The sequence below is a fragment of the Mycobacterium sp. GA-1199 genome, assembly GCF_001500045.1.
In the GTDB taxonomy this organism is placed as follows: Bacteria; Actinomycetota; Actinomycetes; order Mycobacteriales; family Mycobacteriaceae; genus Mycobacterium.
In genome coordinates, this window is sequence record NZ_LQIX01000045.1 from 113,988 (window position 1) to 171,658 (window position 57,671).

Here is a 57,671-nt window from a genome sequence, read left to right on the forward strand (position 1 = left end):
TTCCGGGCACACGGCGGCAATCCGCCCGTCGGTGTCACCGTGTTCGTCGAAGGGGAGGAGGAGTCGGGTTCCCCGTCACTGTCACGGCTGCTGGCCGCACACCACGACACCCTGGCCTCCGATGTGATCGTCATCGCCGACTCCGACAACTGGAGCACCGAGGTGCCATCGCTGACGGTCTCGTTGCGCGGGCTCGTCGACTGCGTCGTCGAGGTCGCCACGCTCGACCACGGCCTGCACTCCGGGCTGTGGGGCGGCGTCGTGCCCGACGCGGTGAGCGTGCTGGTGCGGCTGCTGGCCAGCCTGCACGACGACGACGGCAACGTGGCGGTGGCCGGCCTGCACGAAGGTGTGGCCGCCGACGTGGACTTTCCGGCCGAACGTGTCCGCGAAGAAACCGGCCTGCTGCCGGGCGTATCCGAAATCGGTTCGGGCTCAGTGCCGCAACGGTTGTGGGCCAAACCCGCGATCACCATCATCGGCATCGACACGACGCCCATCGACAAGTCGTCCAACACCTTGATCCCTCGCGCCCGGGCCAAGGTCAGCATGCGCATCGCACCCGGGGCCGACGTCGAACAGCACATGACGGCGTTGACGCGCCACCTCGAACAGCACACGCCGTGGGGCGCGCAGGTGACGGTCACGCCGGGTGACCACGGACAGCCCTACGCGATCGACGCCAGCGGGCCGGTTTACGACGCCGCCCGCGCGGCCTTCACCGAGGCGTGGGGCGCCGAGCCCGTCCACACCGGTGTCGGCGGTTCGATCCCGTTCATCGCCGAGTTCGCCGCGGCGTTCCCGTCGGCCAAGATCTTGGTGACCGGTGTGGAAGACCCTGAGACACAAGCACACAGCATCAACGAGAGCCTGCACCTCGGCGTGTTGGAACGCGCGGCCGTGTCCGAGGCCCTGCTGTTGGCCCGGTTGGGCGAGAACCGCTCAGACGGACAGGTCGCGTCGTAACTTGGCGACGTGTCCGGTGGCGCGGACGTTGTACTGCGCCTCGGCGATCTTGCCCTTCTCGTCGACGACGAACGTCGACCGGATGACACCTTGAACGGTCTTGCCGTACAGCGTCTTTTCCCCGAATGCGCCCCATGCGGTGAGCACTTCGCGGTCCCGGTCCGACAGCAGCGGGAAGGTCAGCTTCTCCTTGTCGCGGAACTTGGCCAACTTCTCCGGCTTGTCCGGTGAGATGCCGATGACGTCGAGTCCGGCCTCGCTGAGTTCATGGAGGTTGTCGCGGAAGTCGCAGGCCTGTTTGGTGCAGCCCGGGGTCGAGGCCGCCGGATAGAAGTACACGATGACCTTGCGGCCCTTGAAGTCGGAGAGCTTCACAGTGTTGCCGTCGGCGTCGGGCAGGCTGAACGCAGGGGCTTTGTCGCCGACCTCGAGTCGCGGAGTCTGTGGCACGCGCGGGCATCCCTTCTGTCGACCGGTGCGCTACAGCGAGCGCGGGCTGCTCTAGGGTAGATCGGCAGGCTCTATCGCAGGGCACCGACTTGGACGGCTTGGAGGCGCACGTGGCAGATCGCGATCCCGAGACCATCAAGCGGGACATCGATCAAGCTCGGGACCAACTCGCGGCGACGGTGGACACCCTCGCCGAACGTGCCAACCCCAGCCGGTTGCTCGACGACGCGAAGTCGGCGGCCATCCGATTTGTGACGAAACCCGCAGTGGCGGTGTCGCTTGCCGGTGTCGGAATCGTGGCGCTCGTGCTCGTCGTGCGCCGCATTCGGCAGGGCTGAGCGAGCGCTGTCAGCGCCGTCGCGTCGAGCGGAACAAGTCGGAGAACGAAAAGCCAGGGGGATTGGCAACCCGGCCGAGCCGGTTGCAGCTGTAGACCGCGACCGGAATTTGGGCAGTGACTTCGGCGGGTGCGCCTGCGCCCGCTCCGTCTGCCGCAAATGAACCGCTTGGCTGGGCCATCAGCTAAGTCCCTGTTTCCTCTCGGGTTTTTGCTGGCATTGCGCTTCTCGTAGATCAGCTAACGGGACTGTAGCAGACCATCGACTCTTATCGCAGCTTGAACCGTGGAAATCTCAGCTAAAGAGCGTCTCCGCAACGGCGCAGAAGGTGAGATCCTCGTCTCCATAAGGTGCCTTATGTAGGCCGCAGCACACTTTCCAGGCGGGGCAGCAAATTCGTCGCCAAATTTACGCAACTGTAATCTGGCGGCGTCGGCCGCGGGGGCGCCGGCCCGCGAGACGGCGGAAAAGAACGCGACCGTGACGGACTGTCACGGTCGCAATCGAATCAGAGCTGGTGCGCCGTCAGGGTTTCGAACCCCGGACCCGCTGATTAAGAGTCAGCTGCTCTACCAACTGAGCTAACGGCGCGCGGCTGCGACAATAACAGGACTTGCTGCGCAGGACGAAATCTCCGCCTCCAGCGTCGCTTCGACAGCGTCCGCGTCGCAACCCGGACTCGATTTTGCCCTTAGACTCGTTGCCAAGAATCATCGATCCGTAGTCCTGGTTGTGAGGTGGAGTAAGCAATGTGGCGAGTCCGTTCAGTGGCCCGTCCGCGTCGACGTGCATGGTTGGTGACCGTTGCGCTGATCCCGGTGCTGGCGCTCGGATTGTCCGCGTGCGGCGGTAACTCCGCGCCACCGCAACCGCAGGTGATCGACGACAAGGGCACCCCGTTCGGCGACCTGCTCGTCCCCAAGCTGACGGCCTCGGTGACCGACGGCGCGGTGGGCGTGAGTGTGGACTCGCCGGTGACCGTCAGCGCGGAGGACGGTGTGCTCGAGGCGGTCACCATGGTGAACGAGTCCGGCAAGTCGGTCGCGGGTGCGCTGAGCCCGGACGGGCTGAAGTGGTCGACCACCGAACCGCTCGGCTACAACAAGCGCTACACGCTCACGGCCGAATCGCTCGGGCTCGGCGGCGCCACGACCAGGCGGATGTCCTTCGAGACCCACTCGCCCGAGAACCTGACCATGCCGTACGTGCTGCCCAACAACGGCGAGGTGGTCGGCGTCGGACAACCGGTCGCCGTCCGCTTCGACGAGATCATCACCAACCGGGTGGCCGCGCAGAAGGCCATCAAGATCAAGACCGATCCGCCGGTCGAGGGCGCTTTCTACTGGCTGAGCAACCAGGAGGTGCGGTGGCGGCCCGCGAACTACTGGAAGCCCGGTACGAAGGTCGATGTCGCGGTGAACACCTACGGCGTCGATCTCGGAGACGGCCTCTTCGGCCAGGAGAACGTCAGCACGAGCTTCACCATCGGCGATGAGGTCATCACCACCGTCGACGACAGCACAAAGACGCTGACGGTCAAGCGCAACGGCGAGGTGGTCAAGACAATGCCGGTGTCGATGGGCAAGAACAGCACGCCCACCAACAACGGTGTCTACATCGTCGGTGACCGGCGCTCGCACATGGTGATGGATTCGTCGACCTACGGTGTTCCGGTCAACTCCGCCAACGGGTATCGCACCGAGGTGGATTGGGCCACCCAGATCTCCTACAGCGGCATCTACGTCCACGCCGCGCCGTGGTCGGTGGGCAGCCAGGGCTACAGCAACGTCAGCCACGGCTGCATCAACGTGAGCACGAGCAACGGGCGGTGGTTCCACGACAACTCCAAGCGCGGGGACGTCGTCGAGATCATCAATACGGTGGGCTCGACGCTGCCGGGCACCGACGGCCTCGGTGACTGGAACATTCCGTGGGATCAGTGGAAGGCCGGCAACGCGAACCTCTGATGGGACTTTCGACAGCGTCGACGATTTCCGTTACGGAAGAATCGCTTCGCTGTCATCCACAGCGCTTCGAGTACTGCAGCCGCTCCACTGCAGATGAACCTTCGGGAAGATCGGGCACCTCAAGCCGGCCGGAGGAATAACATGCCGGAATGATGCGCGTTGCGATCGTGGGAGGCGGCGCTTCTGGTGTGCTCGCGGCGATACATCTCCGCCGGCGTAAACCAGAAGCGCAGATCACGCTGATCGACGCGTCCGGTCGCCCCGGCACCGGTGCGGCGTATGGCACAGACGACCCGGCACACTTGTTGAATGTTCCTGCCCAGCGCATGTCTGCATGGCTGGATGATCCCGATCACTTCTGCCGTTGGCTCGACGAAAGAGCCGTCATGTCGGTGGAGAGCTTTGCGCCACGTCTCGCGTACCGGCGTTACCTCCAAGAGCAACTCGCCTGTGCAGAGGTGCGGATCGAAACCGCCGAGGTTGTCGGGCTGGTCCCGGGACCACCCGCTCGCTTGACGCTGCACGGTGGCCGTTCGCTATCTGCCGACGCTGTTGTGCTCGCGACCGGGCGGCCTGAAGGTGCCATGCCGGAGTCCTTGGAACGAGCTTTCGCGCCGGTCTTGACCGGAAACGTCGATGGCAGAATCCTGGTGAAGCCGTGGGCCCCTGGCGGACTCACAGCTCTTGGTGCGCGCCGACCCGCGGGCGTGTTGGTGATCGGTTCGGGACTAACGGGCGTAGATGTCGCGTTGCATCTCATTGCACGAGGGTCCACAGTCACGTTGCTGTCGCGTCACGGTGCGCTCCCGCATCGGTTCCGCGCTACCGGGGCACCGGCACCGTTGCCCAATATCAGTGCGCTCGCTGCCGATAACTCGCTCGAGCAGCTGCGTGCATCGCTCGCGGCGGACCTCGCGCACGCGAAAGCTGCCGGTTTGGACTGGCGACAGGTGATCGACGCGCTCCGCCCGCATACGGCTCGGCTATGGCGGTCGTTGACATGGGAGGACCAGCGCCGGTTCTTGCGGGAGGATCTGCGGCAGTGGGAAGTCCTGCGCCACCGGATGCCGCCGACGATTGCCGATGCAGTTCAAACTGCGGTCGATAACGGTCGACTGATCATCGAGGCCGGTGAGGTTGCCGATGTGTCGCTGCGCGCTGACGGTGTCGAACTGGTAGTGACGATGTGCGACCGATCAGTGCGTCGCTTCGCGGACGCCGTCGTGGTCGCAACCGGCGCGGCATGGGATCGCCGCTCATTACGACGCTCTCCGCTTTGGGAGAACTTGTTGGCCACAGACGTTGCGTCGCTGCACCCCTCGGGCGTAGGTGTGCGGCTCGCGACAAGCGGCTATCTGATCGATAGGGCTGGCGGCATCGTTCCGGATGTCGTGTGTATCGGTTCGATCCGCCAGGGCGAGGAGTGGGAGACCACCGCGATTCCCGAAATCCGTGCTCAAGCCGCCGCTATCGCGGACCTGCTCGCCGATGATACCCGGGAACGGCCGGTGCGCGTCCCCAGTCGAGTCGCGTTGTGGCCGAAGGTGACTGGTGCTCAAGCTTCCTATCTTGAAGGCGTACGCCGCCTTCTTGCCGTGCAAGACGGCGCGTCGATCGCCTTCGCTGCAGCGGTCGCCGAAGATCCGCACCACGCGCGTGCCCACGTTGCGCTCGCGATGATCGCCACAGAACGTCCCGACCGCGCGGGCGGTCCGGATGCAGTCAAGGGTCACCTTGCGCGAGCACGTGCGGCGCTCGCGCATGGAAGTGACGAAGACCGCAGCCACGTCGAAGCCATCGCGACGTGGTGCGAGAAGGGTAACGCGACGGGCACCGATGCGCTCATCGACCATCTTGACCGGGTTCCGGACGACGCTGTCGCATTGCTTGTGCTCGCGCCGTCGATCGCGTTCGCTGGTGCTGGTGACGCGCTACCAGATGCTTGGCAGTACGTCGAACGGTTCACCGGGGTACACGGCGAGGCGCCTTGGTATCTGGGCTTGCGCGCCTACGGCCGAACGGAGCAGGGCCTCTGGTACGACGCAGCCGATCTGGCCGATGCCGCGCTGGGACTCGATCCGGGGAACGGCAACGCCGCTCACGCGCTGTCTCACGTACATTACGAAACCGACGCCCACGGTGCCGGGCTGAGATGGTTGACAAACTGGATCTCGGGCGATGGCGGTACGCAGCGTTACTTGGCGCACTTCCAATGGCACGCCGCACTACACGAACTAGCGATGGGCGACGTGGCCGCCGCTGCCCGCCGGTACACGGCGTTTCTGGCGCCGCCCCAGTCGAAGGACGTACGCTGCCTTGTCGACGCCGGCTCGCTTGCTTGGCGAGCTCGCCTGCATCCGGACTGGGTCACTCCCCCCGATCCGATTCCAGTCCTCGCCGAAGTCGGCCAACTCGCGTATACACCGCAAACACCCTTCATAGCCTTCCACGCGCTGCTCGTGCTGGCTGCTGCGAATGATCCGGCTGCGATACGCGCGATCAATGTTCCTGGCGCTACCGACGAGCAGACGACGACGTTGCGTCTCATCGGCGAAGGTCTTATCGCATTGACCGCGGGTGAGCCACGCACCGCTCTCGACTATCTCCTGGAATCACTCGCCGGTCTTCCGTCGATAGGGGGTAGTCGTGTGCAACAAGAAGTGGTCCTCGAAACTGCTCTGGCGGCGATGCTTCAACTCGGTGCGCCTGGTCAAGCGGCGCGACTTCTTTCTCGACACCGCGCAGCGCCCGGACCTCAAGTAACACGAGGGGCGGTCAATTGACCGCTGTAGGTCTGCATCGACAGCACGGACGCCGAACACGCTCAAGCGTGCGCCGCACCCACCCGCACGGTCGCGGGTGGATGCGGTCTTACCTGCGGGTGGCTGACGGGACTCGAACCCGCGACAGCCAGGATCACAACCTGGTGCTCTACCAACTGAACTACAGCCACCATCGCCGCGAACCCAGGTGGGCGAAGCGGCGACGTCGATACTAACCGCTCGAACGCTCGGCGGCCGAATCGATATCTCTCGGGCTCTCGTCCGGCCGCCCCAATTCCTCGGCGACCGCCGCGATATCGCTGGTCGACGGCCCGGGTGGGGCCACGAACGCGGTGCGGCGGTAGTACTGAAGCTCACGGATCGATTCGTGGATGTCGGCGAGCGCCCGGTGCGCGAGGCCCTTCTCGGGTTGGCCGAAGTAGATGCGGGGATACCAGCGCCTGCACAACTCCTTGATCGAGCTCACATCGATCATCCGGTAGTGCAGGTAGTCGTCGAGCTTGGGCATGTCGCGGGCGATGAAGCCACGGTCGGTGGCGATGGAGTTGCCGGCCAACGGCGCCGTCTTGGCCTGTTTGACGTGGGTGCGGATGTAGTCGAGGACCAGCTCCTCGGCCTCGGCCACGGTGACGCTGGACGCGCGCACCTCGTCGATCAGCCCCGACTTGGTGTGCATCTCGGTGACCACCGGGATCATCGATGCCAACGCTTCGTCATCGGTGTGGATGACGACGTCGATGCCGTCACCGAGGACGCTGAGGTCCGCGTCGGTCACCAGCACGGCGATCTCGATGAGCCGATCCGTCTTGAGATCCAGCCCCGTCATCTCGCAGTCGATCCACACCAGTTCGTCACGCACGACGATCACAGTAAGCCTTGCCGCTGCATGCGGCCCGTTGCACCCGTCCGTCGGGTAGGTCGCGGGCGTTAAGGTGCCAGCCATGGCCAGTGAGTCCACGTCCACGCCGGCACAGCAGATCGCAGCGGGTTACGCGGCCGAGGGGGCCGCTCTTGAGCTCGGCGCGGTCGTCGTCGACGGGGTGTGCGACCCGACCGCCTTGGTGCGAATTCCGCTGGCCACCGTCAACCGCCACGGGCTGGTGGCCGGCGCCACCGGCACCGGCAAGACTAAATCTCTTCAGGTGCTGGCCGAACAGCTCTCAGCGGCGGGCGTGCCATGCGTGATGGCCGACGTCAAGGGGGACCTCTCGGGGCTGTCGCGCCCCGCCGAGCCCAACGACAACATCGCCGCACGCGCCGCCGACACCGGCGACGACTGGGCGCCGACCGCGTTTCCGGTCGAGTTCCTGTCGCTGGGCACCGTGGGAATCGGAGTGCCGGTGCGCGCGACGATCTCCAGCTTCGGGCCGATCCTGCTGTCGAAGGTACTCGGGCTGAACGCCACGCAGGAGTCGACGCTGGGCCTGATCTTCCACTGGGCCGACCAGCAGGGGCTCTCGCTACTGGACCTCAAGGACCTCCGCGCGGTGATCCAGTACCTCACCAGCGACGAGGGCAAGCCCGAGCTCAAAACGCTGGGCGCGGTGTCCACCACGACCGCGGGGGTGATCCTGCGGGCGCTGATCAATCTCGAGGCCGACGGCGGCGACACGTTCTTCGGCGAGCCCGAACTCGAGCCCGAGGACCTGCTGAGGGTCGACGAGCAGGGCCGCGGCGTCATCACGCTGTTCGAGCTCGGCAGCCAGGCCGCACGTCCGGTGATGTTCTCCACCTTCCTGATGTGGGTCCTCGCCGACCTGTTCGCGACGCTTCCCGAGGTCGGCGACCTGGAGAAACCGAAGCTGGTGTTCTTCTTCGACGAGGCCCACCTGCTGTTCGCCGACGCGTCCAAGGCCTTCCTCGAACAGGTCGAGCAGACCGTGAAGCTGATCCGTTCCAAAGGAGTCGGCGTGTTCTTCTGCACGCAACTGCCGACCGATGTGCCCAACGACGTGCTTTCCCAACTGGGTGCCCGTATTCAGCACGCGCTGCGCGCGTTCACCCCCGACGACGACAAGGCGTTGGCCAAGACGGTGCGAACGTACCCGAAAACCGATGTGTACGACCTGAAGTCAGCCTTGACGTCGCTGGCTACCGGCGAGGCGATCGTCACGGTGTTGTCGGAGAAGGGCGCCCCGACCCCGGTGGCGTGGACCCGGATGCGAGCCCCGCGCTCGCTGATGGACACCATCGGTCCCGAAGCGATTTCCGCCGCCGCGAAATCCAGTGCGCTGCAGGCAGAATACGGCCAGACCATCGACCGCGAGTCGGCCTACGAGCGGCTCAACGCGAAACTGGCCCCGCCACCCGAGCCCGATCCCGTGCCTCAGTACGACGAGGCACTGCCGCCTCCGCTGCCTCCGGCCGGTGAAGTGAGCGCACGCGACTCCGCCGAACCCTCGATGGTGGAGAAGGTGGTCAACAGCCCGGCGTTCAAGAGCGCGATGCGTTCGGCGGGTACGGTGATCGGCCGAGAGATCACCCGCAGCATCTTCGGCACCGGTCGCAGGCGCAGCCGGCGTCGCCGCTGATTTCGGTTCGCGAAACTGTATTCCAGCACGCCTCTACTCGAACTTTCGCTGACGGAATACAGTTTCGCGGCGTAAAGCGGGAACGAGCCTTAGCCGCCGCCGAGCTTCTTGTACACGGCTCCGACGATGGGCGTCACGATCGCCCGCGGCGTGTACCCCGCCGCAACCGACATCGCCTTCGACGTCACACCGGGGACGACGCGCATCTTGTTGCGCTCCAACGCATCCAACGATTGCCTGGCGGTGTATTGCGTCGAAATCCACAGAAAGTCCGGAATCAGCTTCTCCACCAAGGACTGCTCGTCGGGGTTCGGCAGCGCCTCGCGCACGGGCCCCGGCGCCAGCAACGTCACGTGCACCCCGTCCTTCTTGAGCTCACCGCGCAGCGACTCGCTGAACGTGTTGACGAACGCCTTGCTGGCGGCATAGGTCGCGTTGTTGGGGATCGGTGAATTGCCCGCTGCCGAGCCGGAAATGAGGATCCCGCCGGCCTTGCGTTGCACCATCCCCGGCAGGACGGCGAGCACGAGATCGTGTACGCCCAACACGTTGAGCTGAACCTGTGCCTTCTCGTCGGCCGGATCCAGCGAGGACACCGGACCGAACGTCGCGGTGCCCGCGTTCGCGCAGAGGATCGAGATGTTTCGTGTCGCCAGTTCGTCGCAAAGCTTCGTGCGCTCGCTGGGGTCGGCCAGATCGACGGGACGCACCTCCACCGTCACGCCGTACTGCTGGACGAGGCGGTCGGCCAAGGTCCGCAGCACCTCCTCGCGGCGCGCGGTGATGATCAGGTGATGTCCGCGGGCGGCAAGTTCGGTGGCCAGCGACTCGCCGATGTTCTGAGATGCGCCGGTGACCACCGCGCGGGCGTCGGCGCTGGGTGCGGGTACTGGCATGCGCCGGACTATATCGTGGGCGGACCATGAGCGACCCACCCGATTCCGGCCCGCCCGCTGCGGCGCGTCGCCAGGTCATCTCGTGGGCGCTGTGGGATTTCGGTGCGACCGGGCTGAACGCGGTGGTCGTGACCTTCGTGTTCTCGATCTACCTGACCAATACGGTCGGCGACGATCTGCCCGGCGGTGTCAGCGCCACCAGCTGGCTGGGCTGGGCGCTGGGCGCGGCCGGGGTCGTCGTCGCGCTGCTGGCGCCGGTGACGGGCGTGTGGGTCGACGCCCCGTGGCGGCGGCGCCGCGTGCTGGCCGTGCTCAGCGCGCTGGCGGTCGTGCTGATCGCCTCGATGAGTTCGGTCCGCGACGACTACCGCTACCTGGCGCTGGGGCTGGTGCTCTTGGGCTGCGCGTCGGCGTGCAACGAACTCGCCACCGTGCCCTACAACGCGATGCTGCGCCAACTGTCGACACCGCAGACGTCGGGCCAGATCTCCGGATACGGCCTGGGTTTGGGCTATCTCGGCAGTGTCACGTTGCTGTTGGTGGTGTACTTCGGGTTCATCTCCGGTGACGGCGGATTGCTCGGCCTGCCGGTCGAGGACGGCGGAAACGTCAGGGCCGCCATGGTTTTCACGGCCATCTGGTTCGGACTGTTCGCGCTGCCGGTGCTGATCGCCGTGCCCAGCGCCAGCCCCGACCCCTCAGAGCAACGGCAGACCGTCGGATTCATCGGCGGGTACCGCAAGCTGTGGGCGGACATCCGCAGCGAATGGCGGCGTGATCACAACGTGGTGTACTACCTGCTGGCCAGTGCGGTGTTCCGCGACGGCCTGACGGGGATATTCGCGTTCGGGGCGGTGCTGGGCGTTCGGGTCTACGGCGTCTCCGAGGCCGATGTGCTGCTGTTCGGGGTGTGCGCCAGCACGGTCGCCGCCGCCGGTGCGATAGGCGGTGGATTTCTCGACGACCGGTTCGGCGCCAAACCCGTCATCGTCGTCTCGCTGAGCGGGATGATCGCGGTCGGCCTCACCTTGATGTCGCTCAACGGGGTACTGGCGTTCTGGATCTGCGGACTGTTGCTCTGCCTGTTCATCGGGCCCACACTGTCCGCCGCGCGCACGCTGATGCTGCGCATGTCCGCCCAGGGCAAGGAGGGCGTCGCCTTCGGCCTCTACACCACCACGGGCCGCGCTGTGTCCTACCTTGCGCCCATGCTGTTCTCGATTTTCATCGCCGTGTTCGGCACCGACCGTGCCGGGATGGGCGGGCTGGTCGTGGTCCTCGCCGCCGGCCTGCTCGCGATGCTCGCCGTGCGTGTTCCGCGGCGTGCGCCCGCCTAACCGCTGGCCGTGCAGATGGTCAGGCCCGCCCCGGTGCGCTTCTGCACCACCGAGCCGTCGACGGAGATCGAACAATTCACCTCGCGACCGACGTTGATGATGCTGATGCTCGCCGTGGCGGCCGCGGACTCGGACAACTCCACTTCCTTGCTCCAGGGCAGCAGCACGTTGAACTCGGTCTGCAGCAGACCGCCGGTGTCCACGTAGGTGATGTTGATGGCGCGCCCGGAACCGCTGACGACGTAGACGACGCTCTGGGTGAGACCGGGGGTGGTCGTGCCGGGCGTGCCGGGCGTGCTGGGGTCCGTGGGGACTGCGGGCACGGTGGGCCGCGTCGTCCGTGGAACGGTCGGGCGCGGCCCTGTCGTCGGGATCGGGGTGGTGAAGTCGGGTTCCGGCATCGGGGGCGGCGCGACGACAGTCTGCTGTTGCGAACTGTTGACGACGACGAGCGCGATCACCAGGCCGAGCACGGTCAGTACCGCAACACCCGCGGCAACCCACAACCAGCGGGGTGACTTCGGTTCCTCGGGCTCCGGTGGCGGATCACCCGACGGGTAGGGCGCCCCGTACTGGCCCGAGCCGTAGGTCTCGTACCCGTATGTGCCGTACGCCGGCAGATGCTGCGTCGGAGCAGGTTGGGGCGGCGCCTGATAGGTGGGGCCGTACGCCTGGCTCGCGTATGCCGGGTCGCTGTATCCGGAATAGCCGTGACCCTGCGGCTGCTCCCCGCGGCCGGAACCCGACTGCTCGTCGCGGCCGGGCTGTGGTGTACCGGTCATACCCACCTCATGGGTGCGAGGGTACCTGTGCGACCGCCCAACAGGCGCAGGTCGTCAGTGGACTTGCCTGGGTAGGCACAATTGGTCCGGTGGGAGAGCAGGTTCGCAGAGTTTACGGCGCGTCCATGTCGCCGGACGCCACCGCGTTCGCACATCTGGTCGACGATGGTGGCTTTCCGCGCGCAGTGCAGCGTTTCCTGCGCGGCTGGCGGGCAAGCTCGTCGCGAGACGTCGATCTGCCGGTCGAAGGCCCGGTGACGCGGGTCCTGCATTCGGCCGACGGCCACTGGCTGGCATGCGAAGTCGCTCCAGAGGGCAGCACCCGCACCCAGATCTGGGTCGTGACAACCGATCCCGACGACCGTGACGCGCGCCGCATCGACTCGTGGGCGCCCGGGGCGCCCGAGGGCACCGCCGAGCTGATCAACTGGGACGGCATCCTGGTGGCGGCGATCCTCACCGGCGAGGACGGTGTCGGTAGCTCGTGCCTGATCGACCCGGCCACCGGCCACACCACCGTGCTCGACCGCCGCTCGGGCGGCCGTCTGGTCGACGCCTGGGCCGGTGCCGCGCTCGTGCGGGTCGGACCGCGCGGTTACCGGGACCTGATCATGCTGCGCGGACGCACCGAAACCGCACTGCTGCCATACGATCCAGGGTCGACCACCGACACCGGCGTCATCCTCGACGACCACTACGCGCGCCGGCTGCGCGCCGGGCTGGAAGGCGAGCTCACCAGGCTGTACCAGCCGGCGAGCACCTACGACGCAGACAGCACCGAAGGTTATGTGCGGGCCCTGGTCCGCAGCGAGAACGGTACCGAGCATGCGCGACTTCTCGAGGTGACGGTCACCGCCGACGGGGTGGCCTACCAGGTCATCGCCGAACGCCCGGGCTATGAACTCGACGAGTTCACCGTGAGCGATGATCTGTCGACCGTGGCGATCCTCTGGAACATCCACGGCGCCAGTGAATTACAGATCATCGAACGCACCGACTACACGCTCCAACCGCCGATCCCACTGCCGGGGATGGTGGCCAGCCAGCTGAGCATCAGCGCCGGCGGCTCGATGCTGGCCATGACCGTCGAAGGCCCGTCCACCCCGCCGACCGTCGAACTGGTCGACCCGCGTACCCGGGAGTGGGAGATCGTCGACCGCGAGCCCAGTTCCGGGCCGGTGTCGCCGGACCCGACGCTGGAGACGGTCACGGCGCGGGACGGTATGGAATTCACCGGGTGGCTCTTCCGGCCGCGCGACGGCGTCCCGACGATCGGCGCGATGCTGTTCCTGCACGGCGGCCCCGAGGGGCAGGGGAGACCCGGCTACAACGAGTTCTTCCCGGCCCTGCTCGAGGAGGGCATCAGCGTGTTCCTGCCCAACGTCCGCGGCTCGGGCGGTTTCGGCAGGACGTTCATGCACGCCGACGACAAGGAGCGACGTTTCGCCGCGATCAACGATGTGGCCGACGCGGTCGCCTACCTGGTCGAGCGTGACGTCGCGCGGGCCGACCGGATCGCCTGTTGCGGATGGTCCTACGGTGGCTACCTGACGCAGGCGGCGCTCACCTTCCACCCCGACCGGTTCGCGGCGGGAATCAGCATCTGCGGTATGAGCGATCTGAACACCTGGTACCGCAACACCGAACCGTGGATCGCCGCGGCGGCATATCCGAAGTACGGTCACCCGATCGGCGACCGCGAACTGCTGGAGCAGCTATCGCCGTTGCAACGTGTCGACGCGATGACCGCGCCGTTGCTGTTGGTGCACGGCGCCAACGACACGAACGTGCCCCCGAGCGAATCCCAGCAAATGTTCGAAGCGCTGCAGGCACTTAACCGAAAAGTGGAACTGCTCATGTTCGACGACGACGGACATGACATCGAGAGGCGCGAGAACCGCGCCGTGCTGGTCAAAGCCATGCGCGAGTGGCTGATTGCCGCTTTCCGCGAGCGTTCCGATTCGTGACCGATTCGTTCTCCGTAGCCACGTTTACCGAAATTGTCTGCCGGGTAAACGCTTCGCACGCGCCGATCGGGCGCGACAAAGGAGGCGCAGCATGCGAGGTGGCGGAATTCTCGGCGTTCTGGTGCTCGTTTGGTTGCTGATCGGCGCATTCGCCGCGTACCAACGCGGCTATTTCCAGACCAGTGAAACCAATTGTGCGACAGCGGGAAGCATCGCCCTGACGGTGGTGGTCGGTCCGCTGAACTACGCAGGTGTCAACCCCAAGGTTGAGAACTGCAACGTGCCCCAACCCAGCCAGTGACAACTGGCGCTTGATAATTCGAAAGGAACGCTAATGATCATCCTCGGAGCGATTCTTCTCATCCTCGGACTGATCTTCGGAATCAACATCCTGTGGACCATCGGCATCGTGCTCATGGTCATCGGAGCGGTGTTCTGGATTCTGGGGTCCATGGGCCGTCCCGTCGGAGGCAGGCGCGCCTGGTATTAACGGGGGCTAGAGGCGCCTAAGCGTCCCGCGCGGCCGAGGTCAGCGCCGCGACCGTCATCGCTTTCAAGACGGATCGCGGCCTGGCCTCGGCCGTTTTCGTGGCGCTGGACGGCAGCGCGTGAGGCGTGGAGTTCAGCAACCCGAACGTCGCATGGGCCATCAACCGGGCATCGGCCTCCGCCAACGAGTCGTCCAACCGCCGGAGCACATCGACCCAGATTTCGACATACTGCCGTTGCGCCCGGCGCACCTGCCGTTTGGCCGCGGGTGGCAGATTCGCGAGATCACGATCCTGAATGCGGATGAGATCGGACTCTCCGAGGGCGAAGTCCAGGTGGAAGTCGATCAGGCCGTCCAGCGCGGAGGCGGGATCGTCGGCGCGCGCAACGACCTCGGTGGCGCCGGCCAGCAGTCGGGTGCTGATGCCGACCAGTAACTCGACCAGCAACGCCTCCTTGTTCGGGAAGTGCCGATAGATCGCCGGCCCGCTGACGCCGGCCGCCGCACCGATATCCTCCAACCGCACCGCGAGGTAGCCCCGTTCGGCAACCAGGCGTTCCGCCGCAGCGATCAATTGGGATCGCCGGTCCGACTTCGCCTTGCTGCGTTTGGTGCTCGCAGGCATCTCAGGGACTGGAGTTGAAGACACCGCGCCTCCCGCCCGCCTGTGGACATCTGAGTTAATCGTGACTAACATACCACCAGTTATTCGTCATTAACTCAACGAAATGGGTTTCCGATGGCATCGCGGCCTTCACATCGCGAGGAACATCTCGCGCTGGTCGACGAATTGCGTTCCAAGCTCACCGCGGCCGCCCTCGGCGGGCCCGAGCGGGCCCGCGAGCGTCACGTCAGCCGCGGCAAGCTCTTGCCGCGCGACCGCGTCGACGGCCTGCTGGACCCGGGCAGCCCCTTCCTCGAGCTGTCGCCCCTGGCCGCCGACGGCATGTACGACGACGCGTGTCCGGGAGCGGGCATGATCACCGGGATCGGTCGCGTATCGGGACGCGAATGTGTGATCGTCGCCAACGACGCAACCGTCAAGGGCGGCACCTACTATCCGATCACGGTCAAGAAGCATCTACGGGCTCAGGAAGTCGCGGGCCAGAACCGGTTGCCGTGTATCTACCTGGTCGACTCGGGAGGGGCGTTCCTCCCGCGCCAGGACGAGGTTTTCCCCGATCGCGATCATTTCGGCCGAATCTTCTACAACCAGGCCAATCTGTCAGCCCAGGGAATTGCGCAGATCGCCGCGGTGCTCGGATCCTGCACTGCCGGTGGCGCATACGTGCCCGCGATGAGCGACGAGGCCGTGATCGTGCGCAACCAGGGCACCATCTTCCTCGGGGGCCCACCCCTGGTGAAGGCGGCGACGGGTGAGGTGGTCACCGCCGAGGAACTGGGCGGTGGTGACCTGCATTCGAAGACCTCCGGTGTGACAGACCATTTGGCGCACGACGACCGCGACGCACTACGCATCGTGCGCCGCATCGTCGCTACCCTGGGTCCGCGCGAGCCGCTGCCCTGGGACGTCCGGCCGACCGCGGACCCGGTGGCCGATCAACACGAGCTCTACGACGTGGTGCCAGTGGACTCACGCGTTCCCTACGACGTGCACGAGGTCGTCACCCGCATCGTCGACGGTGGCGAGTTCGCCGAATTCAAGGCCGAGTACGGCAGTACCCTGGTCACCGGATTCGCCCGCATCCACGGGCATCCGGTCGGCATCATCGCCAACAACGGCGTGTTGTTCGGTGAATCTGCCCTCAAGGGAGCCCATTTCATCGAGCTCTGCGACAAACGCAACACTCCGCTGGTCTTCCTGCAGAACATCTCCGGGTTCATGGTCGGCCGCGATTACGAAGCGGGCGGCATCGCCAAGCACGGCGCGAAGATGGTCACTGCGGTGGCGTGCGCGCGGGTGCCGAAGTTGACGGTGGTGATCGGCGGCTCGTACGGGGCGGGCAACTACTCCATGTGCGGGCGCGCGTATACGCCTCGTTTCCTCTGGATGTGGCCCAACGCCCGCATTTCGGTGATGGGCGGGGAGCAGGCCGCATCGGTGCTGGCGACCGTGCGCGGCGAGATGACCGCCGAGGAGGCGGAGAACTTCAAGGCGCCGATTCGCGCGCAGTACGAGCACCAGGGCAATCCGTACTATTCGACGGCCCGGCTGTGGGACGACGGGGTGATCGACCCCGCCGACACCAGAACGGTTCTCGGACTGGCACTCTCGGCGGTCGGTCAGGCGCCGCTCGAGTCCATCTCCTACGGCGTGTTCCGGATGTGAGGACATGAACTTCGATACCGTCCTTGTCGCCAACCGAGGCGAGATCGCCGTGCGCGTCATCCGCACACTCCGGGCCATGGGCATCCGATCGGTCGCGGTGTTCAGCGACGCCGACGCGGGTGCACGTCATGTCGCGGAGGCCGACGTCGCGGTGCACATCGGACCGTCGGCGGCCAGGCAGAGCTACCTCGACATCGAGGCCGTGGTCTCAGCGGCCCGGCGCACCGGCGCCCAGGCCGTGCATCCGGGTTACGGATTCCTCTCGGAGAACGCGCAGTTCGCCACGGCACTACAGGACGCGGGAATCGCGTTCATCGGTCCGCCGGTCGGCGCCATCCAGACCATGGGCGACAAGATCGCGGCCAAGGCGGCGGTGTCGGCGTTCGGGGTTCCGGTGGTGCCCGGCGTTTCGCGTCCCGGCCTGTCTGACGACGACCTCGTCGCCGGCGCCGACGAGGTCGGTTACCCCGTGCTGGTGAAGCCCTCGGCCGGTGGCGGCGGCAAGGGCATGCGGGTCGTGCACGAGTCGGGCGAATTGCCCGCTGCGCTGGCCGGCGCGCGCCGGGAGGCGGCCGCTGCGTTCGGTGACGACACGCTGTTCCTGGAACGGTTCGTGTTGAATCCGCGCCACATCGAGGTGCAGGTGCTCGCCGACGGCTACGGGAACGTGGTGCATCTCGGCGAACGCGAATGCTCCCTGCAACGCCGCCATCAGAAGGTCATCGAGGAGGCGCCGTCACCGCTGCTGGACGAGGCGACGCGGGCGAGAATCGGTGCGGCGGCGTGCGACACCGCGCGCAGCGTCGACTACACCGGGGCGGGCACCGTCGAGTTCATCGTGTCGGCCGACCGGCCCGACGAGTTCTTCTTCATGGAGATGAACACCCGCCTTCAGGTCGAGCACCCGGTCACCGAGATGGTCACCGGGATCGACCTCGTCGAACAGCAGCTGAGGATCGCCGCGGGGGAGAAGCTGTCGATCGCGCAGGACGACATCTCGATGAGCGGGCACGCGATCGAGGCCCGGGTCTACGCCGAAGACCCCGGACGCGGGTTCCTGCCCACCGGTGGCCGCGTTCTGGGTCTCGCCGAGCCCGAGGGCGTTGGCATTCGGGTTGATTCGGGGTTGGCGCCGGGTTCGGTGATCGGCAGCGACTACGACCCCATGCTGTCGAAGATCATCGCGCATGCCGCCGACCGAGCGGCGGCCCTTCGGGCGCTCGATCGGGCGCTGGCGCACACCGCGGTATTGGGTGTCACCACCAATGTCGAGTTCCTGCGGTTCCTGCTCGCCGATCCCGACGTCGCGGCGGGCCGCCTCGACACCGGTCTCCTGGATCGTCGCAGCCCGGACTTTCGCCCCGCGACCGCCGAGGACGTCGACCTGGTCGCCGCCGCGGCGTACATATGGCTGCGCTCGTGGCCGCAACCGGTCAGAGACCTGTGGGCGGTCCCCTCGGGTTGGCGAATCGGTCGCCATGCGCCGACGACGTACCGGCTGCAGTCCGGTGAGCGCGTCGACCACGTTCACCTCACCGGCACACCGTCGGCGGGCAGTGCGGCGATCGAGGACGGCCGGCCGCGTCCGCTGTCGGTATCGCCGGCCGGCGAGCGACTTGCGGTCACCTTCGACGGGGTCGTCACCGACTACGTCGTGGTCGCCGACGACCACCGGATCTGGCTTGCGGGCGGAGGCCGCACCGTCGCGGTCGACGAGGTCCGCGAAGCGCCCGTGCGACCCGACGACGCGCACAGCGGTGACGCGGAACTGACCAGCCCGATGCCGGGTTCCGTGGTGGCCGTGGGGGTGGCCGACGGCGATCGGGTGACGACGGGCACCGTCGTGGTGACCGTCGAGGCCATGAAGATGGAACACGCGCTGAGCGCGCCGGTCGACGGCGTGGTGGAACTCCTTGTCGCCGAAGGTGATCAGGTCAAGGTAGGGCAGCCGCTGGCGAAGGTCATCGCGGACCCGACCGTCGAGAAGGAAGAATCATGAGCCCAGCGAGGAGCGGAGCGGATCGCGCATGAACAACGTCTTAGCCACCGGGACACTTCCCGACCATTACGAGCAGCTGGCCAAGACGGTCCGCGACTTCGCCCAGAGTGTGGTGGCGCCCGTCGCCGCCAAACACGACGAGGAACACTCGTTCCCGTACGAGGTGGTCGCGGGAATGGCTGACATGGGGCTGTTCGGCCTGCCGTTCCCCGAGGAGTACGGCGGTATGGGCGGCGACTACTTCGCGCTGTGCCTCGCGTTGGAGGAACTGGGCAAGGTCGACCAGAGCGTGGCGATCACGCTTGAGGCGGGGGTGTCGCTGGGCGCGATGCCGGTGTACCGGTTCGGCAGCGAGAAGCAGAGGCAGGAATGGCTGCCGCTGTTGGCGAGCGGTAAGGCGCTCGGCGCGTTCGGCCTCACCGAGGCCGGCGGCGGTAGCGATGCCGGCGCCACCAAGACCACCGCCCGTCTCGACGACGGCCACTGGGTCATCAACGGCTCCAAGCAGTTCATCACCAATTCGGGCACCGACATCACCAAGCTGGTGACGGTGACGGCGGTGACCGGCGAGAAACCCGATGGGAAGAAGGAGATCTCGTCGATCCTGGTTCCGGTGCCGATCGACGGTTTCACCGCTGAACCGGCGTACAGCAAGGTCGGCTGGAACGCCTCCGACACCCATCCGTTGAGCTTCGACGACGTGCGTGTGCCGGAGGAGAATCTGCTCGGTGAGCGCGGTCGGGGGTATGCGAACTTCCTTCGCATCCTCGACGAGGGCCGCATCGCGATCGCCGCGCTGTCGGTGGGCGCCGCGCAGGGGTGTGTCGACGAATCGGTCAAGTACGCCAAGGAACGCGAAGCCTTCGGCGCCGCCATCGGCAGCTATCAGGCGATCGCCTTCAAGATCGCGCGCATGGAGGCCCGAGCGCACGTCGCCCGCACGGCCTACTACGACGCCGCCGCGCTGATGCTGGCCGGAAAGCCGTTCAAGAAGGCGGCGTCCATCGCCAAGATGGTGGCCAGCGAGGCCGCGATGGACAACGCCCGCGACGCCACCCAGATCTTCGGCGGCTACGGCTTCATGAACGAATACTCCGTCGCGCGGCACTACCGCGACAGCAAGATCCTCGAGATCGGTGAGGGCACAACGGAAGTGCAGTTGATGCTGATCGGGCGGGAGCTGGGCCTGTGATGAGTGAGAAGAAGATAGTCGTCCAGCGCGGGTTGTGGTACGAGGAGTTCGAGCCCGGCGTGCTCTACCAGCACCGGCCGGGACGCACCATCACCGAGGCCGACAACGTCTTGTTCACCACGTTAACGATGAACACCCAGGCATTACATCTGGACGCCGCGTTCTCCGATGCCTTGCCGCCGTTCAACCAGCGGCTCGTCAACTCGATGTTCACGCTGTCCACCCTGGTGGGTCTTTCGGTCGCGCAACTGACGCAGGGCACCATCGTGGGCAACCTGGGATTCGGCGAAATCGCTTTTCCGAAGCCGCTTTTCCACGGCGACACGCTGTACGCGGAGTCCGAGGTGCTCGAGAAGCGTGAGTCGAAGAGCCGGCCGGGTGAGGGCATCGTGACGTTCTCCCACGTGGGCCGCAACCAGCACGGTGACGTCGTCGCGACCGCGTCGCGCAAGACCATGGTGCGCAAGCGCCCGGAGGGAGAGGCGTAGTGGCGCTCGCGACGGGACCCGCGTGGCTGTTCTGCCCGGCCGACCGCCCGGAACGATTCGAGAAGGCCGCAGCGGCAGCCGATGTCGTGATCCTCGACCTCGAGGACGGTGTCGCCGCCAAGGATCGGGAGGCCGCTCGCGCGGCACTGATCGAGACGCGCCTCGACCCGGACCGGACGGTGGTGCGGGTCAACCCCGCCGCCACCGCCGATCATCCGCTCGACCTCGAGGCGCTCGAAAAGACCGACTACACCACGGTCATGCTCGCCAAGACCGAGGATCCCCAGCAGGTGCGCGACCTGGCGCCGCGCAACGTCGTGGTGTTGATCGAAACCCCGCTCGGGGCGCTCGCCGTGACGGATCTGGCGCGCGAGGACAACACGGTCGCGCTGATGTGGGGGGCCGAGGATCTGTTCGCGGTCACCGGCGGCACCTCCAACCGCTACCCCGACGGCAGCTACCGCGAGGTGGCGCGGCACGTGCGATCGCAGACGCTGCTATCGGCCAAGGCCTACGGTCGGCTCGCGCTGGACTCGGTGTACCTCGACATCAAGGACCTCGACGGTCTGCGCGGCGAGGTCGACGATGCGGTGGCCGTGGGCTTCGACGTGAAAGTCGCGATCCATCCATCCCAGGTCGCGGTGATCCGCGAGGGTTACACGCCGACGCCCGATCAGGTGCAGTGGGCGAAAGCCGTTCTGGCCAGGGCGGCCAACGAGCGCGGTGTGTTCGCCCACGACGGAGTGATGGTCGACATGCCGGTGCTTCGGCGCGCCGAACGCATCGTCGCCCTGGCCCCGCGCGACTGACGCGACGCCGCCGCGACACGTCTGCTCGAAGAATCGGCGATCGCCGGGGCGAAGGCATAATGGTGGAAGCCCCAGCACTGCGGCGAGCAGAGCGCATCGTCCAGCCAGCGCCCCACCCCGGCGGTGGCTGACAGCCTCTACACCAGAGGACTTGCTCGACCCGCCCCCGCGCTGAGCACCTCAGTCGCCTGACGGCGCGATCCGCCGTCAGTGACCCTAGGAGGCGGTATGGCAGGGACCGTTTCGGCACCCCTCGAGTCGCGAGACGTCGAGCTGGAGCCGGTTCAACTGATCGCCCCGGACGGGACGCCGACCTCCTCGAGCGCGGCCTCCCGATACCGCCGAGACCTTCCACCCGAGACGCTCGCCTGGCTCTACGAGACCATGGTGGTCACCCGCGACCTCGACGGCGAATTCGTCAACCTGCAGCGCCAAGGTGAACTGGCGCTGTTCGCGTCCTGTCGGGGCCAGGAGGCCGCACAGATCGGCGCCGCGGCGTGCCTGCGCAAGACCGACTGGCTGTTCCCCCAGTACCGCGAGATCGGCGCCTTTCTGGTCCGGGGCATCACGCCGGCGCAGATCGCCGCCGTGTGGCGGGGAAAGTGGCACGGCGGACTGGGCTTCACCGACAAATGCGTCGCCCCGATCGCGATCCCGATCGGCACCCACGGGTTGCATGCGGTCGGTGCGGCAATGGCGGCCCAGCGACTGGGCGAGGACTCGGTGACGCTGGCGTTCGTCGGCGACGGGGCCACCAGCGCGGGCGACGTCCACGAGGCGCTGAACTTCGCCGCGGTGTACCGGACGCCGTGTGTGTTCCTCGTCCAGAACAACCAGTGGGCGATCTCGGTGCCGGTTTCTGCGCAGATGGCCGGGCCGTCGATCGCGCATCGCGCCATCGGTTACGGAATGCCGGGGGTCCGCGTCGACGGCAACGACGTGCTGGCGTGCTTCGCCGTCACCGCTGAAGCCGCGCACCGGGCCCGCGACGGCGGCGGTCCGACGCTCATCGAGGCCGTCACCTATCGGATGGGCCCGCACACCACCTCCGACGACCCGAACCGGTACCGCAGCCCCGAAGAGGTGCAGCAGTGGGCGGCCCGCGACCCGATCGCGCGCTACCGGACGTATCTGCAGTCGGCCGGAGTGTGGACCGAACGGCTCGAGGAGCGGGTCAGGGCCAGATCGAACCGACTGCGCGTCGAATTGCGGGACGCGGTCGTCGGTGCCGAGGACTTCGACGTCGCCGAGGTGTTCGACGCGGTTTACCACGACATCACTCCCGACCTCGCCGCCCAACGCGAGCAACTCGCCGCCGAACTCGCGAAGGAGGCGTGACATGACGCAGATCATCGAGCGGCCACCGATGTTCGGCGGGGACGAACCGCGCGATCCGCTCTTGACGCCGGTTCCGACGGTCACCGAAACGCCCACACTGACCATGGCGCAGGCCATCAACCGCGCATTGCACGACGCGATGGCGTCCGACGAGCGGGTGCTGGTGTTCGGTGAGGACGTGGCGACCCTGGGCGGCGTCTTCCGGGTCACCGAGGGCCTGGCCGAAACCTTCGGTGCCCAGCGGTGTTTCGACACCCCACTGGCCGAGTCGGCGATCGTCGGGATTGCGATCGGAATGGCCGTCCGCGGGCTGATCCCCGTGCCCGAGATCCAGTTCGACGGGTTCGCCGCACCGGCTTTCGACCAGATCGTCAGCCACTTGGCGAAATACCGGACCCGCACCCGCGGCGACGTCGACATGCCGGTGACGATCCGCATCCCGTCCTTCGGGGGAATCGGCGCGGTCGAGCACCATTCCGAGTCCACCGAAACCTACTGGTTGCACACCGCGGGTCTGAAGGTTGTGGTGCCCTCGACGCCGTCGGATGCGTACTGGCTGCTGCGGCACTCGATCACCAGCCGCGACCCTGTCATCTATCTCGAGCCCAAGCGCCGGTACTGGGTCCGCGAACCGGTCGACACCTCGACACCCGGCCTTCCGCTGGGTCGGGCAGCGGTACGGCGCAATGGCACCGACGTCACCGTGGTGACCTACGGCCCGCTGGTGGCCACCGCGCTGAACGCGGCCGACATCGCCGCCGAGCAGCACGGCGCCAGCCTCGAGGTGATCGACCTGCGTACGCTCAATCCGCTGGATTTCGAGGCGATTTCGGAATCGGTGCGCCGCACTGGCCGGGTCGTCGTGATGCACGAGGGGCCGCGCACGCTGGGGTTCGGCGCCGAACTGGCGGCACGCATCTCAGAGGAGCTGTTCTACGACCTGGAGGCCCCGGTGCTGCGGGCGACCGGATTCGACACACCGTATCCGCCCGCGCGGCTCGAGAAACTCTGGCTGCCAGGGGTCGATCGACTGCTCGACTGCGTCGAACGAACGCTGGAGAAGCCATGACAGTGATGGACTTCCTGGTGCCCGACCTCGGCGAGGGTCTCGAGGACGCGACGATCACCGCGTGGAGCGTGGCGGTCGGCGATGACGTCGAACTCAACCAGACGCTGTGCACGGTCGAGACCAACAAAGCCGAGGTCGAGATCCCCAGCCCGTACGCGGGCACAGTGGTCGAACTGGGCGGGCGGGAAGGCCAGACGCTACCGGTGGGCGCGACTCTGGTGCGCATCGCGACCGACGCCGAACCGCCTGCCCAGAAGCGCAAGCCCGTGCTGGTCGGCTACGGCACCGACGCGGCGATGGACCAGAGCAGGCGAGCGGCGGCGCCGCCGCACCGCGTCCGCGCCAAGCCGCCGGTGCGCAAGTTGGCCGCGGAGCTGAATGTGGATCTGGCGGCGCTGACGGGCTCCGGGCCTGACGGTGTGATCACGCGCGAGGACGTACTCGCCGCGGCGGGTAGGTCCGCGCCGAGTCCCGACATGGTGACGGTGAGCGGCGTGCAGGCCGAGATGGCGCGTCGAATGACGATGTCCCGCAAGCAGATCCCCGATGCACACACCGGCGTGCAGGTGGACGGGACCAACCTGCTGCGGCTGCGCGATCACCTGCGCGACCGAGCCGATCAGGACGCGCCGATCACGCCGTTCGTGCTCACGCTGCGACTGCTGACCATCGCGCTTCGGCATCACCCCACCTTGAACGCCACGTGGGTGGACACCACCGACGGTGCTCAGATTCATCTGCATTCGGCGGTGCACCTCGGGTTCGGTGTCGCGGCACCACGTGGCCTGTTGGTGCCCGTCGTCAGTGATGCCCACCTCAAGACCACTCGTCAACTCGCTGACGAGGTGGCACGGCTGATCCGCGGTGCGCGCGCCGGCACGCTGAAACCGACCGAACTGCAGGGCTCGACGTTCACCGTGTCGAACTTCGGCGCGCTCGGCCTCGACGACGGGGTGCCCGTCATCAACTATCCCGAAGCCGCCATCCTCGGCGTCGGCTCGCTCAAACCTCGCGCGGTCGTCGTCGACGACGCCGTCGTCGCGCGGCCGACGATGAACCTCACCTGCGCGTTCGACCACCGGATCGCCGACGGTGCGCAGGTGGCGGCGTTCCTGTGCGAACTGCGCGACCTCATCGAAGCGCCGGAGACGGCATTGCTCGATCTGTAGCGGGCATGATTCGGCCATGGCGCAAGGCGACAACTGTCCGTGCGGCAGCGGTGAGGTGTATTCCGCATGCTGCGAACCGCTGCACGACGGTGCACGCGTCGCGGCGACAGCCGAGGAATTGATGCGTTCGCGCTACGCCGCGTTCGCCAAAGGTGTCGGGGATTACCTCTTTACAACGTGGCATCCACGGACGCGGCCACCCGATGTCACCGTCGATCGCGAGATGGCCTGGACCGGGCTCGAGATCAGCGATGTGGTCGCGGGCAGTGAAGGCGACCAGCACGGCCAGGTCGAGTTCACGGCCCGGTACATCCACGCGGGCCGGGCAGGGGCGATGCACGAACGCAGTCGGTTCGAGCGCCGCGCGGGCCGGTGGTTCTACGTCGACCGCGTCTAGCTCACTTGCGTTGTGCGGCCGCCAGACGCTGCTGGAACTCGGGGGAGCGGATCGAGGTGGCCTGCGGGCCGAGTTCAGTGTCGACCGCGATGCGGTGCTGGTCGATGTCGACGACGCCGGGGTTGGCCGTCGCCCGCATCGACGCCTTGGTTGCGAGCACCACTTCGCGCGGTGCGCCCGCCGGTCCCCGGGCGAGCTCCTTCGCGGCGACCAGGGCGTCGTCGGCGACCTCGAGCGCCAGGCCGTACCGGACCGCGGCTTCGGCGTCGAACCGCATGCCGAACAGCAGTGACGCGCGGGCGGCCTGCGGACCGAGCGCTCGCTGCAGCATCCAGGTCGCCCCTCCGCCGGGATGGATGCCCAACTTCTGGAAGCGGGGGTCGAACAGGGCGGCCGGCCCGGCGATACGCACGTCGGCCGCCAGAGCCAGGTTCAATCCGGCTCCGACGGCAGCGCCGTTCACCGCCGCGATGGTGGGCAGTGCGCAGTTGGCGACGGCGAGGAAGCCATCGTAGATCTTGCGCAGCCCGTCCTCGGTCGCCGAACCGAGCGCGCTCAGATCCGCGCCGGCGCAGAACGCCTTGCCCGCCCCGGTGACGATGACGGCGTGCACGTCCGGGTTGGCCTCGGCCCCATCCACGGCTTCGCGCAGCGCGGCGGACATCTCGAAGGTGACTGCGTTGCGGCGCTCCGGGTCGTTGACGGTGAGGACGGCGACGCGGTCCTCGACATGGATCAGTACCGGATCAGTCACCGGCTCAGCCTAGTGACCCGTGAGCGGCCGTCAGTTGGCGACGGTGAGCGTGACGTTGTGCAGCGCCACCGCGACATCGCTGGGCAGGATGTCGACGAACGTCGGTACGTCGCGGATCGCGCCACCCGAGGCGATCAGATTGCCCGGGTAGCTGGGGCTGCACGGGAAGTTGTGGCAGCGATACCAGACGCCCGGTGCGCTCTGATACGGAAACATGCTCGGCGCCTGATCCACTCGGTACCGGCCGGGCTCGATCGACGCGGTGGTCCAGCCCGGCCGCGGATTCGTGGTCACGTTGAAGACGCCGTTGCTGCCATAGCTCGGCGGGCCGGCATGTGCGGGCGACGCGAGCGCGACGGCCATCACGCCGACGGACACGACGGCGGGCATCCCGCGCCTTGGGTTCACGTCGCCGAGTCTATCGACCCGTTGCGTCGACGAAGGAGGTATCGGTGCAGGCTGCGTACGATTGGCAAACCCGTCAGGCCGCCGCGTCGCCCCCCGGGTTCGCGGATTCGCCCGCGCCGTCGGTGTCGGCGCCAATGGGATCCGTCTCGGTGTGCGTCTCAGTTCCGAGCTGCGCCCCGTTCGTCGTACCGGCGGAATCAACTTGCGGCTGACCGTCTTTCGAGCCGGTATCCTCGCCGACCTTGCCGGGCTCGGCCTTCACACTGTCGCGCATTACGTTCAGCTGCGGGCGGCGCTTGAGTACGGGGTCCGGTTTCGTCTGTTGAGTCTTCGTGGTCACAGCCCGTCGCTCGCTGCCCGTCGGCTCGGATTGCACCGAGGCCTCCTGCTGCTGCTCCGATGTGCGCGGTGACGTGGCCGCCGACAGACCCTGCAGGATCGCGCCCGGAACCTTCGCCGCCGTGGCCAACAACTCGTCGGGCGGGGGAGCCAACCGGGCCGGACGGTAGGCGCTGGGATCCCGGGGAATCGGGTTGCCGCCGTAGTAAGCCGAGTCGACGGCCAGCTTCAGCAGCGGCCCGGTGAGCTCGGCGATCTGGTCACCGAAGACGTCGCGGGTCAACCGGGTCAGCGGCAATTCCTCGGCGGTGTAGGTGACGTAGGTGGTGTTGTCCCTGGTGGTGACGTAAGCCGTGATTCTGTCGTCGGGCGAGCTGCAGCGCGCGTCGGGGCAGTCGAGGATCTCACCGCTCACAAGAACGGCGCAGGTGTTGGCGTCGCAGGTGACGGTGGGGTTGCCCTCGGCGTCGACCGGGAGCACGCGCTCGGATTGGTTCAGCCGCGTGTAGAGGTAGCCGACCAGCGAGTTGACCGCGGCCACCGGGTTGAGCACGTCGGCGGGGGCGTTGGAGTTGTAGTCGTACTCGTAGCCGGTGTTGACGACGCGGAGGGCAGGCACGTCGCTGGGCGTGGGAATCGGGTTCACCCCGATCAGCGCGAACCACGGGTACCTGGTGCCGAAGCCGCCGTCGGGGCGGGCGACGTCGTTGTCGAGGATGAAGACGGTGTCACCGAGGTCGGACCGGTTGCGCAGTAGCAGCAAACTGGCGTTCGCCGCGCCCCAGCCGGAAGCCAGCACCGCGTTCTGTTCGCCGGCGTTGTCGCGCAGAGCCTGTTCGATACCGGCGGGACCGGTGCGGAAGTCGACATAGACGATGTCTTTCCCGTCGACCCCCGTGTAGACCGGGTCACGGAACTTCCCCTCGAAGAAGTCCGCGACGCCCGCGCCGGTCGGATTGGTTGAGCTGCCGACCACGATGAGCGCAGTCAGATCGACGAGCGACGCCGAAATGGACGCCGGCTGGGTGGCGGCCAGCCCGACGACACTGGTCGCGACACCGACGGCCGCTGCACCAGTCGCGAGTCGTGTCCATCTTTTGCCCGACTTGACCATCCGCGGTCCTCTCACCCGATGCACAGCAAACACGAGCTGTGTGTGGGCCGATAGTACGCGAAGGGCTACAGCTTCGCGATCAGAGCGGCCGCGCGAACGTCGTCGTCGACGGTCAGCGCGATCTGGACGGCGTCACCCCGACGCGCCCAGCGGATCGTCACGTCCTCGCCGTAGCGGATCGGCCTGCGATATTCGACCACCGCGCGGTAGGGGACGCGGCAGACGTCGGGAACGTGCGCCATCACCTCGTGGATGGCGTGCCAGTAGGCGGTGTTGGTGACATGCTCGAAGATGTCGATGTCGGTGCGACGTAGCGGGAACGCGAGGTCCTCCTCGGCGTCCTCGAGATTGGTCAGCCACGGCCGCCATTTGAGCCGGAGCTCGTTGGTGGTGGTTGCGAACCGGGCGATCAGTGAGTCCGAGGCGCGCTGCGGCGTAAGGGTCTTGCTGTTGATGGCGATCCAGAAACCTTCGGTCTCGATGCGACCGCCGTCGCTGCCGACCAGGTCGACGCGCATCGTGCACCACCGGGTGGACAGGGCGGAGCACCAGCGGCTGAACGAGATCTCGTTCGGGAACTCGATCGGCTCGATGACGTCGATGACCGTGCGCTGCACGAGCCAATGGGGGTGGTCGTCGGCCTCGCCGGCGTCGACGAGGTTCTCGGCCCCGACCTCCTGGATGTAGCGCGCAACGCCGTCGAGGCGCAGGTGCAGGTCGCCGTCGATGTCACCCGTGGCGACCCGCCACGCTGTGCGATAGACGTATCCGGTGTCCGGCAGCGGACTAAGCCGGTGCTCGACGTCGTTGGTTGGCATCGGGTCAAGTATGTCCGGGACAAAATCCGCGATGAGCGCCCCCGGCAGGGATCGAACCTGCGACCGACCGCTTAGAAGGCGGTTGCTCTATCCGCTGAGCTACGGGGGCGGTGGGCTAACCCTAACCAATGGTGCGATCAGGACCGGTCAGCACGCAGTAACTTCCGGTTGCCGCCGCGATCCGCCAGTTGCGGCGCGACAGCTATTAAAGCCGCCTCGCACCCTCGTACCGCCGACTAGCGTGGTGGCCACACGATCACGAGCAGGAGGACGCGACGGCCCATGAGCGACGTGCCGGAACTCGATGCGGCGGGACTCCCTGAGGAACTCAGCCCACTCGACCAGATCCTGCACCGGGGCGAGGCGAATCCGCGTACCCGCTCGGGCATCATGACCGTCGAACTCCTGGACTGCGCACCGGACTGGGATACGTTCCGCGCCAAGTTCGACGCCGCCTCGCGTAAGGTGTTGCGACTGCGACAAAAGGTGGTGATGCCGACCCTGCCGACCGTGGCACCCAGATGGGTGGTGGACCCCGACTTCAACCTCGACTTCCACCTGCGGCGGGTGCGTGCCCCGCAACCCGGCACGTTCCGTCAGGTGCTCGACCTCGCCGAGGTCGCCGCGCAGTCACCGCTCGACATCTCCCGGCCGTTGTGGACGGCAACGCTCGTGGAGGGACTGGCCGATGACCGCGCCGCGATGGTGGTTCACCTCAGCCATGCGGTCACCGACGGTGTCGGTGGAGTCGAGATGTTCGCCAATCTCTATGACCTCGAACGCGACCCGTCGCCACAACCCCTCCCGCCGCTTCCCATCCCTCAGGACCTGTCGCCCAACGACCTGATGCGGCAGGGGCTCGTCCGGTTGCCGGGCACCATCGCGGGCCGCGTGCGCGGAGCGCTGTTCGGCGCCGCACACGTCGCAAGCGAGGTGATCCGCGACCCGATCTCTCGGCTCGGCGGCGCTGTCGGGTACGCCATGTCGGGTGCGCGTGTGATCGGCCCCGTCGCCGATCCGTCGCCGGTGCTGCGGCGCCGCAGCCTGTCGTCGCGCAGCGAAGCCATCGACATCGAGTTCGGCACCCTGCACCGGGCCGCCAAGGCGGCCGGCGGGTCCATCAACGACGCGTATCTGGCTGGCCTGTGCGGTGCGCTGCGGCTCTACCACGAAGCCAAGGGCGTGCCGATCGAGACGCTGCCGATGGCGGTTCCGGTCAACCTTCGCTCCGATGCGGACCCGGCGGGTGGAAACCGGTTCGCGGGCATCAATCTCGCGGCCCCAATTGGGCTGACCGACCCCGAGATCCGCATCCGCAACATCCGCTCGCAGATGACCACCAAGCGTGAGGAGCGCGCGATCGACATGGTCAGCGCCATCGCCCCGCTGGTCGGGCTTCTCCCCGACACGGCCCTCGAGTCGATGGCCGGCTCGATCGTGAATTCCGACGTCCAGGCCAGCAACGTCCCGGTGTACGCGGGCGACACCTACATCGCGGGCGCAAAAGTACTGCGCCAGTACGGACTTGGCCCACTTCCAGGTGTGGCGATGATGGTGGTGCTGATCTCGCGCTCTGGGTACTGCACGATCACCACCCGTTACGACCGTGCGGCGATCACCGACCAGGAGTTGTGGGCACGCTGCCTGCTGTCGGGTTTCGACGAGGTCCTCGCCCTCGGCGGCGACGGCCGGGCCGAACCCGCCTCGTTCACCGTCGACCCCGCCCCATCCACCGCCTCGTCGTCGAATGGGAGTGCAGCGCAATGACTTCGCCAAACGGGCAGACCTCGCGGCGCACGATGCGCCTGCCGGGTTCGGTCGCCGAGATTATGGGCAGCCCGGAGGGGCCCGAAGTCGGCGCGTTTTTCGATCTCGACGGCACCCTGGTCGCCGGCTTCACCGGTGTCGTGATGACACAGGACCGATTCCGTCGTCGACAGATGTCGATGGGTGAGTTCATCGGCATGGTCCAGGCCGGCCTCAACCACCAACTGGGTCGGTCGGAGTTCGAGGATCTGATCGGCAAGGGTGCGCGCATGCTGCGCGGCAATTCGCTCGAAGACGTCGACGAACTCGCCGAGCGGTTGTTCGTCCAGAAGATCGTCGGCCGGATCTATCCCGAGATGCGCGAGCTGGTGCGCGCGCACATGGCCCGCGGCCACACCGTCGTGCTCAGCTCGTCGGCGCTGACGGTGCAGGTCGAACCCGTCGCGCGGTTCCTCGGCATCTCGAACGTGTTGAGCAACAAATTCGAGATCGACGAGCACGGATTGCTCACCGGCGAGGTGCAGCGCCCGATCATCTGGGGGCCGGGCAAGGCCAGGGCCGTACAGAAGTTCTCCGCCGAACACGGGGTCGACCTGTCGCAGAGCTACTTCTACGCCGACGGCGACGAGGACGTCGCGCTGATGTACCTGGTGGGCAACCCCCGCCCGACGAACCCGGGGGGCAAGCTCGCCGCGGTCGCCGCGAAGCGGGGGTGGCCGGTGCTGCGCTTTTCCAGTCGCAGTGGCGCGAGCCCGGCTTCGCAACTGCGCACCGCGGCGGGTATCGCGACCATGGGTCCCATCGCCGCCGGGGCACTCGGTCTGGGGCTGTTGACGCGAAGCAAGCGCAACGGCGTCAACTTCTTCACCGCGGCCTTCGGCCGCGCGTTGATGAGCACCCTCGGCATCAACATCAACGTGATCGGCAGGGAGAACCTGACCAAGAAGCGTCCCGCGGTGTTCCTGTTCAACCACCGCAACCAGGCCGACCCGCTGATCGCCGGCCATTTGGTGGACACCAACTTCACGTCGGTGGGTAAGAAGGAGTTGGAGAAGGATCCGATCGTCGGCACCCTCGGCAAGATCATGGACGCCGCGTTCATCGACCGCGAGGACCCGCAGAAGGCGGTCGAGGGTCTGAAGAAGGTCGAGGAACTCGCGCGCAAGGGGCTGTCGATCCTGATCGCGCCGGAGGGCACCCGGTTGGACACGACCGAGGTGGGACCCTTCAAGAAGGGACCGTTCCGGATCGCGATGTCGGCCGGTATTCCGGTGGTGCCCATCGTGATTCGCAATGCCGAGGTGATCGCGGCGCGCGATTCGAGCACGTTCAATCCCGGCACGGTCGACGTTGTGGTCTACCCGCCGATACCGGTCGACGACTGGACGCACGACAATATCGGGGAGCGCATCGCCGAGGTACGCCAGCTCTACCTCGACACCTTGGCGGACTGGCCGCACGACGAGTCCTCTCTTCCCGAGCTCTACGACCGCAACATCCGTTCGACGGGCAAGCCCGCGAAGAAATCGGCGGCGAAGAAGGCGACCAAGAAGGCGACCAAATCCGCAGCCAAATCCGCGACGAAGTCGGTGCGTAAATCGCCCGCCACCAAGACGTCGGCACCGAAGTCTGCGGGGAAGGGTCGTCCGTGAAGCCGTCCGTCGACCAGTACACACCGTTCACACCCACCGGTGACGCGCTGGTGTTGGCGTCGGCTTCCTCTGCGGCCGAACGTGATCTGCTCGACGACTGGCTCGAGCGGCAACGGCGCGAGCACCCCGAGGCCAAGATCGACGTGCTGCTGTTGCCGTACGACGACCCGCCCGCCGGTGTGCTGGCTTCGCTCGTGTCGGAGCTCGAAGCCGGAGAAGACCGCTCCGTGGTCCCGGTGCGGGTGTTCTGGGTGCCCGGCGGTCTGCCCACCCGGTCCAAGGTGGTGGCCCTGATCTCCGGTCGCGACACTTACCGTCCCCCTGAGATCCTGCAGCGCCGCATCCTGCGCCGCGACCCTTCGCGGGCCCGTGTCGTCGCGGGTGAACCCGCGAAGGTCTCCGAACTGCGCCAGCAGTGGGCCGACACCACCGTCGCCGAGAACCCCCGGGAATTCGCGCGTTTCGTGATCCGCCGCGCGATCCTGGCGATCGAACGGGTCGAACTGCGCCTGCTCGGCCCGGAGTACAAGTCGCCGCGGTTGATCAAACCGGAGTTGATGGCGTCGGCGCGCTTCCGCGAGGGGCTGGAGAAGATCCCGGGTGCGGACCTGGAGACCGCGGGGGAGATGCTCGACGAGCTGTCTACCGGGTGGAGTCGGTTCTCGGTGGACCTGATCCCGTCTTTGGGCCGCGCGATCTTCAGCCGCGGCTTCGATCCCAACATCGACTACGACCGTGACGAAGTCGAGTTGATGCGCCGCAACCTTGAGAACCATCCGGCGGTGCTGTTGTTCTCGCACCGGTCCTATCTCGACGGGGTGATCGTGCCGGTCGCGATGCAGGAGAACCGGTTACCGCCGGTGCACACCTTCGCCGGCATCAACCTCTCGTTCGGCTTCCTGGGTCCGTTGATGCGCCATTCGGGCGTGATCTTCCTGCGTCGCAAGCTCGACGATCCGCTGTACAAGTACGTGCTGCGGCAGTTCGTCGGCTACATCGTGGAGAAGCGGTTCAACCTGAGCTGGTCGATCGAGGGTACCCGGTCGCGGACCGGAAAGATGTTGCCGCCCAAGCTCGGTCTGCTCGCCTATGTGGCCGACGCCTACCTCGACGGCCGTAGCGAGGACATCCTGTTGCAGCCCGTGTCGATCAGCTTCGACCAGCTGCACGAGACGTCCGAATACGCCGCCTACGCCCGCGGCGGTGAGAAGACGCCCGAGAGCCTGTCGTGGATGTACAACTTCATCAAGGCCCAGGGTGAGCGCAATTACGGCAAGATCTATGTCCGCTTTCCCGAGGCCGTCAGCATGCGCGAGTATCTCGGTGCGCCGCACGGGCCGATGACCACCGATGAGGGCGCCAAACGGCTGGCCCTGCAGAAGATGGCGTTCGAGGTGTCGTGGCGGATCCTGCGTGCCACGCCTGTCAACGCCTCGGCGCTGGTGTCGGCGCTGCTGCTCACCACACGTGGAATCGCGTTGACGCTGAGCCAGATTCACCACACGCTGCAGCCGTCGCTGGACTACCTCGAGCGCAAACAGACCCCGATGACCAACAGCGCGTTGAGGTTACGTACCCCGGAGGGTGTGCGGGCCGCTCTCGACGCATTGTCCAACCGGCACCCGGTCACCTGCGTCGAGGGTGGGCGCGAACCTGTCTGGCGGATCGCTCCCGAGGACGAACACGAAGCGGCGTTCTACCGCAACACGCTCATCGACGCATTCCTGGAGACCTCGTTGGTCGAGTTGGCGTTGGTACACGCCGGCCGCGCGGAGTCCGACCGGTTGGAGGCGTTCTGGTCGCAGGTGATGCGGCTGCGCGACCTGCTGAAGTTCGACTTCTACTTCGCCGATTCGGCGGCGTTCCGTGACCATGTCGCCGAGGAACTGTCCTGGCAGAGCGGGTGGGAGGAGCAGGTGACGGCCGGTGAGCGGCGGGTCGACGAACTGCTGCGGAAAAAGTCGCCGCTGTTGGCGGGCGCCATGCTGCGCCCATTCTTCGAGGCGTACGAGATCGTCGCCGATGTGCTGCTCGATGCCCCCGCCGAGATCGACGAGAAGGATCTGACGAAAAAGGCGCTCGGACTGGGCAACCAGTACGTCGCGCAGAGTCGGGTGCGCAGCAATGAGGCGGTGTCGGCGCTGCTGTTCGCGACTGCGCGTCAGGTTGCAGCCGACCAGGATCTGCTCGCACCGGCGCCGGATCTGGTTGAGCGGCGCACCGCGTTCCGTGACGAGCTGCGGGCCATCTTGCGCGATATGGACAAGGTCGAGCAGATCGCCCGCGAACGGTTCATCGCGCGCGAGATCGCTCGCCGTGCGGCGCGCCGCGAATCGGCCTGACTCACGCTCGTCGGGCAAAGCGCGCGGAGCGTTTTGTAGGCGTGGTGCGAGCACGCCATACGCTGGTGGGATGACGACGACGGCATCGGGCGTGCGCACAAGCGCGGTGTGGCCGGTGCTCATCGGGGTGGCGGTGCTGGCGGGGACGGTCGCCGCCGGTATCGGAGCTCTGTCACTGGCCGACGCGTTGAGCGCGACCGGACTGCCGGATCCCGGACCGATGACGACCTACGGCGTGCCGTTCGTGCGGGCCGCCGGTGAGATCGCTGCCGTCATCGCCGTCGGGTCTTTCCTGTTCGCCGCATTCCTCACGCCGCCTCAAACCAACGGCGTGCTCGACGCCGGCGGGTACCGTGCGCTGCGCCTGGGCACCGGCGCGTCGGCGGCGTGGACGGTGTGCGCGGCGCTGATGGTTCCACTGACGGTGTCCGACGTCTCCGGCCAGCCGTTGAGCCAGATGCTGGACCCGGTGACCGTCTGGTCGGCGGCCGACCTCGTCGACATGGCCAGCGCGTGGCGGTGGACCGCATTCCTCGCCGCGGCCGTCACGGTGGCCAGCCTTCCGGTGCTGCGCTGGTCCTGGACGCCGATCCTGCTGGCCGGGGCCTTGACGACACTCATCCCGCTCGGGCTGGCGGGACATTCGTCGACCGGCGGCGCCCACGACATGGCCACCAACAGCCTGCTGCTTCACCTTGTCGCCGCAGCGCTGTGGGCGGGCGGGCTGCTCGCCCTGCTGGTGCACGCGTTGCGGCGCGGCAAGCACGCCGATCTGGCCGCGCGGCGGTTCTCGGCGCTCGCGCTGTGGTGCTTCGTCGTGATGGCCGTCAGCGGGATGATCAACGCGCTCGTGCGAGTCGAACCGGCCGACCTGGTGCGCACCGAGTACGGCTGGTTGATCGTCGCCAAGGTCTGCGCATTGGTCCTGCTCGCGGTGATCGGCTGGTGGCAACGCCGCTCCGCGGTGGCCGCGCTGCAGAAAGACCCGGACGCCCGGGGTCCGCTGGTGCGTCTGGCGCTGCTCGAGGCTCTGCTGTTCGGGGCGACGTTCGGCATCGCGGTCGGGCTCGGGCGCACCCCTCCACCTCCGCTGACCGAGCAGCCCAGCCCCGTCGAGGTGGCAATCGGATACGACCTCGCCGGCCCGCCCACCTTCGAGCGAATCCTGCTCGACTGGCGTTTCGACCTGATCTTCGGCACCGCCGCGATCGTCTTCGCGGTGGTCTACCTACTCGGTGTGCGCCGGCTTCGGCGCCGCGGCGACGCGTGGCCGGTGGGCCGGACGCTGGGGTGGCTGTGCGGCTGCGCGGCTCTGCTGATCGCGACGTCGTCGGGGCTGGGCCGCTACATGCCGGCCATGTTCTCGATGCACATGATCGCGCACATGATGCTGTCGATGCTGGTGCCGATCCTGCTGGTGCTCGGCGCGCCGATGACGCTGGCTCTGCGGGCGCTGCCGACCGCGGGCCGCGGCGAGCCGCCGGGACCGAGGGAGTGGCTGCTGGCCGCGCTGCACTCGCGGGTGTCGCGGTTCCTGACCCAGCCGATCATCGCGACGGTCATCTTCGTCGCCGGTTTCTACGGTTTGTACTTCGGCGGGCTGTTCGACGCGGCGGTCGACAAGCACGGCGCCCACGTGTTGATGAACGTGCACTTCCTGCTGAGCGGATACCTCTTCTACTGGGTGACGATCGGTATCGATCCGGCGCCGCGCCAGATTCCTCACCTCGGCAAGGTCGCGATGGTGTTCGCGTCGCTGCCCCTGCACGCGTTCTTCGGTGTGGTGCTGATGGGCACCAAGACCGTGCTGGGCGAACCCTTCTACCGGTCGCTGCAGCTCAGTTGGCACACCGATCTGCTCGCCGATCAGCGCACCGGCGGTGGAATCGCCTGGGCGGCGGGTGAGGTCCCGCTCGTCGTGGTGATGCTCGCGCTGCTGATCCAATGGACGCGCAGCGATCAGCGCACGGCCAAGCGGATCGACCGGGCTGCCGACCGCGACGACGATGCGGAGCTCGCCGCCTACAACGCGATGCTGGCCGAGCTCGCCCGCCGCGACGCCCGCGCCGAGTAAGGCCTCGCGCGCCGCACGACGTCCGCCGAGGCCGACGCTTTGGCTGGTTTCCGGCCGCCGGAACGACCATTGCGTCGGTTTCGAGGACCGTGGAGCGAGGCCAGCGGTCGGGGGCGTCCAATCTGTGTGGAGATTCCGTTCGTCGGCAGTGACGCCGTCGCCGCAGGCCACCTCACCCGAGCCCACCTGCGCAGTCAGTATCGACCGCTGTACCGCGGCGTCTACGTCCCGCGCGGCCACCAGGCGTCGCTGCGCGAGAGGATCGTCGGCGTATCTCTCGGCTCGCCTTCGGCGGTGATCGCCGGGGTGGCCGCTTCCGCGATGCACGGGGCGAAATGGGTCGGCGACGACGTTCCGATCGAAATGGTCGCGGCGGTCCGGCGCCAGCGCGGTCTGATCGTCCGCGACGAGACCTTGCACGAGGACGAGGTCACCGCGGTCGCGGGCATCCGGGTGACCACCCCGGCTCGGACCGCGTTCGACCTGGGCCGGCATCACCCGCGCGACCGGGCGGTCGCACGCCTGGACGCGTTGATGAAGGCGCGTCCGTTCGCGTTCGAGGACGTCGCGCTACTGGCGAAGCGTCATCGCGGTGCTCGTGGTCTGCGGCAGTTGCGGGCGGCGCTACCGCTGGTCGACGGCGGTGCCGAGTCGCCGAGGGAAACATGGCTGCGGCTGCTCTTCATCGATGCCGGGCTACCTCGGCCGACCACACAAATCGTCGTGAAAGACGAGTGGGGCCGCTACGTCCGACGCATCGACATGTGTTGGGAGGACTTCAAAGTCGGCGCCGAATACGACGGAGAACAACACCTCACCAGCCGGCGACAGTATGTCCTCGACGTTCGGGTCAACCGCGTGCTGCAGCGGCTCGGCTGGCACGTCATTCACGTCATCAAAGAAGACCGCGGAGCCGACATCGTCGAGCAGGCGCGAGACGCTCTGCTGTCGCGAGGCTGGCGCCCGTAGGTGCCGCGCGCTCGCGCGAAACCGACGCAATGGTCGATCGCAGGCTGACAGACCAGCCAAAACGTCGGGCTCGTCAAGTGACGAACGCACTATCCCCAATGCCCGATTGGTCCACAGGGCCGCCCAGCGACTGAGCGCGTCGCGTTCCGGTGTCGGCGCCGCGGCGCTCAATGACGGTGTCACCGACACGCCACCGGGCCGTCGGCAGGGAAACGCAAGGAATCAAGAGGAGATCATCATGTTCGAGACACCGTTCACCATTGTCGGCAACATCGTCACCGACCCGATCCATCGGCGGGTCGGGGATCAGGAGATGGTCCGGTTTCGGGTCGCGAGCAACTCGCGCCGCCGCACAGCCGAGGGAACATGGGAGCCCGGGAATTCGTTGTTCGCCACGGTGAACTGCTGGGGGCGGGTGGTTGCCGGAACCAGCGCGACGCTGGTCAAGGGAGATCCGGTCATCGTCGTCGGACACGTCTACACCAGCGAGTACGACGACCGCGACGGCAACCGACGCTCGTCGGTGGAAGTGCGCGCCACGTCGGTCGGGCCGGATCTGGCCCGGTGCTCGGCACGTATCGACCGGGGGCGGCAGCAGTCCGAGCAGCGGTTCACCGACCCGGAAAACCAATCCGAAGACAGCGGTGATGACGACGACACGGAGCAGCCCGAGACGGCGCTGCCCCTGACCGCGTAGCGCGGGGACGCCGCCGGCGCAGGACCTCGAGTAGCTCACTCGGCTGCGCCGGCGAGGCCACGCCTACGATGGTCCGCGAGCATCACCCGAGAGACTCGCAACTTTGAAAGGCACCCCACGGCATGGCCGAATTCATCTATTCGATGCGGAAGGTCCGCAAGGCGCACGGCGACAAGGTCATCCTCGACGACGTCAGCCTGAACTTCCTTCCGGGCGCGAAGATCGGCGTCGTCGGTCCCAACGGGGCCGGCAAGTCGAGCGTCTTGCGGATCATGGCCGGGCTGGACCAACCCAACAACGGCGATGCGTTCCTGCAGCCGGGAGCGACTGTGGGCATCCTGCAGCAGGAACCGCCGCTCAACGAGGACAAGACCGTCCGCGAGAACGTCGAAGAAGGCGTGGCGATCAAGGAGAAGCTCAACCGCTACAACGAGGTCGCCGAGCTGATGGCCACCGACTACTCCGACGAGCTGATGGAGGAGATGGGTCGGTTGCAGGAGGAACTCGACGCCGCCGACGCCTGGGACATCGACTCCCAGCTCGAGCAGGCGATGGACGCTCTGCGCTGCCCGCCGCCCGACGAGCCGGTCACGCATCTGTCCGGTGGCGAGCGCCGACGGGTCGCGTTGTGCAAGCTGCTGCTGTCCAAGCCCGACCTGCTGCTCCTCGACGAGCCCACCAACCACCTGGACGCCGAGAGCGTGCAGTGGCTCGAACAGCACCTCGCCGAGTACAAGGGCGCGATCCTCGCGGTCACCCACGACCGGTACTTCCTGGACAACGTCGCCGAGTGGATCCTCGAACTCGACCGCGGACGGGCTTATCCCTACGAGGGCAACTACTCGACCTATCTGGAGAAGAAGGCCGAGCGCGTCGCCGTGCAGGGACGCAAGGACGCCAAACTGCAGAAGCGTCTGCAGGACGAGCTCGCCTGGGTCCGCTCGGGCGCCAAGGCGCGGCAAGCCAAGAGCAAGGCCCGTCTGCAGCGCTACGAGGAGATGGCCGCGGAGGCAGAGAAGACCCGCAAGCTCGACTTCGAGGAAATCCAGATCCCGACGCCGCCCCGACTGGGCAACGTGGTCGTCGAGGTCGAGCACCTCGACAAGGGCTTCGGCGGGCGCACCTTGATCAAGGATCTGTCGTTCACTCTGCCGCGCAACGGCATCGTCGGGGTCATCGGTCCCAACGGTGTCGGCAAGACGACGCTGTTCAAGACCATCGTGGGCCTCGAGCAGCCCGACAGCGGCACGGTGAAGGTCGGCGAGACGGTCAAGTTGAGCTACGTCGACCAGAGCCGCGCGGGCATCGACCCGAAAAAGACGGTGTGGGAGGTCGTCTCCGACGGGCTGGACTACATCGAGGTCGGCCAGAACGAGATCCCGTCGCGGGCCTACGTCTCCGCGTTCGGCTTCAAGGGCCCGGATCAGCAGAAGCCGGCCGGTGTGTTGTCCGGTGGTGAACGCAACCGGCTCAACCTGGCGTTGACGCTCAAGGAGGGCGGCAACCTGATCCTGCTCGACGAGCCGACCAACGACCTGGACGTCGAAACGCTTTCGTCGCTGGAGAATGCGCTGGAGAACTTCCCCGGCTGCGCGGTCGTGATTTCCCACGACCGGTGGTTCCTCGACCGCACGTGTACCCACATCCTGGCGTGGGAGGGCGACGAGGACAACGAGGCCAAGTGGTTCTGGTTCGAGGGTAACTTCGGTGCCTACGAGGAGAACAAGGTCGAACGGCTCGGCGCAGAGGCCGCCCGCCCGCACCGCGTGACGCACCGCAAGCTCACGCGCGACTGATCCGGCGGGGAAGCCGGATGACTGATCCGGCGGGGTAGCCGCAACGCCCGCCCGCGGGCTACTAGGGTCGTCTTCTGCGGACCGCGGAGCCGCTTCGCTCATCGGGGCTGGCGGTGACATCCAATGGCGGAGGTCCGCGCCTACAGTTCAGGAGCGTCGCATGTCGGGGAATCCGGGAGACGTCGGGAGATCAGCGGGTGCCGGGGTCGGCGTCACCGGGGCCAACGACTCTCCTGGACTCGACGACCAGACCGTGGCCCGGCTCGCCCGTGCCTATCTGGAGACTTACCGGGGCCCGCACGCCGACGCCCCCGCCGCTGACTCCACGGTCACGATGCCCGTGACGGCGACGGCGCAGCAGGTCGTCACGCCCAACCTCATCACCGCGCATCACCGGCTGGGCCGCTTCCGCCCTTACGGCGACACCCGCGTCGAGGTGTACCGCGCCGACGACCCGGCCGGGTTCGGTCCCGCGCTGCAGATCGTCACCGACCACTCCGCGATGGTGATGGACTCGGTCACGGTGCTGCTGCACCGATTCGGCGTCGCGTACACCGCGATCATGAACCCGGTCCTGCGGGTGCATCGTGCGCGGGCCGGTGAACTGCTCGACGTTGCCCCGGTCGCGCAGGCCGGCGGTCAGGACGGAGTGTTTGAGGCCTGGATCCACGTCCAGCTCGCCACGACCGTCGATCCCAAGGCGCTGGCGCAGGTGGCGCAGATGCTGCCGAGCGTGCTCGCCGATGCGCGTCACGTCGCGCTCGACGCCGACGAGCTCTACTCGACGCTGCGCCGGTTGGCGCACGACCTGGCCACCGACACCGGTGACAGGTTCCATGGGCCCGACCGCGAAGACGTCGCCGCGCTGTTGCGGTGGCTGGCCGACGGGCATTTCGTGCTGCTGGGCTACCAGCGCTGTTCGATTCAGGACAGCCGGTCCTCGGTCGATCCGTCCAGCCGGTTGGGGGCGCTTCGGCTGCGCCATGATGTACTGCCGCCGCTGACCGACGACGGCGACCTACTCGTGCTGGCGCAGGCCACCATCCCCAGTTACCTGCGTTACGGCGCGTATCCGCACATCGCGGTCGTCCGCGAACAACACGGTCCGACCGCGATCGAACACCGTTTCGTCGGCTTGTTCACCGTCGCGGCCATGAACGCCAATGTGCTTGAGATCCCGTTGATCTCGCGCAGGGTTCACCAGGCGCTGTCGCTGTCCCGTAACGACCCCAGCCACCCGGGGCAACTGCTGCTCGACATCATCCAGACCGTCCCGCGCCCGGAATTGTTCGCCCTGTCGGCCCAGGACGTGCTGGACATGGTGAAGGCCGTCGTCGACCTCGGCTCGCGCAGGCGCACGTTGCTGTTCATGCGCGCCGATTCGCTCGCGCAGTTCGTCTCGTGCCTGGTGTACCTTCCGCGCGACCGCTACACCACCGCCGTGCGGTTGGAGATGCAAGACATCCTCGTGCGCGAACTGGGTGGGGTCAGCATCGAATACACCGCGCGTGTGAGCGAATCACCCTGGGCAGTAGTTCATTTCGCGGTGCGTATGCCCGACGACACCCACGGCCGTGACATCGACACGTCCCCGGCCAACGAGTCGCGCATCCAGGATCTGCTCACCGAAGCGGCGCGCACCTGGGCAGACCGGTTGATCGGCGCGGTGAAGACGGGTTCGATCAATCAGCGCACGGCGCAGCACTATTCCGCCGCCTTTCCCGAAGCCTACAAGCAGGCGGTCGAACCGCTCGACGCGATCGCCGACATCGCGGTCATCGAAGAGCTGCAAGACGGTTCGATCCGACCGGTCCTGACCGACCTCGAGGAAGGCGCCGCGCAGCTCACCTTATATCTGGGCGGGCACTCCGCGTCGCTGAGCGACCTGCTCCCGATGCTGCAGTCGATGGGCGTCGTGGTTCTCGAAGAGAGACCGTTCACCCTCGAACGGCCCGACGGGCTCGCGGTGTGGATCTACCAGTTCAAAATCTCACCGCACAAGTCGATCCCGCACGTCGAGTCCGAATCTGAACGAACCGAGACCGCCACCCGGTTCGCCGACGCATTGACCGCGATCTGGCAGGGCCGCGCCGAGACCGACCGGTTCAACGAACTGGTGATGCGGGCGGGGCTGAACTGGCAGCAGGTCTCGGTCCTGCGCAGCTATGCGAAGTATCTGCGGCAGGCTGGCTTTCCGTACAGCCAGTCGCACATCGAGGCCGTCGTCAACGACCACGCCAAGACCGCGCGCTCTCTGGTCGAGTTGTTCGAGGCGCTGTTCTGTCCGTTCGAGGGCGAGCAGGACGACGCACCGAAACGGCGTGACGCCCAGGCGGCCGCGGCGGCGGTGAGCGCCGACATCGACGCGCTGGTCAGCCTGGACACCGACCGGGTGTTGCGGGCGTTCGCGTCGATGATCCAGGCGACGCTGCGCACCAACTACTTCGTCAGGCGCCAGGAGTCTGCTCGCCAGCAGGACGTCTTGTCATTCAAGCTCGATCCCGGGCTGATCGACGAGTTGCCGCTGCCGCGACCGAAGTTCGAGATCTTCGTGTACTCGCCGCGGGTCGAGGGTGTGCACCTGCGGTTCGGCTATGTGGCGCGCGGAGGCCTGCGCTGGTCGGACCGCCGCGAAGACTTCCGCACCGAGATCCTCGGGCTGGTCAAGGCGCAGGCCGTCAAGAACGCGGTGATCGTACCCGTCGGCGCCAAGGGCGGTTTCGTCGTCAAGCAGCCGCCGACACCGACCGGAGACGCCAACGACGACCGCGAAGCCCAACGCGCCGAGGGCGTGTCGTGCTACAAGCTGTTCATCGCCGGCCTGTTGGACGTGACCGACAACGTCGACAAGGGGTCCGGACAGGTCACCCCGCCGCCGGATGTGGTGCGGCGCGACGGAGACGACGCCTATCTCGTCGTCGCCGCCGACAAGGGCACCGCGACGTTCTCCGACATCGCCAACGAGGTCGCCAAGTCCTATGGCTTCTGGCTCGGTGACGCGTTCGCTTCGGGCGGTTCGGTGGGATACGACCACAAAGCCATGGGTATCACCGCCAGGGGCGCGTGGGAATCGGTCAAACGGCACTTCCGCGAGATGGGTGTCGACACCCAGTCAGAGGACTTCACCGTCGTCGGGGTCGGCGACATGAGCGGTGACGTCTTCGGCAACGGCATGTTGCTGTCCAAGCACATTCGCTTGTTGGCCGCCTTCGACCACCGGCACATCTTCATCGATCCCGATCCCGACGCGACGCGCTCATGGGACGAGCGCAAGCGCCTGTTCGAGCTGCCCAGGTCCAGCTGGGAGGACTATGACGCCTCGTTGATCAGCGAGGGCGGCGGTGTCTACAGCAGGGAACACAAGTCGATTCAGATCAGCCCGCAGGCCCGCGCGGCGCTGGGCATCGACGACAACGTCGACGAGCTGACGCCGCCCAACCTGATCAAGGCGATTCTGAAGGCCCCCGCCGACCTGTTGTTCAACGGCGGCATCGGCACGTACATCAAGGCCGAAAGCGAATCCGACGCCGACGTCGGCGACCGCGCCAACGACCCGGTGCGGGTTAACGGAAACCAGTTGCGTGTCAAGGTGGTCGGTGAGGGCGGCAACCTCGGTGTGACCGCGCTGGGGCGCATCGAGTTCGACCTCGCGGGCGGCCGCATCAACACCGACGCGCTGGACAACTCGGCCGGTGTCGACTGCTCCGACCATGAGGTCAACATCAAGATCCTGATCGACTCGCTGGTCACCGCGGGCAAGGTCAGCCCCGAAGACCGCACCGAACTGCTGCTGTCGATGACCGACGAGGTCGGCCGGTTGGTGCTGCGGGACAACGAAGACCAGAACGATCTGATGGGCACCAGCCGCGCCAACGCGGCAAGCCTGCTGCCGGTGCACTCGCGCATGATCAGGGCCTTCGTCGCCGACCGCGGCCTCAACCGCGAACTCGAGGCGCTGCCCTCGGAGAAGGAGATCCACCGTCGCACCGAAGCCGGAATCGGTTTGACGTCACCGGAATTGGCGACGCTGATGGCTCACGTCAAACTTGCGCTGAAATCCGACGTGCTGGCCAGCGAGCTGCCCGATCAGGAGGTGTTCGCCTCCCGGCTGCCGTGGTACTTCCCCGAGAAACTGCGTGAGCCGTTTGCCGCGGAGATCCGCTCGCACGAACTGCGCCGCGAGATCGTCACCACCATGCTGGTCAACGACCTCGTCGACACCAGCGGGATCACCTACGCGTACCGCATCAGCGAGGACGCCGGGGTCGGCCCGGTCGACGCCGTGCGCAGCTACGCCGCGGCCAACGCGATCTTCCGGATCAACGACCTCTGGCGGCAGATCCGGGCGGCGGGGGACAACGGCGTTTCGGTTGCGGTGACCGACCGGATGACGCTGGATCTGCGGCGGCTGGTCGACCGGGCCGGGCGCTGGTTGCTCAACTACCGTCCTCAGCCACTGGCCGTGGGTGCCGAGACCAACCGGTTCGCGGCCAAGGTGGCGGCGCTGACACCGCGGATGTCGGAGTGGCTGCGCGGCGACGACGAGGCCATCGTGACGAAGGAGGCCGACGATCTCGCCTCGCGCGGAGTACCCAAGGACTTGGCGTACGAGCTGGCCACGGGGCTCTACCAGTTCAGCCTTCTCGACATCATCGACATCGGGGACATCGTGGAGCGCGAACCCGACGAGGTGGCCGACACCTACTTCGCGCTGATGAACTACCTCAATACCGACACGTTGCTCACCGCGGTGTCGCGGCTCGAACGCGACGATCGCTGGCATTCGTTGGCGCGTCTGGCGATTCGTGATGACATTTACGGATCGCTGCGGTCACTGTGTCTGGACGTGCTGGCGGTGGGCGAGCCCGACGAGACGGGTGAGGAGAAGATCGCCGAATGGGAGACCACGAACGGTTCCCGGGTGGACCGCGCCCGCCGCACGCTCGACGAGATACATGAAAGCGGTCAGCACGACCTGGCGACGCTGTCGGTGGCGGCGCGTCAGATTCGCAGCATGACACGAAACACTGGAACGGGGACTTCTCGATGACAGGCGCCGACGTTGCTCGCAACACGAGTGGAGCAGGGTTTGTCGCGCCGGTCCATGTGCGGTGGTCGGACATCGACATGTACCAGCACATCAACCACGCCACCATGGTGACGATCCTCGAGGAAGCTCGAATCCCGTTCCTGCGTGATCCGTTCGGCCCGGAGATCGAGACGATCGGCTTGCTCATCGCCGAGGTCAATATCTCGTACAAGGCTCAACTGCGGCTGATCGATTCGCCGCTGCAGGTGAGCATGTGGTCCAAGCGTGTGCGCTCGGTCGATTTCACCGTCGGCTACGAGGTGCGATCGGTGGGAGCACCGCCCGACTCCAAGCCGGCCGTGATCGCGGACACCCAGTTGGCCGCCGTGCACATCAAAGAGCAGCGCTTGCACCGTCTTTCGCAGCAGCAGAAAGAGTATCTGCAGCGCTGGACACGATGATGCGGTCCGAGCGGGGCCTCTGGCTGACCGGCCTACCGCAGCGCGAAGACCTCGCGACGTTCGCCGAGCGGGCCTTGCGTCTCGACGAAGCCGCGATCATCAGGCTGCGTCAACGGTCCGAGTATGTGCTGGTCGCCTGGGTCGCAACGGGATTCGATGTGTTGGCCAGCCGGGTCGTCGAGGGCCGGGTCAACCCGCCGGATCTCTGCGCCGGCGCCGACACGCTGGTCGCGGGTTTGCGGAGTGTGGACGGTACCGGCTTCGTGGAGCCCGGCTTCGCGCTGGATTCCGCCTGGCGCGGAGCGCTTCCGCCGGACTCCGGCTTCGTCCACCTCGACGATGTGCCCGCCCGCATCGTGCTCGACCTGGCGCAGCGCGGCGGGGCGCTGGCCAAAGAGCATTCCAGCAGTCACGGTCCACCGGTGTCGCTGCTCGATCAGGAGGTCGTCGCGGTCACTTCCGACGACGACAGCGTCGGGATCCCGATGAGGTGTGTATTCGCCTTGACGGCAATGGGATTCCTGCCTCAGTCCGGATCGGCGGTTGGCGCCGACGAGATCGTACGCGTGCGGGTCACACCGGCGTGGCTGCGCATCGACGCGCGCTTCGGTTCGGTGTACCGGCGCCGCGGCGACCCGGCCGTCGTCCTGCGCTGACTCTTTTGCCGCGTGGGCCCACGCGAAGCTGGGGATGACCGTGTCTGTACACGACACGCCGAAGCATTTCGTACAAACGCGGTCGCTCGCGGCAGGGCTGGCAGGGCTACACCAGCCAGGCGGCGCTGTCGGGCGGCAGGGCGCCGTCGGACACCTCGGCGCTCGCCAGCAGGACCTGACCCTCCGGCAGCGGTATCGGTCGCGGGCCCGCGTTCAGCACACACACCAACCCGCCGGTGCGGTGAAACACCAGGCTGTCGGCGGGAGAGTCCAGCCACTCGACCGTTGACCCGTCGAACTCGGCGCGATGCGAACGCAATTCGAAAGCCCGACGGAAAAACGCGAGCGTCGACGACGGATCGGCCAACTGCCTTTCGACCGTCAACGCCGCCCACTCCGGGGGGATCGGCAACCAGGTGTCCGGATTGTCCGAGAACCCGAACGGAGCAGCATCGCCCTCCCACGGCATCGGGATCCGGCTGCCGTCGCGCCCGCGCCGGGTGCGCCCGGACCGCTCCCACACCGGGTCGCGCAGCGCCTCGTCGGGGAGTTCGACGTTCGGCAGGCCGAGTTCCTCGCCGTTGTAGATGAACACCGGTCCCGGCAGTGCCAGCATGACCAGAGCCATCGCCTTGGCACGGGCCAGGCCCACGGCACCGCCGCCGTAGCGGGTCGGCACGCGGTCGACGTCGTGGTTGGCCAGCGTCCACGTCGGAACGGCGCCCACCAATTCGGCTGCGGCCATCGAGTTCTCGATCGCATGACGGATGTCGGTGGCGTCGAACGTCGCGCGCAGAAGCCGGAAGTTGAAGCCCAGATGCAGTTCGTCGGGGCGCACATAGCGGGCGAACTGTTCGTTGTCGTAGACCCAGACCTCGCCGATCGCAACGGATTCCGGATAGTCGTCGAACACCTGCCGGATCCGTCGGTGGATTTCGTGCACGCCGTCGTTGTTGAACCGGGGATCGTCGTCCATCTCCGCCAGCAGCATCTCCCGTCTCACGACCCTCATGTCGGGAAGCCCGGGCGGCTTGGCCATCCCGTGCGCGACGTCGATGCGGAAGCCGTCGACGCCGCGCTCGAGCCAGAACCGCAGCGTCTGTTCGAGGTCGTCGAACACCTCGGCGTTCTCCCAGTTGAGGTCGGGCTGCTCGGCGTCGAACAGGTGCAGGTACCACTGGCCGGGGCTGCCGTCGGCTTCGGTCACCCGAGTCCACGCCGGCCCACCGAAGATCGACACCCAGTTGTTGGGAGGCTGCGACCCCTCGGGCCCGGTTCCGTCGCGGAAGATGTAGCGCTCGCGCTCCCGGCTGCCCGGGCTCGCCGTCAGGGCCGCCTGAAACCACGGATGCGCGGAGCTGGTGTGGTTGGGTACCAGGTCCATCGTCACCTTCATGCCCAAGTCATGTGCGGCGGCGATGAGCCGGTCCAACGCAGCCATGCCGCCGAACAGCGGGTCGACGTCGCGCGGGTCGGCCACGTCGTAGCCGTTGTCGGCCATCGGCGAGACCATCACCGGGTTGAGCCAGATCGCGTCGACGCCGAGCGCCGTGAGATAATCCAGCCCGGCGATCACGCCGTCGAGGTCGCCGACGCCGTCACCGTCGCTGTCGCGGAACGAGCGCGGATAGACCTGGTAGAAAAGCGCGTCAGACCACCATCGACCCGTCATCAGAATGGCGCGTTCACCATCGAATGTGCGGCCATCTCCAGGTAGGCCAGCAACTCTTTGCGGTGCTCGTCGTCGAGCGTGTCCGAGTCGATCTCCGCGACAGCGGTGTGCATGCACCGAAGCCAGGCGTCGCGTTCGATGTAGCCGATCCGGAACGGGGCGTGGCGCATCCTCAATCGCGGATGCCCACGCTGGTCGGAGTAGGTGCGAGGGCCGCCCCAGTACTGCTCGAGGAACATTCGCAGCCGCACCTCGGCCGGTCCGAGGTCCTCCTCGGGGTAGAGCGGGCGCAGGATCTCGTCCTCGCGGACCAACTCGTAGAACCGCGCAACGATCGCGCGGAACGTCTCGTGGCCACCGACTTCGTCGTAGAACGACCTCTGTGGCTGTGTCACGCCACCATTGTTCCTTGTTGCTGGATTGGCCAGGTCAGGCGGGCGCGCCACCCGAAGTTCACCGGACTGACCTGCGAACACGTCAAGAATTGTCGTGCGATTCACAGGAATCCGTGGTGAACTGTCGGACGGAGGACGTATGGCGCATCGCAAGAAAGGCCCGTCCAAAAGGGCCGGACAGCGGAGTCACGGTGCCGCGACCGCCCTATCCGGGTCGGTGGTATCGGGCGCGCAGACACGCGTCCTCCACAGCGTCGACATCCATCCACCGAGTACCACCGAGGGCTCGATCTGGGGCCGCCGCCGTGTCCTACTGCTGAACTCCACCTACGAACCGTTGACCGCTCTGCCCATGCGGCGGGCGGTCATCATGTTGATGTGCGGTAAGGCCGACGTCGTACATGACGATCCCGGCGGGCCGGTGATCCACTCCGCGACCCGGTCGATCGTGGTGCCCTCGGTGATCCGGTTGCGCTCCTACGTGCGGGTGCCGTACCGGGCGCGCATTCCCATGACGCGCGCGGCACTGATGCACCGCGACCGGTTTCGTTGCGCCTACTGCGGCAGCAAGGCCGACACCGTCGACCACGTGGTTCCGCGCAGCCGCGGGGGAGTGCACTCGTGGGAGAACTGCGTGGCGGCCTGTTCGCCGTGCAATCACCGCAAAGCCGACCGGCTGCTCACCGAGCTGGGGTGGTCGCTGCGCACGGTGCCCGTTCCGCCGAAGGGGCAGCACTGGCGGCTGCTGTCGAGCGTCAAGGAACTCGACCCGTCGTGGGCCCGATATCTGGGCGAGGGCGCGGCGTAAACGCGGCTGGTATACGGTTTGCGACGTGAGCACCACAACGACGATCGCGCTACTGACCTTGGTGCCGCTCGGGCTGACGGCTGTACTTGCCCTGTTGATCTGGCGCAAGAAGGGCCCGCACCCGGCGAGCTACAAGATGTCCGACCCCTGGAAGCACGCCCCGATCCTGTGGGCGTCCGACGAGCCCGCGGACCACGGGCACGCGACCGGACGCAGTGTGGCGGCCGACAGCGCGGCCCATGGCGGGAACGTCGGTGAACACCAGTCCAACGCGGTGACGATTGGAGGCGGCGTCAGTGGCAAGTGGTGACGTTGCAGTAAGCGGCCATCGGGCCGCGGTCGAGCACACGGACCTTCCGATGGGTTGGGTGGTCACCTCCAGCGGCCGGATCTCCGGTGTCACGCAGCCGGGCGAACTGTCGCTGGACTACCCCTTCTCGACCAAGGACCTGGTGTTCCTCGACGACGCGCTCAAGTACGGCTCGCGGGCTGCCAAGGCCCGCTTCGCCGTGTACATCGGCGACCTCGGCGCCGACACCGCGGCCACCGCGCGCGAGATCCTGGGTCAGGTGCCCACCCCGAACAACGCGGTGCTGCTGGCGGTCTCGCCCGAGCAGCACGCGATCGAGGTGGTCTACGGCGCCGACGTCAAGGGGCGCGGCATCGAGGAGACCGCACCGCTGGGCGTTTCCGCGGCGGCCGCGTCGTTCAAAGAGGGCAACCTGATGGACGGGTTGATCAGCGCGGTGCGGGTGATGAGCGCCGGCGTCACCCCGGCCTGACTCACGCTTCTGTTGCGCGAGTGTGCGTGTCTGCACACGACACGCCGCGGTAAAGCAGCGTTATGCGCACGCTCGTGGGCGCGTCACGGTGCATCGAGTGCGAGCGCAGCACGAATTTCGACGTAACGCTCGAGGAAGCGTCGCTCATCGAGACGCTTGCGCCGCAGCCACGCGGTGACCTCGTCGTTGCACTTGCTGGTGTTGCACGAGGCGCATGCCGGTACGACGTTGTCGATCGTGTACCGCCCGCCGCGTGATATCGCCATGACGCAGTCGCGCTGCAGCGCTCGATTTGTCGCGCCGCAATAGGCGCAGCCCTGCCACGCGTCCTTGAGGGCTTGCCACTGCGCTGGCGTGAGGTCGTTGTCGACGGCAGCGATTCGACGCTTACGCCTGCGGGCAGCCCTAGCCCGGCGAGTTCTGCTGACCGCCACGCGCTCAGCATGCACCGCGAGCGACCGCCGTTGTACGCCCGGAGGCGGCGTGTCGCGGCGCAGACACGGTCGCTCGCGCGAAGAAGGTGCGCTAGGTGACGTCGAAGGCGCGGGCGCGCAGCGACCGCTCGACGCCGGCGCGGCCCTCGATCACCAGACGGCGCAGCGGGGGCGGCACATCGGGGTCGGCGAGAAACGCGTCGGCGGCGGCCAACCCGTCCTCGCTGATGTCCCACGACGGGTACAACCCGATGACCACGGTCTGGGCCACCTCGCTGGACCGCCGCTGCCACACGCCCGCGATCGCGCCGAAATACCTGGCGCGGAACGGCTGTAGCAGCTCCTGCTGACCGGGCTGCACAAAGCCGCCGATGATTGCGCGCGCGGTGATGTTGGCCAGTGTGTCGTCCTCGATCACCTGCTCCCACGCCGCTTCCTTGACCGCCAGCTCGGGGCGGGCAGCCGCCGCGGCCGCGGCGTGCCGGCGTCCCGCCGCGGTCGGATCGCGCTGCGCCTCGGCGTCGATGAACGGGGTGTCCATGCCCTCGGAGTCGACGGCACCCGCGGCGGCCAGCGCGGTCACGATGCGCCACCGCAAATCGGTGTCGACGACGAGACCGGGCAGGCCCTTGAGCGCGGGGTCATCGTCCAGTAACGCCGAGAGCACCTCGACGTGCCGCGGGCTCAACACCGATCCGCACAGCGCGTTGACGTAGGCCAGTTGGTGGTCGAAGCCGCCTTCGGCACTGCGGGCCAGGTCGAGGAGCCGGTCGGCGAACTCGGGCCAGCCGGACGAGCGCGCCCACTGCGGGTCGGCGTAGGAGTTCAGCGCCGTCTGGGCTTGCAGCAGAAGCCGTTGCAGCACACCGACTTCGGTCTCGGCGTGCACGCCCCCGCAGACCAGCGACACGAAGTCACGGGCCTTGAGCTCGGCCTCGCGTGTCATCTCCCACGCCGCAGACCACGCCAGGGTGCGCGGCAGCGGCTCGGCGATGTCGGCGATGCGCGTCAGCACCGTCTGCAACGAGTCCGGGTCCAGCCGCAGCGAGCAGTACGTCAGGTCGTCGTCGTTGACGAGGATCAACTTCCCGCGCGGAACCCCTTGCAGCGCAGGAACATCCGTACTCGGACCTTCGACGTCGAGTTCCTCGCGGTGAACCCGCACCAGCTTGCCGGAGCCGTCGTCGTCGTAGATCCCGATCGCGAGGCGATGCACCCGGGTCTCACCGGCGCCGGGTGCGGCCCCGCTCTGGTCGATGGCGAACCGGGTGAACCGGCCGTCGCCGTCCAGGTCGAAGTCGGGTCGCAGGGTGTTGAGGCCCGTCGTCTTGAGCCACTGCCGACCCCATCCCGACAGGTCGCGCCCCGACGCCTTTTCCAGCGCGCCCAGCAGGTCACCGAATGTGGCGTTGCCGAAGGCGTGGTCGCGGAAGTAGTCACGCAGGCCGGAGAGGAACTCCTCCTCGCCGACGTAGGCGACCAGTTGCTTGAGGACGCTGGCGCCTTTGGCGTAGGTGATCCCGTCGAAGTTCACCTCGACGGCCGCGAGATCGGGGATGTCGGCGGCGACGGGATGGGTGGATGGCAGTTGGTCCTGCCGGTAGGCCCACGACTTCTCCACGTTCGCGAACGTCGTCCACGCCTCGGTGTACTCGGTGGCCTCGGCCTGGCACAGCACCGAGGCGAACGTCGCGAAAGACTCGTTGAGCCACAGGTCGTCCCACCACTGCATGGTGACCAGGTCGCCGAACCACATGTGGGCCATCTCGTGCAGGACGGTCTCGGCGCGCCGTTCGTAGGAGGCGCGTGTCACTTTGCTGCGGAAGACGTAGTCCTCGAGGAACGTCACCGCGCCCGCGTTCTCCATCGCGCCGGCGTTGAACTCGGGCACGAACAACTGGTCGTACTTGCCGAACGCGTACGGAATGCCGAAGTTGTTGTGGTAGAAGCCGAATCCCTGCTTGGTCTCGGTGAACAGCCGTTCGGCGTCCATGAACTCGGCCAGCGATCGCCGGCAGAACAACCCCAGAGGAATGTCGCCGTGGTCGTCGCTGTACACGTCGTCCCAACGCGCGTACGGGCCCGCGACGAGCGCCACCAGATACGTGCTCATCCGTGGTGTCGCGGCGAAAGTGTGCCGCTTGGCTGCACCGGCGTCCTCGACGTCGACGGTGGCGCCGTTGGACACCACCTCCCAATGCGAGGGTGCCGTCACGGTGACGTCGAAGGCGGCTTTGAGATCCGGTTGGTCGAAGCACGCGAACATCCGCTTGGCGTCGGCGGTTTCGAATTGCGAGTACAGGTACACCTCGTCGTCGACGGGGTCGACGAACCGGTGCAGACCCTCTCCGGTGTTGGAGTATCGGCAATCGGCATCGACGACGACGACGTTGTGCGCGGCCAGACCCGTCAGCGGAATGCCGGTCGATTCGTCATAGCCCGACACGTCGATGTCGTGACCGTTGAGGGTGGCGCTGTGGATCGTGTCGGCTGCGATGTCGATGTAGGTGTCGGCGCCGGCGAGCGCGTCGAATTCGACGGTCGTGGTGGACCGGAAGGTGCGCTCGCCGGGCTTGCCGGTGCCGTCGGTCAGATCGAGTTGGATGCGGTAGCTGTCGACGGTGACCAGGGCGGCGCGTTCGACGGCTTGGTCGCGGGTCAGGTTGGGAAGTGCCACGCGACCAACCTATAGCCCGCGCCGTCCCACGGCGCGCCGCACGTCCGGCGTCAGAAACCCGGTATCGCCCGCGCCGCGGGCAGCCAGTCCATCACGGTGCCGTTACCCACCGATGCCAGCATCTGCGGGCAGTACATCGAAATCGCGATGCCGGTGAAGAACGCCGCGATGTCGGGCGGGATGCCGTTGTCGGACACCTGCGTGTACACCTTCGCGAGGTTCTTGCCCGGTTCGACGAGCATCGGGCATACGGATTCCCCGAGGGCCACCATGTTCACGGGGTTGTCGACGGACATCCCTGCGCCGCGAAGTGCGGCCAGGAAGGCCGCGTCGGTCGTGTCGGCTTGGGCCGGTGCGGCGAGCGTCGTCGTGACCGCCGCCAGGCCGACCCCCAACGCCAGAGCGCGTAGTGGAAGATCAACACATCTATTCACTTCGGTAACGATTCTTCACATTGGTCACATCAGGAACACGGTTCGATCACCGTTTGCACTCTTAGGCGTTTCTCATATCGCGGCGCGCGAAGTGGGCGGCTATAGGCGCCGCCGCCGGGAACACTGCGTGCATGACCGCGGTTGTCAGGACTGGACCCAAGAAGCATCCTGCTCACCCCCGCTCCCGGAAGGAATCGCGTATGTCCGAGAAGTCTGTCGCAGAACTCTGGTTCGACCCGCTGTGCCCGTGGTGCTGGATCACCTCGCGGTGGATCCTCGAGGTCGAGGAGGTCCGCGACATCGAGGTGAGCTTCCGGGTGATGAGTCTTGCGGTGCTCAACCAGGGCCGTGACGTGCCCGAGGAGTACCAGGAGGCGATGAAGAAGGCGTGGGGGCCGGTGCGCGTCGCCATCGCCGCCGAACAGGCCAAGGGGCGAGAGGTCCTCGGCGCGCTGTACACCGCGATGGGAACCCGCATCCACAACCAGGGCTACCGCGAGACCGACCCCGATTTCAGCCGGGTGATCAAGGAGTCGCTCGCCGAAGTCGGCCTACCCGCCGAACTGGCCGACGCCGCCACCACCGACAAGTACGACGAGGCGCTGCGCAAGAGTCACCACGAGGGCATGGACCCGGTCGGCGAGGACGTGGGCACCCCGACCATCCATGTCAACGGCGTCGCTTTCTTCGGGCCCGTGCTGTCGCGGATCCCGCGCGGCGAGGAGGCCGGCAAGCTGTGGGACGCCTCGGTGACCTTCGCGTCCTATCCCCACTTCTGGGAGCTCAAGCGAACCCGCACGGAGTCGCCGGAATTCGACTGATCGCCCAACCAGTCGGCAGCCCGGGCGTCGCGAGACGTACACCAGGGTCGTTCGCTCGCCGAGATCACGACCCTCATGTCGATTTCGCGAGCGCCGAAGTAGGGTGACCGCCATGCGCGTCTACTTGGGAGCCGATCACGCCGGCTTCGACCTCAAGCAGGCCATCATCGAGCACCTGCGCGGTGCCGGGCACGAGCCGATCGACTGCGGAGCCTTCGTCAACGACCCCGACGACGACTATCCGGCGTTCTGCATCGCCGCCGCGCAGAAGACGGTCGCCGACCCGGGGAGCCTCGGCATCGTGCTCGGCGGCTCGGGCAACGGCGAGCAGATCGCGGCCAACAAGGTTCCCGGCGCACGGTGCGCGTTGGCGTGGAGCGTTCAGACGGCCCAACTGGCACGCGAGCACAACAACGCTCAGCTGATCGGTATCGGCGGGCGCATGCACAGCCTCGAGGAGGCGCTCGCGATCGTCGACGCGTTCGTGAGCACCCCCTGGTCGGAAGCCGAACGGCACCAACGTCGTATCGACATCCTCACCGAGTACGAACGCACCCACGTCGCGCCTCCGGTGCCCGGCGCCTAGGGATGCCCGAAGGCCACACGCTGCACCGGCTCGCCCGGTTGCACCAGCGGCGCTTCGCTCGCGCACCGGTGATGGTGTCCAGCCCGCAGGGCAGGTTCGCCGACGGCGCCGCCGCGGTCGACGGGCGGGTGCTCAAGAAGGCCACCGCATATGGCAAACATCTCTTCCACCACTACGAGGGCGGCCGCGTGGTGCATGTGCATCTCGGCTTGTACGGCACGTTCACCGAGTGGCCGCTGCCCGCGGGGACGATACCGCCGCTGCCGGTCGGCCAGGTCCGGATGCGGATGATCGGCACCGAGTACGGCACCGACCTGCGGGGCCCGACAGTGTGCGAGGTGCTCGCCGAGCCGGAGATCGCCGACGTCATCGACCGCCTCGGCCCCGACCCGCTGCGCCGCGACGCCGACGGCTCGCTGGCCTGGGCCCGAATCCGTAAGTCGCGCAGGCCGATCGGGGCGCTGTTGATGGACCAGTCGGTGATCGCGGGGGTGGGCAACGTGTACCGCAACGAGTTGCTGTTCCGGCACGGCATCGACCCGCACCGGCCGGGCATCCGCATCGACGAGGACGAGTTTCACGCGATGTGGACCGACCTCGTCGAGCTGATGCGGATCGGGTTGCGGCGCGGCAAGATCCACACCATCCGCCCGGAGGACGACCACGGGCTGCCGTCGTATGGGCCCGGTCGCCCCCGCACCTACGTCTATCGGCGGGCCGGCGAGCCGTGTCGACTGTGTGGCACCGAGATCCGCACCGAGGTGATGGAGGGCCGCAACCTGTTCTGGTGTCCGACCGACCAGACGTAGCCACCGCGGCTGAGTCAACGTGACGGAGGCGCCTCAGCGACAATCGGCGCGTGGAGTTGATACTCGTCGTCGTCGGAGCCATCGTCGTCACCGCTGTCGCACACCGGCGCGGCCTCGAACCGGCCCTGGTCATCGTCGTCCTCGGCGCCGCTGTGTCGTTCCTGCCCGATTTCGAGCCACCCGAACTCGATTCGCACATCCTGCTGACGGTGGTGCTGCCGCCGCTGCTTTACTCGGCGGCCCTGAACTTCTCGTTTCCGACGTTCCTGCGTAACATCCGGCCGATCCTGGGCCTCGGCGTCGGGCTGGTCGTGGTGACCGCATTCGCGGTGGCGGCTTCGGCGTGGCTGGTGGTTGTGCCCCTGACGTTCGCCACCGCGCTGGTGCTGGGCGCGATCGTCGCACCGCCGGACGCGGTGACCGCGGTCGCGGTGGGACGCAAGCTGGGCCTGCCGAAACGGGTGATGGCGATCTTGACGGGGGAGAGTCTGATCAACGACGCCGCAGCGTTGACACTGTTCTCGATCGCGGTGGTTCAGGTCACCGGCGGACACATCTTCATCCACAACCCGTTCCTGCTGTTCGGCTACAGCGCCGTCGTCGGGCCGATCGTCGGCGCGCTGCTCGGGTTCGTCACGCTGTGGATCCGCAGGCGCCTGGCCAATCCGGGGCTGGAGACGGTGCAGGGCCTCGTGGTGCCGTTCGCGGCGTTCATCGTCGCCGAGGAGCTGCACGCTTCGGGGGTGTTGGCGGTCGTCGTCGCCGGGTTCGTGGTGGCCAACGGCACGCTGTCGGCCGGCTACCAGACCCGGCTACAAGAACGCTATGTGTGGAACTCCGTCGACGTGTTGCTCGAGGCCTTCGTGTTCGCCTATATCGGTTTGCACCTGCGCTTCGTGCTCGAGGACCTGCAGCAGGCGCACGAGTCGCTGGCCGAGGTCGCCGTGGCGTCGCTGGTCGTCCTGGTCATCGTTCTGGTGATCCGGCCGCTGTCGGTGTTCGCGATTTTCGGGCGCAACAAGCTGTCCCAGCACGTCGGGAACCGGTTGAGCGTCCCGGTGCCGGAAGGCGGGGGCCGCGGCGCACTGGGAACCAAGCGGCGCAGCAACCCACCGGGTAAGTGGCGTTCACGCATCGACCGGCGGTCACTGTCCTGGCGGGAGAACGTGGTCGTGTCGTGGACCGGTATGCGCGGGGTGGTGACATTGGCTGCGGCGGCGGCCATTCCGGCGACGACGGTCACCGGCGAGCCGTTCCCCGAGCGGGCCACCATCCAGGCCATCGCGTTCGTGGTCAGCGTCGGCACGCTATTGCTTCAGGGCTCGACGCTGCCGATCCTGATCCGGCGGCTGCACATCTCGCGGTTCTCGGATGATCACGCGGTCGACCGCGAGGAGGAACTCAAAGCCGAACGCGTCGTGCACGACGCCGCGGATCGGGTGCTGGCCGACTTCCGGGCCAATCCGCCTGCGGACCTGAGTCCTCGCGTGGCCGCCGAGATCGAGGCGACCATCGCCCGGCACTCGCAGGACGCCGACGAGATGCCGGACCCGGAGGCGCACACGAAGCGTTCGGAGGTGTTCGCCGCGCTGTACCGCGACGTGCTCGCGCACCAGCGGGCCGCTCTGATCGCCGAACGCGACGAGGGCCGCATCGAAGACGAGGCGGTCCGGGCGATGCTCGAACGGCTCGACCTACAGGAGGCCGGGGTGTCCGCACGTCTGGAGAGCCGGCTGTAAGGATCGCGCCGGTCAGAAGCCGCCGAAATCGCCGAAGCCGCCGCCGATGTCGCCGCCGCCCCAGTCGCCGCCACCCCAATCTCCGCCACCGTCACCGCCCCAGTCGCCGCCGGGATCCTGACCCTGGTCGAAACCTTGGTCGTATCCCTGGGCGAAGCCCTGCTCGTAGCCGCTGCCGTGCATGCCGGAGAACAAGGCGTCGAACAGCAGCACCGAGCCCAGGCCCCAGGCGCCGGCGACGAGCGCGGGCTTCCACCATGGCTCGGAATACCAACCCGCGGGCACCGGCCGACCCGCGACACGGCCGCCGGGGTAGTAGTTCGGGGTGCGCTCTGAGGGAGTCGGCGAGGCCTCGATCTGGCGGCCCTCGAAATCGACCT

The 57,671-nt window shown here is 67.1% G+C and carries 50 protein-coding genes and 3 tRNA genes (2 of these 53 cut by a window edge); 35 read left to right on the forward strand and 18 right to left on the reverse strand.

Going from position 1 to position 57,671, the window contains the following annotated elements:
• Window positions 1–966, forward strand: the 3' portion of a protein-coding gene (locus AU198_RS20130) for a dipeptidase (protein WP_064350336.1). The gene continues 390 nt to the left of window position 1, outside the view; the window shows 966 of its 1,356 coding nt (coding positions 391–1,356); the start codon falls outside the window, past its left edge; its stop codon occupies window positions 964–966.
• On the opposite strand, the gene bcp is transcribed toward AU198_RS20130, so the two are convergent.
• Complete coding sequence (gene bcp / locus AU198_RS20135; protein WP_064350337.1) at window positions 943–1,416, reverse strand: thioredoxin-dependent thiol peroxidase; 474 nt, start codon at window positions 1,414–1,416, stop codon at window positions 943–945. The genes AU198_RS20130 and bcp overlap by 24 nt on opposite strands.
• A gap of 110 nt (window positions 1,417–1,526) precedes the next feature.
• Between bcp and AU198_RS20140 the strand changes: the two genes are divergently transcribed.
• Window positions 1,527–1,754: a DUF3618 domain-containing protein gene (locus AU198_RS20140; protein ID WP_064350477.1), complete on the forward strand. Its 228-nt coding sequence runs from the start codon at window positions 1,527–1,529 to the stop codon at window positions 1,752–1,754.
• A 515-nt stretch (window positions 1,755–2,269) separates the two neighbouring features.
• Here the strand turns inward: AU198_RS20140 and AU198_RS20145 are convergent.
• Window positions 2,270–2,345: transfer RNA gene (locus AU198_RS20145), tRNA-Lys, on the reverse strand.
• Window positions 2,346–2,503: 158 nt separating this feature from the next.
• On the opposite strand from AU198_RS20145, the gene AU198_RS20150 reads away from it, so the two are divergent.
• Both AU198_RS20150 and AU198_RS20155 read left to right on the forward strand, forming a co-directional pair.
• A complete protein-coding gene (locus AU198_RS20150; protein ID WP_064350338.1) occupies window positions 2,504–3,721 on the forward strand; it encodes a L,D-transpeptidase in 1,218 nt (405 codons plus the stop codon).
• Window positions 3,722–3,870: 149 nt separating this feature from the next.
• Window positions 3,871–6,504 carry an FAD/NAD(P)-binding protein gene (locus AU198_RS20155; RefSeq protein ID WP_064350339.1) on the forward strand — a complete coding sequence of 878 codons (2,634 nt, stop codon included), beginning with the start codon at window positions 3,871–3,873 and terminating at the stop codon, window positions 6,502–6,504.
• Between the two features lie 97 nt (window positions 6,505–6,601).
• Here the strand turns inward: AU198_RS20155 and AU198_RS20160 are convergent.
• Together AU198_RS20160 and orn are read right to left on the reverse strand one after the other, a co-directional pair.
• Window positions 6,602–6,674: transfer RNA gene (locus AU198_RS20160), tRNA-His, on the reverse strand.
• A 41-nt stretch (window positions 6,675–6,715) separates the two neighbouring features.
• Window positions 6,716–7,363: an oligoribonuclease gene (orn, locus tag AU198_RS20165; protein WP_064350478.1), complete on the reverse strand. Its 648-nt coding sequence runs from the start codon at window positions 7,361–7,363 to the stop codon at window positions 6,716–6,718.
• Window positions 7,364–7,445: 82 nt separating this feature from the next.
• Here orn and AU198_RS20170 point away from each other — a divergent pair, with 82 nt between their 5' ends.
• Window positions 7,446–9,035: a helicase HerA-like domain-containing protein gene (locus AU198_RS20170; protein WP_064350340.1), complete on the forward strand. Its 1,590-nt coding sequence runs from the start codon at window positions 7,446–7,448 to the stop codon at window positions 9,033–9,035.
• 89 nt (window positions 9,036–9,124) lie between these two features.
• On the opposite strand, the gene cmrA is transcribed toward AU198_RS20170, so the two are convergent.
• Window positions 9,125–9,931, reverse strand: coding sequence for a mycolate reductase (cmrA, locus tag AU198_RS20175; protein ID WP_064350341.1), 807 nt, complete (start codon window positions 9,929–9,931; stop codon window positions 9,125–9,127).
• 26 nt (window positions 9,932–9,957) lie between these two features.
• Here cmrA and AU198_RS20180 point away from each other — a divergent pair, with 26 nt between their 5' ends.
• The gene (locus tag AU198_RS20180) at window positions 9,958–11,268 is read left to right on the forward strand and encodes an MFS transporter (RefSeq protein WP_064350342.1); all 1,311 of its coding nucleotides are present in this window, start codon (window positions 9,958–9,960) and stop codon (window positions 11,266–11,268) included.
• On the opposite strand, the gene AU198_RS20185 is transcribed toward AU198_RS20180, so the two are convergent.
• Entirely contained in the window at window positions 11,265–12,050 is a 786-nt protein-coding gene (locus tag AU198_RS20185; protein WP_082691129.1) for an MmpS family transport accessory protein, read from the reverse strand. The genes AU198_RS20180 and AU198_RS20185 overlap by 4 nt on opposite strands.
• A 125-nt stretch (window positions 12,051–12,175) precedes the next feature.
• Here AU198_RS20185 and AU198_RS20190 point away from each other — a divergent pair, with 125 nt between their 5' ends.
• The 3 genes from AU198_RS20190 (at window position 12,176) to AU198_RS26490 (ending at window position 14,507) form a co-directional block, all read left to right on the forward strand.
• Entirely contained in the window at window positions 12,176–14,017 is a 1,842-nt protein-coding gene (locus AU198_RS20190; protein WP_064350344.1) for an alpha/beta hydrolase family protein, read from the forward strand.
• A gap of 91 nt (window positions 14,018–14,108) precedes the next feature.
• Entirely contained in the window at window positions 14,109–14,318 is a 210-nt protein-coding gene (locus tag AU198_RS20195; RefSeq protein WP_064350345.1) for a hypothetical protein, read from the forward strand.
• A 33-nt stretch (window positions 14,319–14,351) separates the two neighbouring features.
• Window positions 14,352–14,507: a DUF6131 family protein gene (locus AU198_RS26490; RefSeq protein WP_165595612.1), complete on the forward strand. Its 156-nt coding sequence runs from the start codon at window positions 14,352–14,354 to the stop codon at window positions 14,505–14,507.
• Window positions 14,508–14,523: 16 nt separating this feature from the next.
• On the opposite strand, the gene AU198_RS20200 is transcribed toward AU198_RS26490, so the two are convergent.
• Complete coding sequence (locus AU198_RS20200) at window positions 14,524–15,132, reverse strand: SACE_7040 family transcriptional regulator (protein WP_064350346.1); 609 nt, start codon at window positions 15,130–15,132, stop codon at window positions 14,524–14,526.
• Between the two features lie 114 nt (window positions 15,133–15,246).
• Between AU198_RS20200 and AU198_RS20205 the strand changes: the two genes are divergently transcribed.
• The 9 genes from AU198_RS20205 (at window position 15,247) to AU198_RS20245 (ending at window position 25,258) form a co-directional block, all read left to right on the forward strand.
• The gene (locus AU198_RS20205) at window positions 15,247–16,797 is read left to right on the forward strand and encodes a carboxyl transferase domain-containing protein (protein WP_064350347.1); all 1,551 of its coding nucleotides are present in this window, start codon (window positions 15,247–15,249) and stop codon (window positions 16,795–16,797) included.
• A 4-nt stretch (window positions 16,798–16,801) separates the two neighbouring features.
• Window positions 16,802–18,796, forward strand: coding sequence for an acetyl-CoA carboxylase biotin carboxylase subunit (locus AU198_RS20210; RefSeq protein WP_064350348.1), 1,995 nt, complete (start codon window positions 16,802–16,804; stop codon window positions 18,794–18,796).
• Window positions 18,797–18,824: 28 nt separating this feature from the next.
• Window positions 18,825–19,988, forward strand: a complete 1,164-nt coding sequence (locus AU198_RS20215) for an acyl-CoA dehydrogenase family protein (RefSeq protein WP_064350349.1) — start codon at window positions 18,825–18,827, stop codon at window positions 19,986–19,988.
• Window positions 19,988–20,476 carry a MaoC family dehydratase gene (locus AU198_RS20220; RefSeq protein ID WP_064350350.1) on the forward strand — a complete coding sequence of 163 codons (489 nt, stop codon included), beginning with the start codon at window positions 19,988–19,990 and terminating at the stop codon, window positions 20,474–20,476. Before AU198_RS20215 ends, AU198_RS20220 begins: the two co-directional genes overlap by 1 nt.
• Window positions 20,476–21,285: an HpcH/HpaI aldolase/citrate lyase family protein gene (locus tag AU198_RS20225; RefSeq protein WP_064350351.1), complete on the forward strand. Its 810-nt coding sequence runs from the start codon at window positions 20,476–20,478 to the stop codon at window positions 21,283–21,285. The genes AU198_RS20220 and AU198_RS20225 overlap by 1 nt, the downstream gene beginning before the upstream one ends.
• A gap of 228 nt (window positions 21,286–21,513) precedes the next feature.
• On the forward strand, window positions 21,514–22,623 hold the full coding sequence (gene pdhA, locus AU198_RS20230; RefSeq protein ID WP_064350352.1) for a pyruvate dehydrogenase (acetyl-transferring) E1 component subunit alpha: 1,110 nt from the start codon (window positions 21,514–21,516) through the stop codon (window positions 22,621–22,623).
• A gap of 1 nt (window position 22,624) precedes the next feature.
• Window positions 22,625–23,692, forward strand: a complete 1,068-nt coding sequence (locus AU198_RS20235) for an alpha-ketoacid dehydrogenase subunit beta (RefSeq protein WP_064350353.1) — start codon at window positions 22,625–22,627, stop codon at window positions 23,690–23,692.
• Entirely contained in the window at window positions 23,689–24,861 is a 1,173-nt protein-coding gene (locus AU198_RS20240) for a dihydrolipoamide acetyltransferase family protein (RefSeq protein WP_064350354.1), read from the forward strand. Before AU198_RS20235 ends, AU198_RS20240 begins: the two co-directional genes overlap by 4 nt.
• A 16-nt stretch (window positions 24,862–24,877) precedes the next feature.
• Complete coding sequence (locus AU198_RS20245) at window positions 24,878–25,258, forward strand: YchJ family protein (RefSeq protein WP_064350355.1); 381 nt, start codon at window positions 24,878–24,880, stop codon at window positions 25,256–25,258.
• 1 nt (window position 25,259) lies between these two features.
• On the opposite strand, the gene AU198_RS20250 is transcribed toward AU198_RS20245, so the two are convergent.
• The 5 genes from AU198_RS20250 to AU198_RS20270 all read right to left on the reverse strand — a co-directional run bounded on the left by AU198_RS20250 (window position 25,260) and on the right by AU198_RS20270 (window position 28,800).
• The gene (locus AU198_RS20250) at window positions 25,260–26,012 is read right to left on the reverse strand and encodes an enoyl-CoA hydratase (RefSeq protein ID WP_064350356.1); all 753 of its coding nucleotides are present in this window, start codon (window positions 26,010–26,012) and stop codon (window positions 25,260–25,262) included.
• A gap of 30 nt (window positions 26,013–26,042) precedes the next feature.
• Complete coding sequence (locus AU198_RS20255) at window positions 26,043–26,375, reverse strand: hypothetical protein (RefSeq protein ID WP_156431697.1); 333 nt, start codon at window positions 26,373–26,375, stop codon at window positions 26,043–26,045.
• A 118-nt stretch (window positions 26,376–26,493) separates the two neighbouring features.
• Window positions 26,494–27,873 (reverse strand): alpha/beta hydrolase family protein, encoded by a 1,380-nt coding sequence (locus AU198_RS20260; protein ID WP_064350358.1) that lies wholly within the window; start codon window positions 27,871–27,873, stop codon window positions 26,494–26,496.
• 65 nt (window positions 27,874–27,938) lie between these two features.
• Window positions 27,939–28,691 (reverse strand): acyl-[acyl-carrier-protein] thioesterase, encoded by a 753-nt coding sequence (locus AU198_RS20265; RefSeq protein ID WP_064350479.1) that lies wholly within the window; start codon window positions 28,689–28,691, stop codon window positions 27,939–27,941.
• A 36-nt stretch (window positions 28,692–28,727) separates the two neighbouring features.
• Window positions 28,728–28,800 (reverse strand) — tRNA-Arg (locus AU198_RS20270).
• 173 nt (window positions 28,801–28,973) lie between these two features.
• Between AU198_RS20270 and AU198_RS20275 the strand changes: the two genes are divergently transcribed.
• The 10 genes from AU198_RS20275 to AU198_RS20320 all read left to right on the forward strand — a co-directional run bounded on the left by AU198_RS20275 (window position 28,974) and on the right by AU198_RS20320 (window position 46,134).
• The gene (locus tag AU198_RS20275; protein ID WP_064350359.1) at window positions 28,974–30,458 is read left to right on the forward strand and encodes a wax ester/triacylglycerol synthase family O-acyltransferase; all 1,485 of its coding nucleotides are present in this window, start codon (window positions 28,974–28,976) and stop codon (window positions 30,456–30,458) included.
• Entirely contained in the window at window positions 30,455–32,110 is a 1,656-nt protein-coding gene (locus tag AU198_RS20280) for an HAD-IB family hydrolase/lysophospholipid acyltransferase family protein (protein WP_064350360.1), read from the forward strand. The genes AU198_RS20275 and AU198_RS20280 overlap by 4 nt, the downstream gene beginning before the upstream one ends.
• The gene (locus tag AU198_RS20285) at window positions 32,107–34,452 is read left to right on the forward strand and encodes a glycerol-3-phosphate 1-O-acyltransferase (protein ID WP_064350361.1); all 2,346 of its coding nucleotides are present in this window, start codon (window positions 32,107–32,109) and stop codon (window positions 34,450–34,452) included. Before AU198_RS20280 ends, AU198_RS20285 begins: the two co-directional genes overlap by 4 nt.
• 70 nt (window positions 34,453–34,522) lie before the next feature.
• Window positions 34,523–36,526 carry a bifunctional copper resistance protein CopD/cytochrome c oxidase assembly protein gene (locus AU198_RS20290; RefSeq protein WP_064350362.1) on the forward strand — a complete coding sequence of 668 codons (2,004 nt, stop codon included), beginning with the start codon at window positions 34,523–34,525 and terminating at the stop codon, window positions 36,524–36,526.
• Window positions 36,527–36,652: 126 nt separating this feature from the next.
• On the forward strand, window positions 36,653–37,495 hold the full coding sequence (locus tag AU198_RS20295; RefSeq protein WP_064350363.1) for a type IV toxin-antitoxin system AbiEi family antitoxin: 843 nt from the start codon (window positions 36,653–36,655) through the stop codon (window positions 37,493–37,495).
• 238 nt (window positions 37,496–37,733) lie between these two features.
• Complete coding sequence (gene ssb, locus AU198_RS20300) at window positions 37,734–38,192, forward strand: single-stranded DNA-binding protein (protein WP_064350480.1); 459 nt, start codon at window positions 37,734–37,736, stop codon at window positions 38,190–38,192.
• A gap of 122 nt (window positions 38,193–38,314) precedes the next feature.
• Window positions 38,315–39,988, forward strand: a complete 1,674-nt coding sequence (gene ettA / locus AU198_RS20305; RefSeq protein ID WP_064350364.1) for an energy-dependent translational throttle protein EttA — start codon at window positions 38,315–38,317, stop codon at window positions 39,986–39,988.
• Window positions 39,989–40,148: 160 nt separating this feature from the next.
• Window positions 40,149–45,038, forward strand: a complete 4,890-nt coding sequence (locus tag AU198_RS20310) for an NAD-glutamate dehydrogenase (RefSeq protein ID WP_064350365.1) — start codon at window positions 40,149–40,151, stop codon at window positions 45,036–45,038.
• On the forward strand, window positions 45,035–45,478 hold the full coding sequence (locus tag AU198_RS20315; RefSeq protein WP_064350366.1) for an acyl-CoA thioesterase: 444 nt from the start codon (window positions 45,035–45,037) through the stop codon (window positions 45,476–45,478). The genes AU198_RS20310 and AU198_RS20315 overlap by 4 nt, the downstream gene beginning before the upstream one ends.
• Window positions 45,475–46,134 carry a DUF8185 domain-containing protein gene (locus AU198_RS20320; RefSeq protein WP_064350367.1) on the forward strand — a complete coding sequence of 220 codons (660 nt, stop codon included), beginning with the start codon at window positions 45,475–45,477 and terminating at the stop codon, window positions 46,132–46,134. Before AU198_RS20315 ends, AU198_RS20320 begins: the two co-directional genes overlap by 4 nt.
• A 106-nt stretch (window positions 46,135–46,240) precedes the next feature.
• On the opposite strand, the gene AU198_RS20325 is transcribed toward AU198_RS20320, so the two are convergent.
• Both AU198_RS20325 and AU198_RS20330 read right to left on the reverse strand, forming a co-directional pair.
• The gene (locus tag AU198_RS20325) at window positions 46,241–47,806 is read right to left on the reverse strand and encodes a glycoside hydrolase family 13 protein (protein WP_064350368.1); all 1,566 of its coding nucleotides are present in this window, start codon (window positions 47,804–47,806) and stop codon (window positions 46,241–46,243) included.
• Window positions 47,806–48,201, reverse strand: a complete 396-nt coding sequence (locus AU198_RS20330; protein WP_064350369.1) for a globin — start codon at window positions 48,199–48,201, stop codon at window positions 47,806–47,808. The genes AU198_RS20325 and AU198_RS20330 overlap by 1 nt, the downstream gene beginning before the upstream one ends.
• Before the next feature lie 139 nt (window positions 48,202–48,340).
• Here AU198_RS20330 and AU198_RS20335 point away from each other — a divergent pair, with 139 nt between their 5' ends.
• The 3 genes from AU198_RS20335 to AU198_RS20345 are packed head-to-tail and all read left to right on the forward strand — an operon-like array spanning window position 48,341 to window position 49,791.
• On the forward strand, window positions 48,341–49,009 hold the full coding sequence (locus tag AU198_RS20335) for an HNH endonuclease (RefSeq protein ID WP_064350370.1): 669 nt from the start codon (window positions 48,341–48,343) through the stop codon (window positions 49,007–49,009).
• 25 nt (window positions 49,010–49,034) lie between these two features.
• Complete coding sequence (gene ctaJ, locus AU198_RS20340; protein ID WP_197416173.1) at window positions 49,035–49,319, forward strand: aa3-type cytochrome oxidase subunit CtaJ; 285 nt, start codon at window positions 49,035–49,037, stop codon at window positions 49,317–49,319.
• Complete coding sequence (locus tag AU198_RS20345) at window positions 49,306–49,791, forward strand: DUF5130 domain-containing protein (RefSeq protein WP_064350371.1); 486 nt, start codon at window positions 49,306–49,308, stop codon at window positions 49,789–49,791. The genes ctaJ and AU198_RS20345 overlap by 14 nt, the downstream gene beginning before the upstream one ends.
• Window positions 49,792–49,874: 83 nt before the next feature.
• Here the strand turns inward: AU198_RS20345 and AU198_RS20350 are convergent, their stop codons facing one another.
• The 3 genes from AU198_RS20350 to AU198_RS20360 form a co-directional block, all read right to left on the reverse strand.
• Window positions 49,875–50,225, reverse strand: coding sequence for an HNH endonuclease (locus AU198_RS20350; protein WP_110765718.1), 351 nt, complete (start codon window positions 50,223–50,225; stop codon window positions 49,875–49,877).
• Window positions 50,226–50,316: 91 nt separating this feature from the next.
• Window positions 50,317–52,902, reverse strand: coding sequence for an aminopeptidase N (gene pepN, locus AU198_RS20355; protein WP_064350373.1), 2,586 nt, complete (start codon window positions 52,900–52,902; stop codon window positions 50,317–50,319).
• Window positions 52,903–52,952: 50 nt separating this feature from the next.
• Window positions 52,953–53,336 (reverse strand): DUF732 domain-containing protein, encoded by a 384-nt coding sequence (locus AU198_RS20360; protein ID WP_082691130.1) that lies wholly within the window; start codon window positions 53,334–53,336, stop codon window positions 52,953–52,955.
• A gap of 200 nt (window positions 53,337–53,536) precedes the next feature.
• On the opposite strand from AU198_RS20360, the gene AU198_RS20365 reads away from it, so the two are divergent.
• From AU198_RS20365 to AU198_RS20380, 4 genes are all read left to right on the forward strand, one after another.
• Window positions 53,537–54,157 (forward strand): mycothiol-dependent nitroreductase Rv2466c family protein, encoded by a 621-nt coding sequence (locus AU198_RS20365; protein ID WP_064350374.1) that lies wholly within the window; start codon window positions 53,537–53,539, stop codon window positions 54,155–54,157.
• Between the two features lie 112 nt (window positions 54,158–54,269).
• A complete protein-coding gene (locus tag AU198_RS20370; RefSeq protein ID WP_064350483.1) occupies window positions 54,270–54,743 on the forward strand; it encodes a ribose-5-phosphate isomerase in 474 nt (157 codons plus the stop codon).
• 2 nt (window positions 54,744–54,745) lie between these two features.
• Window positions 54,746–55,552, forward strand: a complete 807-nt coding sequence (locus tag AU198_RS20375) for an Fpg/Nei family DNA glycosylase (RefSeq protein ID WP_064350375.1) — start codon at window positions 54,746–54,748, stop codon at window positions 55,550–55,552.
• A 50-nt stretch (window positions 55,553–55,602) separates the two neighbouring features.
• Entirely contained in the window at window positions 55,603–57,291 is a 1,689-nt protein-coding gene (locus AU198_RS20380) for a cation:proton antiporter (protein WP_064350376.1), read from the forward strand.
• A 12-nt stretch (window positions 57,292–57,303) separates the two neighbouring features.
• Here the strand turns inward: AU198_RS20380 and AU198_RS20385 are convergent, their stop codons facing one another.
• A protein-coding gene (locus tag AU198_RS20385) for a hypothetical protein (RefSeq protein ID WP_064350484.1) crosses the window boundary here: on the reverse strand, window positions 57,304–57,671 show its 3' portion. Its footprint extends 406 nt past the window's final position; only the last 368 of its 774 coding nucleotides appear in the window; the start codon falls outside the window, past its right edge; the stop codon is at window positions 57,304–57,306.

Bases quoted from the DNA above. Each gene is read 5' to 3' on its own strand.
- AU198_RS20365 (WP_064350374.1), top strand. From the start codon at position 53,537: ATGTCCGAGAAGTCTGTCGCAGAACTCTGGTTCGACCCGCTGTGCCCG.
- AU198_RS20215 (WP_064350349.1), top strand. From the start codon at position 18,825: ATGAACAACGTCTTAGCCACCGGGACACTTCCCGACCATTACGAGCAG.
- pdhA (WP_064350352.1), top strand. From the start codon at position 21,514: ATGGCAGGGACCGTTTCGGCACCCCTCGAGTCGCGAGACGTCGAGCTG.
- AU198_RS20210 (WP_064350348.1), top strand. From the start codon at position 16,802: ATGAACTTCGATACCGTCCTTGTCGCCAACCGAGGCGAGATCGCCGTG.
- AU198_RS20275 (WP_064350359.1), top strand. From the start codon at position 28,974: ATGAGCGACGTGCCGGAACTCGATGCGGCGGGACTCCCTGAGGAACTC.
- AU198_RS20245 (WP_064350355.1), top strand. From the start codon at position 24,878: ATGGCGCAAGGCGACAACTGTCCGTGCGGCAGCGGTGAGGTGTATTCC.
- AU198_RS20185 (WP_082691129.1), bottom strand. From the start codon at position 12,050: ATGACCGGTACACCACAGCCCGGCCGCGACGAGCAGTCGGGTTCCGGC.
- AU198_RS20240 (WP_064350354.1), top strand. From the start codon at position 23,689: ATGACAGTGATGGACTTCCTGGTGCCCGACCTCGGCGAGGGTCTCGAG.
- AU198_RS20155 (WP_064350339.1), top strand. From the start codon at position 3,871: ATGATGCGCGTTGCGATCGTGGGAGGCGGCGCTTCTGGTGTGCTCGCG.
- ettA (WP_064350364.1), top strand. From the start codon at position 38,315: ATGGCCGAATTCATCTATTCGATGCGGAAGGTCCGCAAGGCGCACGGC.
- AU198_RS20235 (WP_064350353.1), top strand. From the start codon at position 22,625: ATGACGCAGATCATCGAGCGGCCACCGATGTTCGGCGGGGACGAACCG.
- AU198_RS20195 (WP_064350345.1), top strand. From the start codon at position 14,109: ATGCGAGGTGGCGGAATTCTCGGCGTTCTGGTGCTCGTTTGGTTGCTG.
- cmrA (WP_064350341.1), bottom strand. From the start codon at position 9,931: ATGCCAGTACCCGCACCCAGCGCCGACGCCCGCGCGGTGGTCACCGGC.
- AU198_RS20180 (WP_064350342.1), top strand. From the start codon at position 9,958: ATGAGCGACCCACCCGATTCCGGCCCGCCCGCTGCGGCGCGTCGCCAG.
- AU198_RS20200 (WP_064350346.1), bottom strand. From the start codon at position 15,132: ATGCCTGCGAGCACCAAACGCAGCAAGGCGAAGTCGGACCGGCGATCC.
- AU198_RS20255 (WP_156431697.1), bottom strand. From the start codon at position 26,375: ATGGCCGTCGCGCTCGCGTCGCCCGCACATGCCGGCCCGCCGAGCTAT.
- AU198_RS20290 (WP_064350362.1), top strand. From the start codon at position 34,523: ATGACGACGACGGCATCGGGCGTGCGCACAAGCGCGGTGTGGCCGGTG.
- AU198_RS20205 (WP_064350347.1), top strand. From the start codon at position 15,247: ATGGCATCGCGGCCTTCACATCGCGAGGAACATCTCGCGCTGGTCGAC.
- AU198_RS20170 (WP_064350340.1), top strand. From the start codon at position 7,446: ATGGCCAGTGAGTCCACGTCCACGCCGGCACAGCAGATCGCAGCGGGT.
- AU198_RS20370 (WP_064350483.1), top strand. From the start codon at position 54,270: ATGCGCGTCTACTTGGGAGCCGATCACGCCGGCTTCGACCTCAAGCAG.
- AU198_RS20315 (WP_064350366.1), top strand. From the start codon at position 45,035: ATGACAGGCGCCGACGTTGCTCGCAACACGAGTGGAGCAGGGTTTGTC.
- AU198_RS20280 (WP_064350360.1), top strand. From the start codon at position 30,455: ATGACTTCGCCAAACGGGCAGACCTCGCGGCGCACGATGCGCCTGCCG.
- AU198_RS20310 (WP_064350365.1), top strand. From the start codon at position 40,149: ATGTCGGGGAATCCGGGAGACGTCGGGAGATCAGCGGGTGCCGGGGTC.
- AU198_RS20325 (WP_064350368.1), bottom strand. From the start codon at position 47,806: ATGACGGGTCGATGGTGGTCTGACGCGCTTTTCTACCAGGTCTATCCG.
- AU198_RS20260 (WP_064350358.1), bottom strand. From the start codon at position 27,873: ATGGTCAAGTCGGGCAAAAGATGGACACGACTCGCGACTGGTGCAGCG.
- AU198_RS20320 (WP_064350367.1), top strand. From the start codon at position 45,475: ATGATGCGGTCCGAGCGGGGCCTCTGGCTGACCGGCCTACCGCAGCGC.
- AU198_RS20265 (WP_064350479.1), bottom strand. From the start codon at position 28,691: ATGCCAACCAACGACGTCGAGCACCGGCTTAGTCCGCTGCCGGACACC.
- AU198_RS20335 (WP_064350370.1), top strand. From the start codon at position 48,341: ATGGCGCATCGCAAGAAAGGCCCGTCCAAAAGGGCCGGACAGCGGAGT.
- AU198_RS26490 (WP_165595612.1), top strand. From the start codon at position 14,352: ATGATCATCCTCGGAGCGATTCTTCTCATCCTCGGACTGATCTTCGGA.
- AU198_RS20375 (WP_064350375.1), top strand. From the start codon at position 54,746: ATGCCCGAAGGCCACACGCTGCACCGGCTCGCCCGGTTGCACCAGCGG.
- AU198_RS20150 (WP_064350338.1), top strand. From the start codon at position 2,504: ATGTGGCGAGTCCGTTCAGTGGCCCGTCCGCGTCGACGTGCATGGTTG.
- ssb (WP_064350480.1), top strand. From the start codon at position 37,734: ATGTTCGAGACACCGTTCACCATTGTCGGCAACATCGTCACCGACCCG.
- AU198_RS20190 (WP_064350344.1), top strand. From the start codon at position 12,176: ATGTCGCCGGACGCCACCGCGTTCGCACATCTGGTCGACGATGGTGGC.
- AU198_RS20220 (WP_064350350.1), top strand. From the start codon at position 19,988: ATGAGTGAGAAGAAGATAGTCGTCCAGCGCGGGTTGTGGTACGAGGAG.